The following is a 55,822-nucleotide window of genomic DNA, read 5'->3' as shown; positions in this document are numbered from 1 at the left end:
CCCCAATATCCTTTTCCCCTATGTGCGTGAAGTAGTCTCTGATTTATCGACCCGCGCCGGTTTCCCGCCGGTCATTCTCAATCCGGTCAATTTTGAAGTGCTCTATCACCAGCAAATTCAACAAAACGCTATGCCCGCCTCCAGCACGGTTCAGTAACCCATGCGTCTCACGGTTCTGGGAACGGGTGCATGGGGTACGGCCCTGGCACTTTCCCTGAGCGGGTTTCATTCCGTTACCCTTTGGGGACGTGACCCCATCCAAGTCCAGGCCCTGCGCCTGGATCGAGAGAACCGTCGCTATCTGCCCGGTCATGCCTTACCCCCTTCCTTGCAACTCTCATCCCACTTACCCAGTGCCTTGCAAGATGCCGACCTGGCACTGCTGGTGGTTCCTGTCGCCGCCCTGGAAGAAATCCTGAGCGCCCTTGCGGTACTGCGCCCTTACCTGCCTTTCTTGTGGGCCTGCAAGGGGGTGGAACAAGGAACACGGCGCCTGCCCCACCAGATCGTTCGTGCCCACCCCGCGTTACAGGGTCCGCACGGCGTACTTTCCGGCCCCTCCTTCGCCACGGAAATTGCAGCCGGACTGCCTGCTGCCCTGACCTTGGCCTCGGCCGACGAAGCCTTTGCCCAAAGCACGGCACGTCTCCTGCATCACCCGCACCTGCGCCTTTATTCGAGTACGGATCTGGTGGGGGTTGAAATTGCCGGGGCCCTGAAAAATGTCATGGCCATCGCCAGTGGGCTCTCCGATGGTCTGGGTCTGGGCCTGAATGCCCGAGCGGCTCTCATCACCCGGGGGTTGGCAGAAATCACCCGTCTCGGCATGGTACTGGGCGGACACCGTACGACCTTCATGGGGCTGACTGGTTTGGGCGATCTGATCCTCACCTGTACAACGGCCCTCTCACGCAACTACCAGGTGGGACAGGGGCTGGCCCAAGGGATTCCACTGGGTCCCTTGCTGACCAGTCTTGGTCATGTGGCAGAAGGGGTTCCCACAGCGCCGGCAGCCCTTCAACTGGCTCAAGAGCACGGGGTGGAAATGCCCATCACTGCCACGGTTCAGAAGGTCTTGAGCGGTGCATTGAATGTCCAGGACGCCGTCCTCCAGTTGCTGGCGCGCGATCCGCGCGCGGAATGAATGCCCCGCCTCATAAAGCCCCACAAAATTCCTGCTGCCGCCAAGCTTCAAACACCATCACTGCCACGGCATTGGACAGGTTGAGACTACGGTTGTGGGGACGCATGGGCAGACGAATCCAGGTCGATCTGTCAAACTCCTCCAGAACAGACAAGGGCAATCCCCGGGTTTCCGGGCCAAAGAGAAATACATCTCCAGGCTCATAGCGAGCGCCCGTATGGTTTCCACTCCCCCGGGTGGTCAGCGGAAACCAGCGCCGTTCCCTCAGGGTCTGGCGACAGGCATCCCAATCGGGATGCACCGTCAGCACCATTTGCTCATGGTAGTCCAGCCCAGCCCGACGCAAGTGCCGATCACTCACCTCAAAGCCCAGTGGAGAAACAAGGTGCAGACGGGCTCCGGTATTGGCACAGAGACGAATGATATTACCGGTATTGGGAGGAATTTCCGGTTGGTACAGTACCACATCGAACATGGGGAATCCTTGTCTGTTGGGCGCATTGCGTTTTAGAAAGAGTCCGGTACCGGCGCCTCGGCACAGACCCACACGTCGACCCCACCTACGCCCACTTGGTGCAAAGCTGCAGTCGCCGCTTCGAGGGTAGACCCCGTCGTCAATACATCGTCCACCAGCGCCACCTGCCGTCCTTGCAAGTGGGCACTGGCACGAAAAGCCCCCACCACATTGCTCTGTCGTGCTGCCCGTGGCAGTTCGGCCTGAGGCAGGGTCGCCCGCAGACGGACCAACCCTTTCTGCACCGGACAGTGCAACCAATGAGCCAAGGGACGGGCCAACTCGAGCGCCTGATTATACCCGCGCCTGCGCCAGCGTTGGCGCGACAAGGGGATGGGAATCACGCAATCAGGCAAACAGGCGGGCAGGGGAAATTCCCGCCAGACTTGGGCCAAAGTTGGCGCGAGATACAGCGCCTGACCAAACTTGAGGGCACGAATCAGGGAAACCACCGGATAGACATAATCAAATCCCACCTGCACCCGTCCTACGCCCATCAGGGTACGCCGACGCGTCTCGGCATAACGGGGAAGGGATGCCCAACAGGCAGCGCAGAGCGTGCTCCCTGTACCCACCGGTACGCCACAGAGAAAACAGGGAGAAACCGCTACACGGCATAGAGCCTGCCTTCCCTTCGCCCGCCACAGGGTAAGCCTTTCGATGATTTCCTTCCCCTGGAAACCCAACCCGCCCCATTTCTTTGAAACACTCGGCATTTGACACCTTCCTCCAGTTACCGGACAATCCGCTACCATGATGAATGATAGCCCCCTCCACTCCCCTCTCTCCTTCCAAGAAAGCGCCTCCACTGCGCCTGTTTGGACCCGTACCACCCTGACGGCGCTCTTTGAATTGCCCTTCAATGATCTGCTGTGGCGTGCCCAGTCCGTACACCGCGCCCATTTCGATCCCAATGGTGTGCAACTGTCCACCTTGCTCTCCATCAAGACGGGGGGCTGTCCCGAAGATTGCGGATATTGCCCTCAATCGGCCCATCACAGCACAGACCTGGCGCGCCAGTCGCTGCTCACGACGGATGAAGTGCTGAAGGCCGCACAACGCGCCAAGGAGGCAGGGGCCACGCGATTTTGCATGGGTGCGGCATGGCGCAGCCCCAAAGAACACGATCTGGACCAGGTCATCCACATGGTCCGTGCGGTGCGTGACCTGGGTATGGAAACCTGCGCCACTCTGGGCATGCTGAGCCCCCCCCAGGCCGAGCGTCTGAAAGAAGCCGGCCTGGAGTACTACAATCACAATCTGGACAGTGACCGGGAATTTTACGGGGATATCATAAAGACCCGTCAGTTTCAGGATCGTCTCGATACTCTGCAAGCCGTGCGTAGCGCGGGTATGAAGGTCTGTTGCGGCGGCATCGTCGGCATGGGCGAAACCCGCGCCCACCGTGCCGGTCTGATTTATGAACTCACTCAACTCGACCCTGCCCCGGAATCCGTACCTATCAACCTGCTGGTTCAAGTGCAAGGTACCCCCTTGTATGGAACCGAGGCGTTGGACCCCCTCGAATTCGTCCGCACCATCGCCTGCGCGCGCATTGCCCTGCCTTTTTCACGGGTACGCCTGTCGGCAGGTCGGGAAGGGTTGTCCGATGAATTACAGGCCCTCTGTTTTCTGGCCGGCGCCAATTCCATTTTTTATGGGGAACGGCTGTTGACCACCGACAATCAGGATATGCAGCGCGATCGCCGTCTCTTCGAGCGTTTGGGCCTGCACGCCGAGTAGTGGATACCCCTCGGGAAATCCTGCGTCTGCGCCGAGGTTTCCTGCGCCACTCTCCCCGCGCCAAAGACCCCTCTCCCTTTCTGAGCCGAGAAATCGGCACTCGTCTGCTCACCCGTCTGGAGTATGTGACGCTGGCTCCACGCCGTCTGCTCGATTTGGGAGCCGGCGGGGGCTGGTCCGGCCTTGCCCTGCAGCACCGTTTTCCGGACACAACCCTGCTGGAAGTGGACTGGGTTCCCGAATTGCTTCCCGTGCCTGTGGAACGCGCCTGGTGGGCGAAATGGAGACAGCCTCCCACCCGTTTTTCTCTGGCAGCCAGCGCGCTTCAACTTCCTTTGGCCCGACACAGCATCGATCTGGTCTGGGCCCACCTGTTATTGCCCTGGACTCCCATGGAGCAGGTATTTACCGAAGTAGAGCGGGTGCTTGCGCCCGGCGGACTGTTTCTGTTCTCCACCCTGGGGCCGGATACCCTGCGTGAGTTGCGCCCAGCCCTGGGTGAACTGCCGGAGGGAAGGCATCGACTGGGGCCTTTTAGTGATATGCACGATCTGGGCGATGCGCTGGTACAGACCCGACTGGCCGATCCGGTCATGGAACGGGAGGATCTGCACATCGATTACCCGGACCTGAATCTGCTTCTACAGGATCTGCGCGCCCTAGGTCCCGCGCCAGCGCCCCGTCCAACCATTTGGGTGGGGCAGCAGGCCTGGCAGCGCATGACCCGTGCCTATGAGGAACAACGCTCAACGAGTGGGTTACCCACCACTCTGGAAGTTATTTACGGGCAGGCGTGGAAGCCTCAACCGCGCACCTTACCCGACGGGCGAGCGGTGATCGAAGTTCGTCCCGCGCCTTAGATCAGTCCCCCACGGCAGGGTGGGATCGAAGATGGTTTTCCACCCCGGATAGGATTTCTGCATGGGCTTCCTGAGGCCCCGCCCAGCCCTCTACCTTGACCCATTTGCCTTTTTCCAGGTCCTTGTAATGCTCGAAGAAATGCACGATCTGTTGCAAAGTCAATTCCGGCAGGTCCTCGACCCGCTCAAGGTGCCGATACAAGGTACAGAGTTTGTCCACAGGCACAGCCAGTAACTTGGCATCCTGTCCCGCTTCATCGGTCATCTTCAGCACGCCCAGAGCCCGACACCGCACCACCACTCCGGTGATCAGCGGCACTGGGGTGATCACCAGCACATCCACCGGATCGCCATCCTGGGAGAGGGTTTGAGGAATGTATCCATAGTTGCAGGGGTAATGCATGGCGGTGGACATGAAACGGTCCACGAACATGGCACCCGTTTCCTTGTCCAGTTCGTATTTGATGGGATCCCCATGCATGGGAATTTCGATGATGACATTGAAATCGGTGGGCAGGTTGCGCCCGGCAGGCACACGATCCAGATTCATGAGCAATCCTTATGGTCAGAATGAAAAAATGCAGAGGGAATCACCCCCTGCGTACCCTCCGATTATAGCGCCTGACAGCCTGCCCAGTCTGCTAGAATTCATACTTTGAGCAAGGAACGGTCATGCACGTCACGGTATTGGGAGCGGGAATCATCGGCATCAGTACTGCCTGGTACCTGCGCGCGGCAGGCTTTGAGGTGACTGTGGTAGAGCGCCAATCTGAGGCGGCCCTCGAAACCACCTTTGCCAATGGGGGACAACTGTCCACCGGTCACGTAGAACCCTGGGCCACCCCGGAAACCCTGCCCCAAATCCTGGAATGGCGCCAGCACGAAAGTTCTCCCCTGCTTTTTCGCCTCCAGGCCGATCCTCACCAATGGAGTTGGGGTCTTCGTTTTCTGCGCGAATGTACCTCCCGGCGCAGCACTCGTAACTTCCATCAATTACTGGCGCTGGGCCAATATAGCCGGGCCGCCTTTCATGCCCTGCGTGCAGAACTGGATCTGGCCTATGAAGGATTGGACCGGGGTATCCTCAATCTGTATGACTCACCCGCCTCGTTGGCCCGAGGTGAAAAAGCCGCCGCGCGGGTTAATGATCTGGGCTACGAACGTCGTCCCATCAGCATGACCGATGCCCTTGCCCTTGAACCGGCCTTGGCTCAGGCCCTTCCACATTGGTATGGGGCAACCTATACCCCAGGCGACAGCAGTGGAAACGCCTGTCTATGGACGCAGGGTTTGGCCCGTTTATGCGCCGCCCGAGGCGTACACTTTCAGTACAAAACCACGGTAACAGGTTTTGAGACCAAGGCTCAACGCATCCAGGGTCTCTGGCTGCAGCAGGAGACCACCCCGCATCTGCAGGAGGTGGATGCGGTGGTGGTAGCTCTGGGCAGCGAAAGTGCCCCCTTGCTGCGGCCCCTCGGACTGAGTTTACCGATTTATCCGGTCAAGGGCTATTCCATCACCGTGCCCCTATGCCAACCGGAAAATTCTCTGCAGGTCAGCATCACCGATGATGCCCACAAGATCGTCTTCACCCGCCTCGGTAACCACTTGCGCGTGGCGGGCACCGCCGAGTTTTCCGGCTACGACCACAGTTTGAACCGCACCCGTCTGGAAGCGCTGGTTCAACGTGCCCGCCAACTGTTCCCCCACCTGGCCGACTATTCGCAGGTGACCCCGTGGACAGGACTACGTCCCGCCACCCCTTCCAATTGCCCCCTGATCGGCCCCACCCGCTGGGAAAATCTGTTCCTCAATACCGGCCACGGGACCCTCGGCTGGACTTTGGGGACGGGCAGTGGAAAGGTGCTGGCAGAACTGATGCAGGGACATGGGCCCGAACTCGAATTCGATTTCACCCGTCCGGCGTAGAAAATTCTGAACTCAGGGCTTCAGGGCTGCATAGAGGTGAGGCAGGCTGCGGTCCAGTCGGAAATCGATCCCCGAATGGGTACCGTCAAACTCTTCATGGACGTGCGGCACTCGAGCCCGGGTCAAGGCAGCAGACAACTGGCGTGCGCCGTAATGCAAATGGTATTGATCGCGCCAGCCGCAATCCAGAAACAGACACTTCAACTGACGTAAGGTCGAAGCATGACGGGGTGCTGCGTGAACGGGATCGCAGGCCTGCCAGCGAGCCCAGCGCTCGGAAAGCAATTCCCCGGTTTCGAGATGAAAAGGCAAACGAAAACCATTGGGTGCAGAGGGATCGGGGTCATAGGTTGCAGCCATGCCCAGATTCATGAGGGCATGGGTCTCGGCACTGGAGGGACGATCCTGAGAACCAACCGCTGCCAGAAAAGAAGTTACACGCCCATCATCCAGCCCCTGCGTCAATGCTTGGGCACGGGTCCGCTGCTCAAGGGTTTCTTCCTCCACGGCCGGACGGAAACGGGCCAGCACATCCAGAGTATTGGGCCAATCGCCCCGATAGGCCAGATCGAATCCCGCATCACCGGCATGACTGACCACCCCTCCCCAGCAGTCCGGGGTATGCATGGCTTGAAACAGCGCACCATAACCCCCTGAGGATTTGCCAAAAACCCCCCGATGGTCACGGGTAGCCAAGGTACGAAAGGTGGCATCGATGAAGGGCACCACTTCCTGGCTCAAATAATCGCCATAGGCGCCCAATGCACTGGAATTGACATACTGATTACCCCCCAATCGGGTGAAGCAGTCAGGAAAGGCCAGAATGACCGGTCCCATGGACCCACTGTGGATCAGGCGTGCAACCCGTTCTGGCACCGACTCATTGAAAGGTTGCCAGTTGACCTGACTGGGGCCACTCCCAAAGTATCCCGCCAATCCGTAAAATACTGGATAACGTTGAACACTCCCCGGCAGGTCATAACCTTCAGGCAACCAGACCGGGAAACGGCGCCGGGTCGGATCATTCCAGGGATTCCCCCGCAATACCCTCGAGTCGAATTCGACCCACGCCACACGCCCGGGGAAAACCGACTGGATACGCAGAGCCATGACAATCAGCCGTTGACTCGGCGGCGGTATTCACCGGTGTTGGTATCGATTTCAATCCTGTCGCCGGTTTCACAAAACAGGGGCACGGCAATTTTGTGACCATTCTTGAGGGTGGCCGGTTTCAGAACCTTTCCCGAGGTATCGCCGCGCACGGCCGGTTCGGTGTAATCGATCTCGCGCACCACCGAACTGGGCAACTGAATGGAAATGGCACGCCCCTCGTAAAGAGTGATTTCACAGGCCATGCCATCTTCCAGATAGTTGAAGGCATCGCCCAGACTGTCCTTGTCCATGTCGTACTGGTTATACTCATGATCCATGAATACATAGGAGGGATCGGCAAAGTAAGAATAGGTCGCTTCCTTATGCTCCAGAATGACCTGGTCCAGTTTATCATCAGCCTTGAAAACAGTTTCGCTGGCAGCCCCGGTGAGCAGGTTGCGCAATTTCATCTTGACCACGGCGGAACTGCGCCCGCCCTTGTTGTATTCTGCCTTCTGAATCACCAGGGGGTCCTTGCCCACCATGATCACATTCCCGACCCGCATTTCCTGTGCCTGTTTCATACGTCACCCGTGTTGAATTAAATGAGACCTAACCGGTTATTTTAACTCGAGATTGGAAAACTCCACAAGTTTTGTGACCAAATCCGGCTGTTCGGACAGGCCTTCGCTCCAGGCCAAGGCATGGTGTTCCCAGCCTTTCCAATGAGGGACCATTCCTTGCCAAGCCGCCGTCATTTCACCCCGCCCATTCCATGCTCGAAACAGATTTGCGATGACCTCGGCCAGCATCGTCTCCAGGCCCTCCAGATAACGTTCCAGAAAGGCCTCCAGTTTCACCCAGTGTGCCCCCTCTGCCTGCGGGTAGAGATGCCACAGAAAGGGTCTTCCTGCCCATAAAGCGCGCACAAGGGAATCCTCTCCCCGCACCAGATTGAAATGAGAGACCCACAGCAAACCGTCATATTCTTCCTGTGTGCGCAACGCCACCCGAACTGGCTCGATCTTGCCCCACGCGTTGCCTGCGGGTGCTCGAAACGCATCGGCCTGTCCCACCTGTTCGGTGATCTCCATGCCTTCAAACAATACCCAGCGCCAGGCCTGCCCCGTGCTCCCCATGGCTTCCCGCAAGGACTGCCAGGGAGCATCCGGGTATGCAAACAAGGTGAGAGTCGGAAGATTCGTTTTTTCTGTCAACCCCCAGGATCGCCAAATGGCTTCTTGTCGGATCAAGGAGGCCTGCACTTCAGAACGCCGGGCTAGCAAACCGGGTTCACGCAGCAAGCCTCCCGTGCGCGGGGTAAACCCCGGGAAAAAAAAGTGCCGAGGCCCCCGATAGCCCGGAATGGGCGCAGACAACCCATGACATCCTTCCACCCAGGATTCCGCACTCAGGTAGTCAAATAAAATCCAGCGCGGAATAACCTGACATTGCTGAAGAAATTCTTGCACTGAGGGGGGCAGTTCGCAACTGAAGGCACTCACCACCGACACCGGCAGAACGGTGTGTTCCGAGCCCAACTGCGCCGGATCCTGCTCGACCACTGACCAAGGTAAGATCCGTACCCCCTGGATCTTCTGAGTCGAAGCATCGATCCCCAGCGCAGGACAAAAACGCGCCAGAGTCTGCAAATGATCGATCACCAGAGTAACGGAAGGAGCGGGCGAGAGTGCTGCCAATTGACTCGCCAGACGCCAACTGACGCCTGCATCCCCCAGGTTGTCCACCACCCGGCAGAAAATCCACCAGGGGTGCGTACTCACGGGGACGGACAACGAAGGATTACGCCGATAAAGTCAGCTGTTCCACCGCTTCCGCACCGGCTGCCGCAATGATGCCATCCTGAAAGGACTGTACACCGGAAACCCCAATGGCCCCCACCAATTGCCCTTCGCTGAAAAGAGGCAAGCCTCCTTCGACGGGAGTGTTCCCCGGCAGGTTGAGCATGACGATGCGTCCGCCCACCACCGTTTCTTCCATTACTTTGGTGGAACGCCGGAACAGAAAAGCAGTACGGGCTTTTTCCTGAGCCACCTGAACAGAACCCACCTGAGTATGATCCGCCCGTTCCAGCAACATCAAATGCCCCCCTTCATCGAGGATGGCAATGACTACATTCCAGTGATTTTCCACCGCCTTGGACCGTGCAGCGGCGACGATGGCGTAAGCGTCGGAAAGGGAAAGTGCGCGTTTCAGTTCCATTCTGTCATCCTTGTCGTATTCAATGATCCCGTTGGATCAATAGTCGATATGCAAACGCAGTCCGAACACATCCGCCGAACCGCGCAGTTATTGTACGCGGGATTGACAATGTGTTGCCAGTCAATCGATCGGAATATCGATAATGGCCTTGATGGTCCATCCGTCTGCAGCCTGGGTCAGGCCGCGACCAACCCCGAAGTTGATGACCCAAGGTTTCATATTGATGTCCACGGCAGCAAACAACACATTATTCTGCTGCGAATAGGGAAACATCGTGGTGAGCGTACTCAACACGGAATAGTACTCGAAGCCTGCCATAAAGCCAGGCATCACATTTCGTCCCACCTTGATCTGCGGACTGAACACCGGCCCACCCTGTCGATAGCCGGGGCGCAGATTATAATCCAAAGTGGGGTTGATGTCATACAACCACTCCGCATCCCGATAGCCGATGATGGAACGTAACTCCATCATTTGCTGTGTGGGTTCGTAGATCGGTTTGATATCGGAAATTTCCACATTCAATCCGTAAAACAGCCCTCCCGTATCCGGGGCTTTTTGCGGAATCCATTTCATCCGCACACGGGGACCGGCAAACTGGGTTCCATCATAGTAGCCATGAACCACCGGAAGGTATAACCCGGCCTCCAGGGTGGGGGTCAGGCCATAACTGATTTCCGCCGTACTCCGATATCCATGGGTATCCACCATCCCATCATTGGGTGGAATATACTGGGGTCCGGAAGGGGTGCTGTTGAGGTGCATTTGCAACCCCCATTGACCGGGATCGTTGATGGTATCGTCATAGACCTGAATTTCATCCTGCAATACCGCTTGCGCACCGAGTGGATAAAAACCCGCCAGCACCCACACCGCCAAACGGCAGAGGAATATATCTCCCTTTCCTTTTCCCGTTTTTCGCATCACAGGCCTCGTTCGCACAAAAGCACGAAATTATAACGAAGCCACCCCCCCTTCTCCATGAAGGTTTTATGACACTTTATCTCAACTGGGCAAATGAGCCAGGATGGAATCCACACTCTTCTTGGCATCACCAAAGAGCATACGTGCATTCTCCTTGTAGAAAAGGGGGTTTTCCACACCGGAATAGCCTGTCGCCATGCTGCGTTTGAAGACCACCACCGTCTTGGCCTTCCAGACCTCCAGCACCGGCATGCCGGCAATGGGGCTACCCGGATCTTCCTGGGCACTGGGATTGACGATGTCGTTGGCCCCCACCACCAGCACCACGTCCGTGTCCGGGAAATCCCCGTTGATTTCATCCATTTCCATGACAATGTCGTAGGGCACTTTGGCTTCAGCCAGTAACACGTTCATGTGACCGGGCAAACGTCCGGCCACAGGATGAATGGCAAAGCGTACTGTCACCCCCTTGGCACGGAGACGACGGGTAATTTCGCTGATGGCTCCCTGGGCCTGTGCCACGGCCATGCCATAGCCGGGAACGATGATCACACCTTGGGCATCGGCCAGCAGGTGAGCCGTTTCTTCCGCCGACACGGCCACCACTTCACCCTGGGGGCCTTCTGCCGCAGAAGAAGTTGTACCGCCCGTACCAAACCCGCCCAGGATGACACTGAGGAAACTGCGGTTCATGGCCCGGCACATGATGTAAGACAGGATGGCCCCGCTACTGCCCACCAGGGCACCAGTGACGATGAGCAAGTCATTGGAGAGCATGAAACCAGTGGCCGCCGCTGCCCAACCCGAATAACTGTTGAGCATGGACACCACCACCGGCATGTCTGCGCCTCCAATGGCCATGACCAGATGAAAACCGATGAACAGTGCCAGCCCTGTCATGAGCAGCAAGGGCAGCAGGGGTGCCATGGTCGATTCCGCCCCCACGAATCCAATACCCAGATAAACCGAAATCAGAATCACCAGCAGGTTCAGCAGGTGACGCCCCGGCAGGGCCAGAGGTTTGCCGGAAATGGAACCGCGCAATTTACCGAAAGCCACCAGGGACCCGGTAAAGGTCAACGCACCGATGAACACCCCCACAAAAATCTCGGTACGGTGGACGCTCAGTTCGGCGCCTTTGAATACCGTATGCGCGTCCAGAGTACTGGCATAGCCCACCAGGGTTGCTGCCAAGCCCACGAAACTGTGAAGGATAGCCACCAGCTCGGGCATTTGGGTCATCTCTACCCGTACCGCCAGCATCCAACCCACCACGGCCCCCACCAGAATAGCGGGAATCAACCAGCCCAGATTGCCCACCTGCCCACTCAGCAGGGTCGCCCCCACTGCCAGCGCCATGCCTGTCGCCCCATAAAAATTGCCCCGTCGTGCCGTCTCCTGCCGGGACAATCCGCCCAGACTCAGAATGAACAGAATCGCTGCCGCGATATAGGAAACCGTCAATACTCCATTACCCATGAAACAATCCTCAATCTTTGCGGAACATGTTCAACATGCGCTGGGTCACGCGGAACCCGCCAGCGATGTTGATGGTGGCAATCAACACGGAGAACACCGCCAGCCCGACCACGCTGGGCTCGGAGTTGGCCATCTGCAACAGGGCCCCCAGCACGATGATGCCGCTGATGGCGTTGGTCACGCTCATGAGAGGCGTGTGCAGGGCCGGGGTCACATTCCATACGACCTGATAGCCCACAAAACAGGCCAGAACAAAAACCGTAAAGTGTGGCAAGAAGGCGGGCGGCGCGTACAGCCCCACCAACAGAAAGAGTATCCCTCCGCCGCCGAACACCTTCAAAAGGGTAGAGAGATGAGCGGGCCCGGAAGATTCGCCGTGCTTGGGTGCCGGCACCATGGCCGTCGCCGGTTTGGCAGGCGCAACAGCCCGAATCTTAAGCGGTGGTGCAGGCCAGGTCAATGCGCCCTGATGGACCACAGTGGCCGTACGAATGACCTCATCCTCCATGTTGACCACCAGTTGCCCCTCCTTTCCGGGGGTCATGTCAGTGAGCAGGTGGCGCAGGTTGGTACCGTACAACTGGCTCGACTGGGCCGCCAAACGGCTGGGCAAATCGGTGTAACCGATAAGGGATACGCCGTGAACCACAGTCACCTGACCGGGCACCGTACCTTCACAGTTCCCTCCTTGTTCCGCAGCCAGATCCACAATGACACTCCCGGGTTTCATGCTCGCCACCATGTCAGCGGTGATCAAACGGGGGGCCGGCTTGCCCGGAATCAAGGCAGTGGTCACGATAATGTCCACTTCCTTGGCTTGAGCCGCGAAGAGGGCCATTTCCGCAGCGATGAACTCGGGGCTCATTTGCTTGGCGTAGCCCCCGGTTCCACTCCCTTCTTCCTTGAAATCCAGTTCAAGGAACTCTGCCCCCATGCTTTCAATCTGCTGTTTGACCTCAGGACGGGTATCGAAGGCACGCACGATGGCACCCAGACTGCGCGCCGTCCCAATGGCCGCCAACCCCGCCACCCCGGCGCCGATCACCATCACCTTGGCGGGAGGCACCTTACCAGCCGCCGTGATCTGCCCAGTAAAAAACCGCCCGAAATGCTGGGCCGCTTCGATGATGGCGCGATAGCCCGCAATATTGGCCATGGAACTCAGGGCATCCAGTTTCTGCGCGCGGGAAATGCGTGGTACGGCATCCATGGACAACGCCGTGATTCCCTGGACCCTGAAAGCTTCCAGCAAGGCCGGATTCTGAGCCGGCCAGAGAAAACCAATCAGAGTGGACCCGGCACGCAAAGCATGGGATTCCAGTTCACCCGTGGCAGGATCAACCTCGGGTGGGCGCACCTTGAGTACGATATCCGCCTGTTCCCACACCGCCCGGGCCGAGGGCAGAATCCGCACCCCTACCGCTGCGTACGCCTCATCACCCCATTGGGCTGCTGCCCCCGCCCCACTTTCCAGAGCCACGACATAGCCCAGTTTCATCAACTGGGTGACCGTCTCCGGGGTAGCGGCCACACGCCGCTCTCCCGCATGGATCTCCCGCGGTATCCCGATCATCAACGCCATAACGATTCTCTCCACAGAGGGGGGCGCGCTGGGGCCCCTTTTCAGAAAACCCCCATTCTATCCTGAGCGCGCCTTCTTGGGGCGCAGAAGTTGCACAGGATACCCCAATGCTTCCCAACGTGCCCAGTGGAAACAGGGGCCTGGATCGGTTTTACGGCCTGGTGCCACGTCGCTGTGTCCCGTAATTGCCTGAATCGGATAACGTGCGCAGAGTCCCTGGAGCAAGGCGTCCAGCGTGCCATACTGCGCCTCCGTAAAGGGAACATGATCGGTCCCCTCCAGTTCGATGCCCAGAGAAAAATCATTGCACCCCTGCCGTCTGCCCCACTGGGACACCCCGGCATGCCAGGCGCGCGCATCGGTGGATACGAACTGGATCAGCGTGCCTTCGCGCCGGATCAAAAAATGGGCGGAGACACGCAAGTCCCGCAGAGACTCAAAAGAGGGATGGGCTGAGGGATCCAGCCGGTTGGTGAACAGGTCCTCCACAGCCCGGCCCCCAAACTGCCCCGCCGGCAAACTGATCGAGTGGATCACTACCAGAGTCGGGGGAGACCCCGCTCGGGAACGGCTATCAAAATTAGGAGACAGGCAATGACAGGCACGTCTCACCCAGCCCTCGGAATCCACAAAAAAAGGTGGGGGAGAGGTCAGATTCCGCCCAGTCATTGGGCGCGTACACCGGCTTGGCGGTGGGCTTCACTACAGAACCAGTCGCCCCTCTGGGAAAGAGCCTCCTGCCGGGGCAGGAACAGTCCGCAATGCGCGCAACGCACCATATCCTGGGTCGTTTCAAGTTCTTCGGAAGCCTCCGAAGGAGGGCGCTGAACCCGTCCCGTTCCGGTGAAATTTGAAAACAGGGAGCCCGTTGGGGCTTTGCGCCCTGTGATCTGGCGATACACCCAAAAAATCACCAGTCCCCATAAAATCCATTTCAATAGCATCTGCCTTTCCTTGCGTTGCGTCGTCACTCCCCCCGAGGAAGAGGAGGAAACCTTTTCCAAACCCAACCTGAGCCGGAAAATCCATGTAAACTGATGGCTCGGGCATCACGCCCCAGTGTCTGTAGTCTTCACGACCACTGACATCATAGCTCACTCACAGGTTTTCCATCCATGTCTATCCCGCACGCGCGTCCGCGCTGGAAAGGTTTTTTGGCCGCTGCCGTTGTGGTAGTCTGCTGGAGCGGATTCAATATCGTTTCCCGCCTCGGTGGCAAAAGCACCCTGACTCCCTATGACCTCGCCGCACTGCGATTTGGCGTAGCCGGTTCCCTCATGCTGCCAGTCTATTTTATTTCGAGGAACCCCCTGTCTCTGCGCCAACTTCTGATCATTGCCAGCAGCGGTGGGCTGTTCTACGCCTTGCTCATCTATGCCGGTTTTTCCCTGGCACCCGCTGCTCATGCCGGTGTACTGGTCAACGGGGGGATTCCTCTGGCCAGCGCCGCCATCGCCTGGATCTGGCTCAAAGACCGCCCCAACAGCGCCACCCTGACGGCCCTGATATTGACCGCGCTGGGATTGATGGTCATTGGTTTCTCCCGTTTCGCTCCAGGTTCTGCTACCCCATCGACGGGAGAAAAATACTGGATGGGCGATCTCTGCTTTATCGGTGCAGCCTTGTGCTGGGCCTACTACGGCTTGCTGGTCAGAGTATGGAACATCCGCCCTCTGGACGCAGTCAGCGGCATCACCGTAGGTGCTGCCGTGCTCTATTTGCCCCTGTATGCCCTGTTCCTGCCCAAAGGATTGTCCGGCGTCAGTACTTCGGCCCTCCTGCTTCAGGGGATCTATCAGGGCATCATTGCCGCACTGGTCGCCGCCTTCAGTTTCGCCTATGCCACCCTTTCTCTGGGCAGTGGAATCGCCTCCATGATGCTGGCCATCGTTCCGGGAACCACCACTCTGCTGGCGGCACCTTTTCTGGGCGAAGCCCTGACCCTCACCACACTGGGCGGTGTGGCTCTGGTGTCGGTGGGCGCAGCCCTCGGGGCCAAAGTCAAAAAAACAGCACCAACCCCCACACCACTGCGGCATTCACCAGACTAACCAGAACAGCGGCACTGCCGATGTCTTTGGCCCGTTTGGCGAGTCGATGATCTTCCAGAGAAATTCGGTCCACCGTGGCTTCCACCGCCGAGTTCAACAGTTCCACCAACAATACCCACAGGATACTGCCGATCAACAGGGCATGCCCCTCCCCGGAGGCGTGAAGTATCAGGGACAGGGGAATCAATACGCCGGATAGAGCCACTTCCTGACGAAAGGCACTTTCATGCCGATAAGCATCAATAAAACCGGTAAGGGAATAGCCCAGGGCATTCCAGATTCGCTTGAATCCCCTTTTCCCCTTATAGGGGCTTTCTTTCTGAATCATCCCATCCCCAGTTCAGCAATAATGGGAGAAACATGCACCACCGGTTGCAAATGCGCCAGGAACTGATGGGTAGCGGCGGCCCAGGAGAACTTCTCCGCATGGGCTCGAGCGGTGACCCGAGAAATATTCAGGGCAGCGAGGCAAGCCGTTCGCAAATCCTCGTTCAGCGCTCCGGCGGGGGAATCCCCGATAACATCCAGCGGTCCTGTCACAGGGTATGCCGCCACCGGGCAGCCACAAGCCAAGGCCTCCAGCAGTACCAACCCAAAGGTATCGGTCTTGCTGGGAAACACAAACACATCAGCCGAGGCATACACGGCAGCCAATGCCTGCAGATTCAACACCCCCAGATAATTGACTTTCGGATAGCGTTGGCGCAAACGGGGCAAGGCCGGCCCTTCCCCCACCACCCATTTGGAACCGGGCAAATCAAGGGACAAAAAGGCTTCCACATTCTTTTCCACCGCCACCCGCCCCACGTACAGAAAAATCGGCGGTGCCGAATCCAACCGCCGGCCCCGTTCAGAACGAAAAATCTCCAGATCCACCCCCCGACTCCACAGCACCACCCGTTTGAAACCCTGACGTTGCAAATCTTTCTGTACCACCGGGGTCGGTGCCATCACAGCACGGGATGGCCCGTGAAACCAACGCAAAAAGGCATAGGTCCAGGACAGAGGAAGGGCAAAACGAGCGCGGACATATTCGGGGAACCGGGTGTGATACGCCGTGGTAAAAGGTAAATTCTGGCGCAGGGCATAGGCTCGCGCCGCCATACCGAGGGGGCCTTCGGTGGCAATGTGTAGCGCTTCCGGAATAAAATCTTGCAACCTTTGGCAAACCCGACGCCCCGGCAGAAGCGACAGACGAATATCAGGATAAGTAGGACAAGGCAAGGTAATAAAGTCCCGAGGAGTGATCATGGCGACCTCATGCCCCAGGGTTTCCAATTCCCGACGCGTGTTTTTCAAGGTCTGGACCACACCATTCACCTGGGGTTCCCAGGCATCCGTCACGATCATGATACGCATTTCTTCACTCCTTGTTGATGGGGGGGAACTGGCTCACCCCTCCTGTTCGGCCAGATGAATGGGACCGAGGTTGAGAGGAGCCGCCACTTTTTGGCGCCATTCCACGATGCTCAATGCCCCTTCATGGGTTTCCACCAAGGCAGTCAAACTTTCCACCCAATCCCCATCGTTGCAGTACAAGGCCCCATTCACCTCACGAATCTCGGCCTTGTGGATATGCCCACAAACGACACCCTGACAGCCACGTCGACGAGCTTCATCCACCATCACCTGTTCAAAGGCATGGATGTAATTGACTGCATTTTTCACCTGGTGCTTGAGGTATTGGGACACCGACCAGTAGGGCAGACCAAGGCGAGCACGGGCCGCATTGAACCACTGGTTGAATTTGAGGATGAAGGTATAGAAGGTATCCCCAAGATGGGATAGCCAACGCGCGTGGGTAGTTACTCCATCGAACAGGTCACCATGCACCACCCAGAGCTTACGTCCATCCGTCAGGGTATGAATGGCTTCATCCTGAACCACGATGTCGCCAAAGGCCAGGCCACAGAACTGGCGCATCAGTTCATCATGATTTCCCGGCACATAAACCACCCGGGTTCCCTTGCGCGCCTTGCGCAACAGTTTTTGGACCACATCATTGTGGGTCTGGGGCCAGTACCAGGTCTTGCGCAACTGCCAGCCATCCAGGATATCCCCCACCAGATAGATGGTATCTGCGTCATTACAACGTAGAAAATCCAACAGATAATCGGCTTGGCACCCCGGCGTCCCCAGATGGATATCGGATATCCACAAGGTACGGTAGTGAAACACCGGGCTCATACGAGGGAAACGCCGAACAGGATCTTCTTCATGCCCCCATTGAATCAAGGCGCTATGACAGAGGCGTGACTCTTTTATGAAACTTCCGTGACCCCCAGGATTTAAAAAGGACTAAACCCAGTTGCCTCCGCCGGGTGGGGGTTGCCAGGGAGGCGAACCATTGGAAAGAAATGCCCCAATGATCAGGCTGAGCAGAGACACAAAAATACTGGCGAAGAAGGCTTCCCAGAAACCCGATACGGTAAAGCCGCGTACCAAATAAGAAACCAGCAGAATCATCAGGGCATTGATGACCAGCAGAAAAAATCCAAAAGTAAACAAGGTCAGTGGCAAGGTCAGCAAGATCAGGATGGGTTTGACCACCGCGTTGGCAAACCCCAACACCAGAGCCGAAATCACCAGGGCACCCAAACTGTCAAACCGGATCCCTTTGAATACGTAACTACATACCCACAGCGAGAAGGTGGTGGTACCCCATTGCAATAAAAAGTTCAGGATATTGGGTGACATGAGTGACTCCTTTCCATTTCGCCCTCTCGAGCAACCAAATCGTCCAAACCTGCCGCTAGGGTAAACGGTGGGGACCACCCCAATTCAGCGCGGATGGCCGAGGCATCCACCACCAAAGAGCCGAGCAAACGGTGGATCTCCGCCCGGCGTCCCAGCAGTTTTCCCAGTCCAAGCAGCAGGAAGGGGGGAACCGTGAGCAAGCGGGCCGAACGGCCCAAGGCGTGGGCCAGATGGCGGATCAGGTCGGGGGTGGAAACATCCTCTCCATCGCTCAGGAGGTAGGTTCGCCCCGCCGCCGCCGGGTGCCTCAGTACCCATCCCACGGCATCCACCAGATTACCCAGTGCCAACAAACTGCGCCGATTACGAACCCCCCCCAAAGGCAAGGGAACCCCGCACCGCACCCAATGCATCAAGCGCGCAAAATTGGCTCCCACTCCGGGACCATAAATCAATGGGGGGCGAAGGATCACCACCTCCAACCCGGTGTTCGTCGCCACCGTATGCAGCCCTTGCTCTGCCGCCCACTTGGACTGGCCATACGCATCGGCAGGTCGAGGAATGCTGGCGGCCGTCAAGACCCCCTCTTCCCCTAATACTTTAACGGAACTCAGAAAAACCAGACGACGCACCCCTGCTGATGCTGCCTGCCTCGCCAGATTCAAGGTCCCTGCCGTATTGACCCGGTGAAAAGCCTGTTGGGAAGAAAGATCCTCTGCCTGCATCACATGGACCCGCGCTGCCAGGTGCACCACAGCCTCTACTCCGCCAAGGGCGACACGCCAATCGGTATCCGGACCGATGTCCCCGATACCCACCTCATTGTCTTCCTTCGCCATCCGAAGGGCACGCACTACGGTGTGACCTTGCCTCTCCAGATAAGGAACCAAACCTTTTCCCACAAATCCACCAGCGCCCGTCACCAACACTTTCATCGATGAATTCCTCGATAGTCACATGGACGATACTTGGCGTACTATAGCATCCTCATACCGTCCTTCTGGAAAATACTGAATTCAGGGCCCAGGACAACTCACTTCACCCATTGGATTGAAATCATGAAAAAACTGTTTGCTTTCCTGTCCCTGACCTGTTTGACTGCGCTGGTTCGTGCCGATGACATCGGGTCAGTCAATACCTCCTGGAAAATGTTAGGTCCAGATAACAAGATCGTCGTAGAATCCATCGATGACCCGGATATTCATGGAATCACCTGCTACCTGGCGCGGGCCAAAACCGGTGGAATCTCCGGGGCAGTGGGCATTGCCGAGAACAAGACGGAAGCCTCCTTGTCCTGTCTCAAAATCGGCCCCATCACTCAGTCAGGTCCCCTGCCGCGCCAGCAGGATATTGCAAAAATCCGTGCTTCCTTGTTCTTCAAGAAACTGCACCTGGTGCGCATGATCGATCCCGCCCACTCCGTGGTCATTTACCTGACCTATAGCGACGAACTCATCGAGGGTAGCCCAAAAAACAGCATCAGTGCTGTTCCCTTGGGGGTCCCCATTCAACTAAAATAATGTCCACTCATCATTCTTCCACACCCACAAAGAGTTTGTTCATTGTCCAGGATTTTGAGCAACGTTGCGGAATCTCCGGCATTGCTTGTGGGCGTTGATTATCGGTAAATAACCATGGAACTCAAAGGCAAAAAAGTTTTATTGACAGGCGCCACCGGAAGCATTGGAAAACCCTTGGCACAGGCTCTGGCACGACAAGGAGCCACCTTGATCGTGACTGACCATTCTGCCCACGGGTTGAACGAACTGGCCGTTGAATTACGTCGAACGGGCGGAACGGTCCTGCCCATCCCGGCCGACCTGTTGATCCCTCAGGAAGTCAAACAACTGGCGGACAGGGTTACCTCCCAAACAGAAGGTATCGACATACTGATCAACCTGGCAGGAATGACCAGTTTCAACCTGTTTCATCAAGAAACTGAAACAGGGATCGAAAACCTCTGGCGGCTCAATACCCTCGCGCCCATGCAACTCACTCGTCTGCTCCTACCTCACTTGTTGACTCAGGGCTCGGGACTCATCGTCAATATCGGGTCAATCTATGGTTCTATCGGTTTTCCCGGATTTTCCGCCTACTCAGCCAGCAAGTTTGCGTTGCGCGGGTTTTCCGAAGCATTGCGCAGGGAACTGGACGGCACCGGGGTCGGAGTGGCCTATGTGGCCCCTCGTTACGTCACCCCCCTCATCCATACCGGAGCCATTCACCGCATGTCCAAAGCCCTCAAGGTACCCATGGACACTCCTGAACAAGTCGCCCAGAAAATCATCCATGCGGTGACTCGAAACCGGCATGAATATTTCATTGGCTTCCCGGAATCCCTTATTGCTCGCATCAATGGCATTCATCCCGCCCTGGTCGATGGATATGTGCGCAAGCAATTGAGTGTGATCCGCGATTTTGCCTTGGGAAAACGCTGAGTGGGCATGAATGGCGCCTCCCTGGAGAATGACTGAAACTCTTGGAGCACAGGGATACTTCTCTTCATTTCAACAATAGATGGTTAGAGGACTTTTTTCACGATACTGACCATAGGATTTTTCCATGCCCCTACGAAAATTACTGATCTCTCTGAGCCTCGTACTGGGTTTTCTGAGCAACGTGGCCGCATATGCCGGAACGATGGCGGAAGATCTTGGCGCAGAGCAACATGCCTGGGCAAAGGGGAGTTACTCGCTCCCTGAAGACGAACGTGAAGATTACTTTGCCCACCTTCAAATACGCACCCACGACCTCTCCCTGAAATTCCCCAATCAGGCGGCTCCTCTCATCTGGGAAGGCATCATCAAAGCCACCCATGCTGAACAAAGCACAACAGTAATTTTACCGACCCCGCAAGGATAAAGACCGCATGAAAAAAATCGCACTAACTCTGGCCGTCCTACTGTCCACCGGTGCCTATGCCCAAGGACTATATATCGGAGGTACCCTGGGTGAAGCTCAAACCTTGAATGCTTCCAACCAAGCACCCTGGAATAATTCTTCCTATAACCCGGCATTTGGCGCTCTGATCGGCTACCAGTTCAACCGTTATTTTGGCGTGGAAGGCGCCTATACAGAAGCAGGCAAGTTTGCCAATCATACGGTCAGCGGAAAAACCGATGTCGCCACACTGGAAGGCGTGGGATACCTGCCCCTGTCCAATGTCCTTTCTCTCTATGGGAAGTTGGGGGTTGGATCGGCCACCAGTCAGTCCATCAGTAGCGCCGCTCCAGGCTACTCCGGGGCCACCCGCATCTCCTCCACCTATGGACTGGGGCTCCAATTCAAGGTCAATGCATTATTTTCCGCACGAATCGGCTATGACTACTACCGTTCTGCCCTCAATACCCCAGACGGGACCGCAGATTTTGGTTCCAATGCCTTTACGGTAGGTGCACTCTACCACTTTTGAACCCAAAGACTGCCGCAGTGCAAGCAGTCTTTGGAACTGTTTCGCCCTTCAAAAAAGCCAACCCCCCGAAAATTGGGGGGTTGGCTTTCAGTCTTTTTTGAATGATCTGAGCACAGAATCAGTCATCATCACCCTCTCCTCCCCCGTAATAAGGAGCAGGATAGACAGGCTGAGCATAAGCCGGAGCCGGATAGGCATAGGCGGGCTGAGGCACGGCATAAGCCGGAGGAGGCGCCATGACCATGGGAGGCGCCGCATAGACCGGTGCCTGCTGAGCCATCATCCCACCCACCAATCCGCCCACCAGAGCCGCCCCCATTCCCCAGGCGCCGCCGCCATCTCCTTCTCCGCCCCACCCGCCCCCTCCTCGCCAGCCATCTCCACCTCGCCAACCGTCAGCGTGAGCATTGACCATAGCCAGCATTCCAAACATAAACAGGGCACCCATTGACTTCTTCATGTTGGCATTCTCCAAATTAATTGCTTCATGCTGAAAACGAACATCCTACCGGCTTCGTTGACTCCGAAAGACATTTTCCCGGCATCATGGCCCTCAAGCCTTAGGAACGACTTAAGAACAGGCAGGTGGAATCCTACCACGCCCGTTCCCTTCTTGACGATACAGATACAGGGGCATGGTTCCTTCCGTCAGAAAAATACTGTGAGGCAACATTCCCGGCATCTTAAAAGTATTGCTGATCAGGGAAGTTCCTGAGCGCATTTCTCGAATCATCTTTTGCCCTAAAGCGGGCATGGGAACGGGCGACAAAAACGCATAAGCCAGATCAAACTCGCTCAGGGAGATATTCCAGAAACTTTTACGATGCAGCGTGCAATTGGGTAAGGCACGAGCCTTCCATTTTCCAATCAGCCAAGGAATCGGGGCCACTTCATAGCCCACGAATCGAATGTCGGGATGGTGTGCCGCCAGGATGCAAAGGACAGTGCCTGTGCCACATCCCAAATCAACGAAGGAACGAGGGGCCATCTCTCGCACCAGACGATCCAATTCCGCCAGGGTTTCTCGATGCGTCAAGTAAAGGGGAACCCTTGACTGAAAGGTATTCCAGTACACCAACCCTAACACTACAAACCCCGCGCCATACCAACCCGCAGGTATCGCGCCGCGCGCCATTGCCCAAAGCGCAGGCAAAAAAAGGAACTGGAGGGGTAACCACCAGCGGGGACCTTTCACCAGTAATGTGAGCACCACCGCCACAACACCCTGAAACAGAGTCAAAAAAGCCAGTGAAGGAACCGGCCAGAGGCCCAGTTTGCTTCCTCCAAACACTAGGAGCGCACTGACTCCCTGGATCACAAAAAAACGGTACATCGTCACGCTCGATGAAACCGAATCTTCACTTTCCTGCGCCATTCTCATCAACACCAGAACGATTGCCGAGTTGACTCCCCGTACTGGCATCCTCTCTGACGGGCACCCGAATTCCCTGATGCCAGCGATAGACCGTAACCGCGCCACCCGCCAGATCCCCATGCACATCAAAGCGAATCAATGCCGTTACGCCAGGATATTCCAGCGTTTTCAAGTAAGGCAAATATCGTTCGGGAAGCGGTGAATCTGCTTTTTTCATCGCCGCAATGAGTGCACCTACTGCATCGTAACTGTAAGGCGCGTAGTCCTGAATGGCGCCAAAACGTGCCTCAAAACGATGCTTGAAATCCCGTCCCTTGGGCATTTCCTCCAACGGCAGTCCCGGTAAACTGCAAAAACTGCCTTCTGAAGCCTCTCCTGCAAGTTCAAAAAACTCCTTTGAACACCCCCCATCCCCTGTGAGGAATACGGATTTCAAATCAAGTTCACGAAGTTGTTTGAGCATCGGACCACTTTGAGCGTCCATCCCTCCAAAAAAAATGAGATCCGGTTGGCGCGCTTTGATGCGTGTCAAAATGGCTGAAAAATCTGTACTGTGATCATCGGTGTGTTCATGCAACAACACCCTTGCCCCTTGCCGGGATGCGGCTTTCTCAAATTCATTGGCCAAACCTTGCCCATAGGCCGTAGCATCGTCGATCACCGCCATCGTTCGGGCATCCGCAACGTGAACCGCAAACTGACCCAACACCTGACCTTGTTGCTCATCATTGGCCATGACGCGAAAAGCAGTGGGAAACCCTTGGTGGGTATACTTGGGATTGGTGGCCGAAGGAGAAATTTGAGGGATCCCTTCATCCGCATAAATGCGTGCCGCAGGAATGGTAGTTCCCGAATTGAGATGCCCCACCACGCCATTGACGCCATCATCGACCAATTTTTGAGCAACGATGGTCGCTGTCCGCGGATCGGCCGCATCATCTTCGCTCAGCAACTCGAAATGAACAGGTTTCCCCCCCAAACGAATGTCTTGAGTATTGGCATCATCGATGGCCAATCGCGCCCCATTCTCGTTGTCCGCACCCAGATGAGATTGAGGTCCGCTCAGAGGGGCCACAGAACCAATTTTAACGTCCCAGTGATCTGCCGAATGTCGTGAATCGCCCTCCTCTCCGGAACACCCTGAGAGTACTAAAATGGCCAGCACCAACCCCGCAGATCCGGTCAGGATGGAAGACTTGCCGACAAGCCTCATCCTGACCCCCGACATCAGCGAGACAAAATCCACTTGACCAGATTTTTGATATCCTCCTCGGATAAATTGGCATTGCCCCCCTTGGCGGGCATGGGCATCATGCCCCAAGATCCACTGCCCCCGCGGGTTACCTTGGCGATCAATTTTGCTTCTGCCCCAGGTTGACCCCGATATTTGGCAGCCACTGACTTGTAAGAAGGTCCTACTTTGGGGGTATCCACACTATGACAACTCAAACAACCACTTTTTTTAGCCAGTTCCAACCCATTGTCCGCGTGGGCAGCAACCGTGCCCAACAGTAGTCCGACAGCCATCACGGCAGTTTTCCAAGATTTCATTTTAGAGAGCTCCCTTTTCAAGACAAAAAAACTGAACACGATACTCAATTATCCAGACCAGAGGACATTTTACTCGTTCAACTCCTTGGCTGACCATCATTTCCGCCGCTTCTCATTTATCGCGCATAGCAAGGGAGGACTCGGTGGTACGAGACATCTTGTCCAATTTACCCGACCATAACCAGAGCCACAACCCCGCGATGATCATCGGCAAACTGAGCCACTGTCCCATACTGAACCCAAAGGCCAGTAGCCCCAAAAAGTCATCCGGTTCCCGTGTAAATTCTACCGCAAACCGAAATGCTCCATAACCAATGAGGAATAGTGCGGAAATGCGCCCCATGGGGCGTGGCTTGCGACTGAACCAGAGCAGCAAAAACCCCAGGACCAACCCCTCCAGACAGGCTTCATAAAGTTGGGAGGGATGGCGAGAAAATGCGTCCACCTTGGGAAAAACCATGGCCCAGGGTACCGAAGTCACCCGACCCGGTAATTCCCCATTGATAAAATTTCCCAAGCGTCCAAAGCCCAACCCGAAGGTCACCAGAGGCGCTACAAAATCGGTCACTTCGAGCCAACGACGTTTCTCGCGCCGCGCATAGAGCCAGCCCGCAATGATCACGCCAAGAAACCCGCCATGAAATGACATCCCTCCCTGCCACACCGCAAGAATGTCTTGAGGATGGGTCAAATAAAACTCTGGTTTGTAGAATAGGACATAACCCAGCCTCCCCCCGGCGATCACGCCCACCACCACATAGGTCAAAAAATTATCCACCTGCTCCACGGTCCAGTGCAGCCACGGCTGGGTCTTGATCCGCCAGCGCGCCGCTCCTGCTCCCGCCATGAAACCCGCCAGATACATAAGTCCGTACCAGCGAATGGAAAAAGGCCCCAAGTGCAGAGCGACTGGATCAAAATCCGGGTGAATCAACATGACAGGTCCTCACCTCCCGCAGATGGCATCCTTGGGATAAAATGGAGGATTATACCCACCTTGCCCTTCAGGAGAATGACTGGGCTGATAATCGGCGCAGGAAAACCATCACCCGCCGGTATCCAGAGAGCCCTGCATGCGACCGTGGAAATAGGAGTCAGCGAGCCAGTTGGGCGCCTGTGTTCTCCATGATGCGCCGAAATACCGAGGGAAAATTGGCCAAGGTGCCCATAACGGCGTAACCATAGGGCAACTGAGGGGCCTCCGGGACCGGTTCCAGCCCATTGAGGTCCTTTCCGGGATTGATATGGTGATCCACATGCCGACAATTGTTGAACGACACCAGGGTGGTCACCCAGTTTCGGCAGTCCCAGGTATGCTGAGGTCCGATGCGTTCGAAACGACCATCGATTTCCTTGCGGTGCAAAGCAAAATGCTGAATGAACGTAATGGACGCATCCACCAGATACATCACCACGGTTTGCACGGTCAGGAACAACATCCCCTTCCAGCCAGCCAGATAGCCAATCACCAAGTTGATCAGGACATAGAAGAAAATCGGGCCGTAAACCTCGGACCACAGATTACCCCGGACCGTTGCAATCTCAATTCCCAACCGCAACTGCTTGATCATGTTGCGATGAGAAAAACTGGACAGCGTATCGGACAGGTAACTGTACAGACTGTCCTTGGGCGTTCCCACCAGTACATGGTGCCCGGCCCCATGCTCTTGCGTGTAGTGGCCAAAACATACCGTGGTGAAGAACCACTTGGCCAAACGCCGATCCCATAGCGCACGACTGTGTCCTAATTCATGACCCAAAGCATTCCCCGAGCCTCCGGCCGCGTAGCCAGACCCTGCACCAGCCAGGATAACCAGCCACCAGGCATAGTGTTGGGCAAAATAGGCGCCCACCAGACCCTGCAGAGCGATACCCGCCAGAATGACACGCAAAGCCCAGAAGTTCCAGTAAGGAATGGGGCCTTGATAATCCCCCACCATCCATTCCAGCAACGGCAGAACGAACAGACCAATGAACAGGGGCCAGGCTGGATGGCCCAGCACCAAAAAAACGGCAGGCAACCAGGCGAAAAATATCGCCAGCGCCGCTCCCCCGAAAGCCATGGGGTTCGTCAAAGATGCACGAGAATTTTCCATAGTCGATATAATACAGCAGGCATGAACATTGTGGGGGGTTAGCTCAGTTGGGAGAGCGTCTGGTTCGCAATCAGAAGGTCGTGAGTTCGATCCTCATACCCTCCACCACTTCACCTAGGCCAGAACGTTCTCCGGCCTTTTTAGTGCCCCGCCGGAACGCCAATACTGGCGCGGCTTCCCGGTTTCGTGCGAAGGGCGGCAACTGTCGATACACCCCGAATTTCACCGTTTTCTACCCCCCTGCGCTCTCCGTTCTCTGTTTCTGCGAAGGGCGACCTTCGCACGACCCCCCCTATCCACGGGGGTTTCCGGCTTCCAGTATGAACGGAAACTTGCCCTTCAGAGGCGACAGAAGCCCTGAAAGACGCCAATATTGAGCGGAATCAAGATAAATCAGGGTTTGATTTGCAAGATAAGTGATGGTCAATTCGCCCTTACCATCACTCAATTTGATTAAAAAAACGGGAACCTGCCCTCAATTATTTTGGCTATGTCACAGTTAAATAGTGGTAATCGTGCAACCCTTATGAATACTGGGCATTGAAAACAATTGTAAAATTTCAACAGCATGATTTTTAACGAAATAATTATTTTGTCTGTTAGGTTCAACAATTAACTGTGACATAGCCATTATTTTGATTCCGCTCAGAAGTGCCATGGCATAGATGCCTTCCCCCTCTTGTCGCGCATTGGTGTCCATCTGTCGCGGGTTATGGTGCAAGCATTTCTCACTTGCAACCATAACCTACAACAGGCCGTAGCCAGTAAAACCGGAGGGAGAGGGGAAGTGTCGCATGACTTAGGATTTATGCGATTCGAGTTGCTCGGGAACAGGTACAGCAGGTCCCCCGTGGATCGCCCCAACCACCGACACCCAGAAAAATGCTTTGGTTCGGAACATCTTTTGGGGTATTCTCTGGCAAGATGGTGACACGCTACACAAAGCCACCATCAATGGTTGCACTTCGAACTTGAAACCGCCATGCGATTCCTGCAGGGAGGGGTCTCGTTCCATAAATTATTTTTTCTCATGATGCTTACTGACCAAAATCGCGTGGATGACTTGCGATCGTTCTATGGCTTGCTGGACGAACTTTCAGAAACCATCGGCGGCCCGCGCACGCTTGCGTCAAGTCATGGTCGTTCAGACTGGCCAAAGCGTGGCGTCTATTTTTTCTTTGAACCCGAGGAAATATGTCACCACAGTGACCATGACTTGCGGGTCGTTCGGGTGGGTACCCATGCGCTGAAAGCGGGGGCGAGCAGTACGTTGTGGGAACGCTTGGCGCAGCACCGTGGTCAGGTCAAGAATGGGGGTGGCAATCATCGAAGCTCCATCTTCCGATTGATCGTCGGCGCATCTCTGATGGCGCGTGATGACTATTATGCATGTCCGACCTGGGGCCAAGGAAACAGCGCGCCATCAGCAGTGCGTGCAGACGAAATTGATCTGGAAATCGAAGTGAGTAAAGTCATTGGGGCCATGCCGCTCTTATGGCTTGCGGTGGACGACGATCCAGGACCGCAAAGCGTACGTGGTGACATCGAACGTAATGCCATCGCACTACTAAGCAATCATGCCAAGGAGCCTCTCGACCCGCCTTCAGAACAGTGGCTTGGGGCCGCATGCAACAGAGCGAAAGTGCGCAGTTCGGGCCTCTGGAATTCCGGCCATGTCGATGCGGTCTACGATCCGCGATTTTTGGGCCTCATGGCCACACAGGTGGAAAAACTCAGGAGGTCTAGATGAATATCGTGATTCAGTGTGCTGCAAGAAAACGTTCCGATGCCGGGCACATGCGGCGGCGTGATGGGAAACCGGTCAAGTTAGTAGCCAATCCGGCCCTTGCACCCAGTGCCTCGGACACGATCTATGCACATCCGGATGATCAAGCCGAAAACGGCCGCACTTGGCGCGACTTGCTGCTGGACTACAACCAATCACCCGAAAACAATCCGCTCGGATTGCGACGCGCTTTTGATCTGTATGAAAACCCCATCTACGAAAGGTTGGTGGCAAAGTTTGGGATCGATAACGTCTTCATACTCTCGGCTGGGTGGGGGCTTATTCCCGCCTCTTTTTTGACGCCGGACTACAACATCACATTCAATACACGCGCTGATAAGGTCCACCACCGCCATAAGAAGGACCATTACGAGGATCTGCACCTGCTGCCCCCAGACTCTGATGCGCGGGTGATCTTCCTCGGGGGCAAGGATTATGTGCCTTTGTTTCTCAAACTCACCAGCGAAGCACATGGGCATCGCATCGTGTTCTACTACAAATCGCCAAAAAAATCGTCCGACAACCCACCGGACGCCCCGGGGTGCAAGACGCAACATTACATCACGATGAAGAGTACCAATTGGCAATATGAATGCGCGCATGCACTTATCGAAGGCACCTGCATTCCAGTCACAATCTAACCATCGTTTTCGTTGACATTTCCCCTTGCCAATGCTTGAGGAGATGTCAACAGGAGGATATTATGAAATTAGTCACAATAACCAAGAATATTGAGGAAGCCATTAACGCCGTCAATTCAACTAGGATTGCTGTGGCAATATCACTTAACGACCTGTCCAAAAAATCCAGACCGGCTCTATCATGTGGAGCACTGGCTTGTGGCAGAAGTTGAAATCGACATGGTACTCAAGGAAAACGGGCAGGAAAACCAAACATTCCGCTTAACGCTCGGGAGCAGTGGAAGCAAAAAACGCCCAAACAACCCTCCAATAAATTGATCGCGCTCATATATCAGTCCCCATTTTCAGCAATCCTCTGACGTTGTAACTCCCAGTCCAGCGGCAGACTTTTACGCACCAGGAACTCAAGCGACAAGGTGCGGGGTTGCCTTCCCTCAAAAATTGCGCTGGCTGTTTGAGGGTCGATGATCACGAGCCTCAGAATTTCCCTGACCCGCGTTACATCCATTTGCTCCCGCCGAGCGATTTCACCCGCGTCTGTCACTACGCCATCATCGATTTGCTTGCCCCAGTAGTATGCCAACGCAAGAGCCTTCAGTAGCGTAGGGTCCTGAATCGGGAGAATTGCAAATGCCGATGGGTGGATGGCCACCGGCTCATCCACCCCCTCCGGCCCAACGATCACTTTCTTGATGCCACGCTTCTTGAAATGAAGGGGCACAAATGTGGTGATCCTGACGCCACCGCCTTCCAGCGGGTGGCAGCGTTCATGCGCCTTCCCATCTCGAACGAGTTTCTTGGACGACCGGTTCATGCCGTCACCTCCATTTCCATCATTTCACCCCCAATGCTATCCGGTGCGAGTTCGCCCGCCAGTTCCTTCCAGCCCACCTCGCGCCAGACGATATCGATGCCGTCAGAGAGCAACTGGACCCGTTCAACCAGAAGATTGACCAGACGTACCTGTTCCTGCGGAAATAATTGCTTCCAGACCTCACCCAAACGCCGCATGGCCAGCACCACCGTCGGCTCCCCGATCTCGGGATAGAGCAATCGCACCTGTTTCCATACCCCCTGGACCGATTCAGGCGATTGCAATGCCTGAATAAGCATGTTCACGACAATCTCCTCGATCTGGTCCGCAGGAATCATCCCGGTGGCGCTGGTCCCGCTACCGTATCGCTGATCTGCCTTGGGAATGTAATAACGGTACTTCTTGCCGGACGGCTTCTTCGAGAAAGTAATGTGGTACTTCTCCCCGTTTGCACCATACAGCAGACCGCGCAACAGGGCATCCGTCTTTCCCCTCGTCTGGGTTTTCCCCATCCGTTCGCTGGCATCCTCCGCAAGAATCGCCTGCACCCGGTCCCATAATTGCCGGGTGATAATCGGCTCGTGCTGGCCGGTATGCACCACCCCCTTGTGACGAATCTCGCCAACATAGATGGGATTGCGCAAAGCCTTGGCCAGGTACTTTTTATCCATCGGCGTGCCATTTCTGACATTCCCATCGGCTGTTTTCCACATCTTGGTGGTGATTCCGTCCAGAGCGAGTTCACGACAGAGTGCGGTGGCCGAGCGCACTTCAGAGAACCGCTGAAAGATGCGTCTCATCGTTGCTGCCTCGGCATCGTTAATAATCAGATGCCGATCTCGCACATCGTAGCCCAGTGGCGGGTATCCCCCCATCCACATCCCCTTGCGCTTGGAGGCGGCAATCTTGTCCCGGATGCGCTCCCCAGTCACCTCGCGCTCGAACTGGGCAAAGGACAGCAGGATGTTCAACATCAACCGGCCCATGGAAGTCGTGGTGTTGAACTGCTGGGTCACCGAAACGAATGACACCTTGTGGCGCTCAAAAATCTCCACCAACCGGGCAAAATCAGCCAGACTGCGGGTAAGCCGGTCAATTTTGTAAACCACCACAATGTCCACCCGATCCGACAGGATGTCATCCATGATGCGCTTCAAGGCTGGCCGCTCCATGTTGCCACCGGAATAACCGCCATCGTCATAGTCGTCGGGAACTGCCAGCCACCCTTCGGCGCGCTGGCTGACAATATAAGCCTGGCCCGCTTCCCGCTGGGCATCCAGGGAATTGAACGATTGATCCAGGCGCTCGTCGGTGGAAACCCGGGTGTAGACCGCACAGCGTTTCTTGGAGGCCAGGATATTCATTTTGCCCTCCGCTCGGTTTTCACCAAACCAAAGAACACCGGTCCCGACCACTGGGTGCCCGTAATATGGCGAGCAGTCGCCGACAGACTCTTGAAACGCTGTCCCTCGTATTCGAATGCCCCATCGGCCAAAGCCATGACCCTGTGCTCCCGGTTGTCAAACTCCCGCATGAATACTGTGCCAGGCACAATGCGAATATCGCTGGTCTTGCGAACTTTCATCCTGGATTGGGACTCGCCAATACGCAGAAGTTGCTGGCGTACCTCAGGTTTGATGCCGCCGAACGCCTCCTCCTGAATCTTGTAGGCAACCCGGCCTTCAACATAACTCCGGTTGTGATGACTGGGTCGGCGCGGAAAATACTGGTCCCACAGCGACCACAATTCTTTCATCGCCAGTTTCGGCAACTCTGCCACTCTGGTCGACACGGTTCGATTTTGGGCCTTCATTTTTTCTCTCCTCCTGGTTGAGACGGAGTCATATGAAGGCGCTTGGGGGCCGAGAAGCCAAGACAAATATCGCTCTCTCGCGGTCGGGTGGAATCCAGTCTGGCAATCACTGCCGCAATGATGGAAGCGACCTCCTGGGCACGCGCTCGCGCCGACATGAGTTCTGGTGGAGTAGGTATGACAGTCATTTTGGGTACCATCCGAATTGTTAAACCGTCAGGAATAATATCGCCCGGATGGGGTCAGACAATCATGTTTCGGAGTAATCGAGAGGTGTTAATCAAAATTATGCTTTCCCTGACACCGGAGGGACGCCGCTACCAGCAATCCGTAAACACAAACAACACTCTGTCCATGTTGAATTTTACGCCAGCTCAGCTTCGATTTCCGCCTTATTGCACTTCAATCATCGTATTAATTTGTACATCAGAACAATCCGAAGGATTGGCATAACGATAGGCAAAGTCTTTTTCTGTTGGGGTTGGGATTTTTGATAAGGTTGCATTCCAGAATTTCGAGGTCTGTAATTCATATCCAGGGTCAAGCAAAAAGAGGTGGGTATCATTAAACCCTATTGCCAGAGTCCAATGATCTACGACATCATTGCTGCTCTTTATATCTATTGCCACCGGATGGTTTTCTTGTAATGCGCGTGTGATTTCGGGAAATAACTTTTTGTCGTTGTCGGTACCGGATATCATGGTACCCTCTGCCAAGTTATGGGCTTCGAGTAATTTTAACAATTTACCACCTGAAGTACCGGAAATAACCATGGGGTCAAAAGTACCAATTGTCTTAAAGAATTTGCCCTGATGTGTTCGGTAATCGATTTTTTTTACGGGTTTTATATGATCGCGTTCTAATCTGCCTAATGTGAGCAAAGCCATTGCTATACAATAAGGCCCACATGCACCATCCATGTCACCTTGTCGCAAATGCACCGGGCAACCACCATTATTGATTAATAGGCCTTTTTTATTTAGTTTTATGCCGTTTACTAGTTTTGTGCCGTTTAATAATTTCAGATCCATTTTTCATGCCTCTGAGTAAAGGGTGTTTCTTGGATTCTAGGATGAAGTGCAATTTTGAATAATCTCGGCAGTGGGCGAGATGAGGTACCCTTGCCTTCTTCAATAAACCGAGCATGTGTTGAATGAAAACAATGCCGCATAATCAAAAACTACCCTATTCACAATTCCAAACCAAAACAGACTAGGCATTGTCTGTTGTCCAGTGCCATTCTTTAGCTTCATACTGTTCCAGTATTCCGTGTTCGGCAAAACAGTCAAACATGATATGTTGATCACTTTTATTCCTGATTTTATCTAATGCCAGAAATTTAAATACCCCTTCCCGAACGGATAAACAGGATTGCACGAATGGCGTAATCCCATATTGGTCATAATGGATTGACGAAGCTCGGCGTTGTAACCACAACTCAAATGCAAAAGGGAGCTGCGCAACTTTTGGTTCGTGGGTAACGATATACCACGATAGTGAAGGGCAATAACCGTGGCGTGTCGCATGCAAAAATGAATACCACACCAAAGCAAAATCGCTGCCCGATAAATTGATTTGCTGATTAGGATTTTCATCGTGCCTTCTTCCCATAGGGAAGTTGGTATTGTTCTCGATTATTTCAGGATTCTGATGCAATTGATTTTCCGGGCCTAAAACGTCTGATTTGTATAATTCTAATATTTCCGTACAAGCCTGTCTGTTGGCCACATGATCACATTCCGCAAAGCCTCCCACTATAAAATAGATATTGCTATCATACAGCCACCTTAATTTCTGCATAGGCGCAATATCCTGTTCAGGCGTTAATATGCGCGACTGAGAAAAATTACATGCCGTGGTAATTAGCACTTTGAAAGCGGGGTCCACTAGCAGTGCTTGATATTGCGCCGAAGCAAATCCTTCTTTAATAAGTATCTCGATGGCTCGACATATCACCGTCAGGCCCATCCCAATATCTGTTAATAAAGATTCGGGTATGTATCTCAAGCCCTTTGGCAGGTCCTTTTCTTCTTGGAGTCGCATCCTGATCGCATGAAGGTGCTGAGCCGGTTCTTTATCTTCAACATCCACTTGCAAAACGTCCAAGGCAAACGCTTCAATACAGTATCCGCACATTTCTGTTTCCTTTTATGTGTTCGTTAGCCCGAGTTCGACACTTTTTTGCGTAACCGATTGTATTTGAACGATATACATGTTAAAAATTGGCACTACAACACGATTTTTGAGGGTTTTGGCAGATTGACCGTGTCGAATAGATCCTTTTGTTCAGATGTCAGGGTGGTAAGCCCTCTGGCTGATTGTTTGCGATGGAGTGTGACCTGATGATACTGAATTCTGCGTACCACTTCCAGCATCCGGTTCGGGAAATAGGGGCTGTTCCTGGCCTTAAGGCGCATTCGGAGTACCCGGTACAACACCAGAGCCAGAAAGCAGATCATGGCGTGAGCGCGGATCGAACTCGGGAACAATAAGTAGCGACAGCACCCGCTCAAAGGTGTCCGAGGTGTGTTTCATTTCACGGAGCATTTCACCTTCCGTGGCATTTTTGAACCACAGATTGGCCTGAACCATCTCCCCATCAGAACATTGACGAACGGAACTGTTTGCCGCGAGAGTGCCTGGGAACGGTTTCATCGGCTCATCCAGCGAAGACTCAATCCACAAGCGTTGCCTTTTGGCCGACTCGCTCCGAGACCAACGCCGCATCATCCCGTTGTCCCAGTAGACGAACACTGCCCGTTCAGATGTAATCTCGATGACGCGGATACACATGGCCTCGAACGACACCCCATAAAACTCAGCCAACTCGCTGATCAGGGTGAAGGTAATTGGAGTTTTTTCGATTCGGGAACGGACATGGTTTGCAGGCATGAGCAGGTAGCTTGCAAACTGATTGGCTTGGGCCTCAATGTTGGTATCGCCGGTGTCCTTTTCAAGAATGACACCGGGACCACAGCGGAATTCATCCTGCTTCTGAGAATGCAGAATGTAGTGCCCAATCTCATGCGCTTTCGTGAAGCGTTGTCGTTCTGGTGTTGCATTGATGTTGTAAGTCAGCCACCACTCCCTGGAATTATCCGGATTTCTTTGCAGGAAACCATCAATCCCCTTCCAGGCAGCACCATGGATCCGGGTAATCGGATCGTTACGGCCATAATTCAAATGACAGTTTTTTGCCATCGCGTCGACATCCACAGGAAACCGGGCATCCCCCCAGGGCTCAATCCAGCGGGAAATTTTAATGGCCTCTTTTGCCCCAGTCATGTCCATGGTCTTGTCATTCCAACTCACTTGTCTTTTTGCTTCCTGAAAAACTCCAGCATCTGCCGATAGGTTTCCCGATCTTCTGCATCCATGTTCATGTAATTCCGGAAAAACATCACATCCTCCGGATTGGCCTCTCCGCCCAACGCTTCAGATGGTGCTTCACCCAGTAAGTCCTGAAGGGTAATGCCCAGAGCCTTGGCAAGATTGTTCATTACGGTGGCCGAGGTACGCTGGGTACGCTGTTCAGGGTTGTTTTCCAGGGTCCAGATATAACTTTTTGAAACGCCCACGGCCTCTGCCAGTTGCTCCATCGTCAATTTTCGTTCCTGACGCAACCGACGCAACCGATTGCCGAACGGGGTATTCACTGTTTTATCTCCTGGCTGTCATGTTATTAAGGCATTCACCTTGGCGGCGCAGATGAAATCATTTTCCGATAGCCCATTGATGGCGTGCGTCGTAAATGCCACATGGCACTTGTTATAACTCACCGTCATGTCCGGGTGATGATCTTCGCGATGTGCCAACCATGCCACCGCATTAACGAACGCCATGGTCTGGTAATAGTTCTTGAACTCAAAGGATTTTCCAATGGTTTGGTCGTGCTGCACCCAGCCGTCAAGCTGTTTCATTAACGTGTTGATCTCGCTTTGCGGCAGCGGGGGGATGCCTCCTTCGCAGGGCTTGCATTTCTTATGGGTCAACGCACAGATTTCGCTCATAGTTTTCTCACTTGAGGGAGTAAAACACACTGATTTCCACAAAATACCACAATTGAGAACTATAGGGTTAATGGTGGTTGACACGAACAATGAGAAGTGTAAAATTATTCGAGAGTTCTCTGTTGTTGTACCCGTGTCTTACTTAAGACATTTACGATGCAAGGCGGCTCTTTGACTAACCCAAGCTTGGGACCCGCCGCCGCAACCACCATTGGGGGCCGTTGCCGACACTACCTGGCGCAAGAAACAGGAACTGACCGATGGTAAATTTTCGTGGTTTTCTGCGCAATCTCCCCCTCAACACCGACCTGATGCGAGATTTTCTGGCCGAGCATGTCTTTGATGCCAGGGACACAGTAGATTGGTCGGCAGATGAACCGGCGCTGGCAGCAGTTCTCGCTGACGCCATCGAAGCCCACCCCGACACCGCCGTTCGAGACGACCTGATCGCCGCTATCGAGCAGGTGGCACAACTCGCCGATGACGCTGGCTCGCGCCAGATGATGGGTGTGTGCAGCGCCGATCCCGAAATCGCGAATGCCTTCCAGAACCTGGAGTCACCGGAGGAGCGGGCACTTTGGCTCTATGTGAATATTCCGGGTAAATTCAATGAGGCCATCGTTGCGCGCTTGTTCGATGAAGGGCTGGCTCGGGATTCATCTCAACGCTGGACTCTGCCGGCCTGTCCAGACCTGAAACTTGACCAGGACTCGCTAAACGCCATCTCGGCAACCGTTTCGACCTTCTACCTCAAGCGGTTCGGCTACGGCCGCCACCACAAACCTTACGTCGTCCCTCGACACATCGAGGGCAGTATCCTCCTGGTCATCGACTTTTCCGACCACGCTTGCAATCGTGCCCGTTGGGAACATGGAACTCTTCGTCGCGGTCCGTTGATCCTTTCCCGCACTTCGGTGCTCAACTTCCACCTGGCCACGGGACGCACTGAAACTGTCGCTCCTGGGGGCGCTGAAGCACAGAAGGTTCTGGTCGAGGCATTCACCGAACACGGCCTCAAGAAAAAAGGTGGCGCGTTGCAAATAAACCGCCAGGTTTACCACCTGGATTCGCTGCTGGATGGTGTGGACATATTCGATCGCGAAACCATCGGTATCGAACAGCCTCGTCTCAAAAGCATTGCCGTCCTTGATATGGGCTCAGGGCTGCGCAGCACCTTCGAGGTCATGGGGCGAGGGAATCGCGCCTCGGCGGAAAAACTGCTCAAGACCGCCTACCCGGCTGACAAACCTCTGAAACGCCAATGGCAGATCGTCGGCGCGCTGATCGAACTGCCTTTTTATCCCGAGGTAGGGCGCAGGGGCGCGAACAAGAAAACCCTCCCGCTGCGGTTCAACCGCAAGGGGCAAGCCAATCTGCACAAGTTCTCAGAGGCAGAACGTCATTTGATCGAACCGCTTCTTGTGGAGTGGGGTTTGGTGGATGCGCATAAAATCGAGTCCAGACCACCAATGAATGTCATGCCATGAGACCTGTCGCTCCACGGGCGCTGTCCATGCTGGTCAGTACGCTGGAAGAGCCTGATGGAAAAATCGTGGAAGATTCCCTTGATACCTCGGATCGGGATGCATTTCTGGCATTGAGGGAGTACGGCCTGATCAAGGCCACCCAGGATGCGCCATTGGCCCTATGCCCGTGGTGTGGCGAACACGACATCGAACCCCGCAGGATGGACAAAATGCTTCAAGGCCTGTGTCCTGAATGCGGATATATTCCCATCACGAATGCCTCCCTGAAGGCGTGGTCAGCTGATCCGGAGTGGCTTCTTGTGCAGTTGCGATTGGCCCTCGGGATTGCCTCAAGGCAAACTTCCGAAGAATTGGTACCCGGCACCTTATGGAAAGTGGGCGACCACAGGCAGAACCAGAAAGTGTGGCGCATCCTGCTTGCTCGACGGCTCTCGGATCACGCTACCAATCAAGCATTTCGCGCTGCACTGGTCGAGAAAGTTGAACGCGATACTGCTGTGATCATCAGTACCACCTCTAAATCCCTGGCGCTGGTGAGCGACCTCTCCTCGCCCTATGTCCATCTGGCCGAGATCGTCCATTTGCGCAGTGGGAAGTTGGAACTGGACAAAAACCGATGGGACTGGTGCCTCAAGCCCGCTCATCTGCGTGATCATGATGCCAGTACGGTTTTCTTCGAGAATTTCCGGCTGGCGGTGCTCGACGGCGAGGAATATGAGTTCAGCATTCATCAGGGAGCGGTGTTCTCTTACCTCCATGCAGCCCAGGGTGGCAAGTGCCACAAAGATTCCATCATGGAGGACATCAACTCCTCACAGAAAAACCCGGCGGAAATTTTCCGTCACAATCCACGCCAGATGGAGGGGTTTCAACGCACCGTCGAATGGAATGACTTCGGGTTTTACTGGCTGAAACGATAACTTCCCTCCCCTTCCTCTGACATCCTCCCTGCCTCGCCTTGTGCGGGGCAGCGTCATTCCGGGCATCAAAAACCGCAAACTACAGATTTCCCGCCGGGAATCCCGCCGGTTTTCCCTGACCTGTGCTCCAGTATTCGTATCACCAACTCAACTTCTTCAAAGGAGAAAAAGGTGATACCGAAACCCATTTCCATGCCCGAGGTGAATACCGGGCGCCGCTACTTGAGCGAGCATGAACTCGCCAATCGCTGGGGTCTGTCCCCCAAGACGCTCCAGAGATGGCGCAGCCTTGGTGATCGGGGCCCTCTGTTTGCCAAGTTCTCCAAGAAGGTCGCCTACCCTCTGGATGGCCAGGGCGGAATCCTTGACTGGGAACAACGCGTCCTCTACCGCTCGACCTCCGAACGGGCTTTTGCCTGAGGGGAATGACATGAACAAAATCGTGATACCCCACTTGGAAATGCAGGATCTGTCTGTCGAACAGATCGCCAATTTATCTCATCATCACTTGCAGGAACTCCATGTTTCTCTGGCCGAACTGACGACCTGGGTCGAACGCGCCCATGAAACCCTTGATGCCGCCCTGGAGCAACGGTTTGGAGAAAAAGGTCGTGAAGCTCTCAAAAAATCCAACCGTGGCTTCGGCGTGGTCCATTTTTCTGACGGTCCACTCCGCGTGACTTACGAGGTACCCGAAGAACAGTTCGCTCAGACCCGCACCATCAAACCCATCAAAGCGTCCTTTCGGCTCGCGCTCATAGGGGAGGATGCATGATGAACGAAATGGAATTTCATCCAGTGAGCGCACTTTTCCCGGAACTACCAGAAATCGAGTTTGAGGCGCTGGTGGCCGACATTGCGCAGAACGGCTTACGGGAGCCGATTCATGTGATGGGCAAGGCCATCATCGATGGTCGGCATCGCTACCGCGCCTGTCTTGTTGCCGGAGTCGAGCCGCAGTTCATACAGGTCGCTGAAAACGCTGATCTGAACGCCCTCGTGATCAGCCTCAATCTGCGTCGTCGGCATCTGTCCGAGAGTCAGCGGGCGATGGTCGCCGCCAAACTGGCAAGTATTGAACGGGGTCACTTCCATGGGAACCAGCATGTGGTATCGGCAAATTTGCCGATACCAACGCTCCGGCAAGGCGCTGCGGCTGATCTGCTCAATGTTTCGGAACGTAGTTTACGTAATGCGCGAACAGTTCAGACCAGCGGGATTCCAGAACTCGCCAGCGCCGTAGAGCAAGGCGATATCTCCGTCTCGGCCGCAGCCGCTGTCGCGCGTCTACCGGAATCGACACAGCAGGAAATCGTACGTCGCACCCCTGACGAAATCCGCTCCATCGCCCGTGAGGTGCGAAGTCGCATCCACGACGCCGGTGTGATTGGTACTTCGGCGGTACGCATCTTTGACAAGGTTGCCGAGGAGAAGAAACTCACCGGTATCGAACAGTGTGCCGTGGTCTATGCCATCAAGGCTGACACTCCCGATCTCCCCACGCCATCCGAGGCACGTCGTATCGCCATCGCGGGTGATCCAGGGTTGATGGTGCTGGCTTCCGATGGTCGCTACCACACGGCGCCGGGGGACCCCGAAGAGAACGCCCGCTTCGAGCGCTGGCTCGTCCTGCGCGAAGGGCTCGAACCCCTTGGCACCCTGCCGTTCCCACCGATTGAGGCTTTCGCCTCGATCCCGGCCTATCAACAACAGAATGTCACCGCCTGGCTGGCTCACGCAGTGCCTTTCCTCAATCAACTGAACCAACTCTGGAGCCAAAGCCATGCGTAATCCTGATCTCACCCAATTGCGGGAAGCCGTGCGCGCTGAAATTGTACAGGCCTTCAAAGCCGTGGGCTTTGCCAGGCCCCGTGATATTGCCCGGCAGGTCTGCGCCACCCACCCGGAAATCATCTCTGCCGCTACCATCGTTTTTCCTGCGGCGACCGCTGGCTCGGAAACCGAAACCTTTTGGGGAATTGGGGTGGCTGCCACCGGGGTTGGCACGCTGCTGTACTCCGGTGCCATTACGCCCGGCATCGTAGTGTCCAACGGGGTGACGCCGGAACTCACTACATCCTCCACCGCCACGGAATCCTGATCATGACCACCACTGTCACCCTGTATCAGAGCACCGATGCTTCAGCCCCGGTGCTCACCGGTGCTGTGGGCTCGCTCGTGGCCTTGCTCGATGCCTGCCTCATGAATGGTTACGGAACCAAGGCCGGAGCTGGCTGGACCATCGCTTATACGGGGACCAATCAGCGGGTCTACAAGATGTCGACCACCTTGGGAACCGGCAATTCGCTCTTCGTGGATGATTCCGCCACAGTGTCAGGTTCCACTCCAGAGGAAGCCTATCTCACCGGATTTGAAGCGCCTACGGGGTTAGGGACGGGTACCGGTCAGTTCCCCACGAGCGCCCAGTGCGCCCTAGGGATGGGCGCGGTGACCTGTCGCAAAAGCACGACCGCTGACACCACCCCACGGCCCTGGACTCTGGTGGCGGATCAAACCTGCTTTTACCTCTTCACCGTCAGCGGGGATTACTTGAATCCCTTTGGTCCCATGGCCATTGCCTTTGGGGACATCTTCTCGTTCAAATCCAGTGATGCGTATCGCACCATCCTGATCGGGCGCAATGTCCAGAACAACGGCAACAGCGCCTTCGAGAATTTTGGTGGCTTGCCACAAAATTCTGGTACCTGGCTCCTCAGCGGTTCCACCATGGCAGGGCACTACATGGATCGCAGTTGGACAGGCGTGGGTGGCTCTGTGCCGGTGTCCAAATTTACCCTGAACTTCACCAACAATGGCGGAGGTGTGGTGAATTCTGGCGTGGGGGCAGGTTCCTCCATGTATCTCAATGGCAACAGCCAATCCTCCCTCGGGGGCGGTATTCCCAACATGGGCGGCCTGCAGATGAATTACCCCAACGGACCTGATGGCGGTCTTTACCTGAGTCCCCTCTGGATTGGGCACAATGGCTCGATCCGGGGCTATTTGAAGGGCCTGTGGGCACCATTGCACAACACGCCGCTCAATCATCACGACACCTTCACCGGAACCGGTAATCTTGCCGGCAAAAGTTTCCTGGCCCAGAATATTCTCGGCGGGACCAACAACACCGGGTGGGCCGGGCAGGTGATGGTGGAAACCTCTTCCACCTGGAGTTGAGCCATGGCTCTTGCTCTGGTTCAAAGCGCCTTTGCGCGCAACAATGGCAGCCCCACCACCGCGACCCTGGCGGCAGTACCCACGCTCGGAAATCAGATTCTCGTGATTTATGTCGGGCGCAATGCCAGTCTGAGTCTCTCGCCCGCACTGGCGCTGGCTGAAATCGACCAGGGGAATTTCAACAGTTACCAGGGCACCCAATGCTGGATTGGCCCGGTCACGGCGGGGATGGGTACGACTTTCACGGTTTCCGGCATGAATGACTGGGGCAATCTCGCGGTCTTCGAGATCAGTGGAGCCGCTTCCAATCTCAATGTACTGGCCAATGCCTGCGTAGGGACGGGCACCACTGTGACTACTGCCCCACTGACTGCCAATGCGGATCCCAATGGCCTGAATCTGCTGGCACTGGCCTGGGATAACGGGGTGGGTGTTTCCACCGTCCCCACCGGCTGGACCCTGCTCTCCCCCACCACCTGGCAGAATACCGGCAATTATCACAATGGCGCGATCCATGAGATCCCCAATACCACTGCCGGGGTCCAATCCATCACCTTCAACGGGAGCATGGATGCGCAGGGAGCCGTAATGCTCAATGTCCAACTGTGGACACCTGCCGGAGCCCCCAGCATCGGCAAAACGCTCTGGGATGCCAACAATCATGGCGCGGTGGGTTTCTCGGACGGAAGTCTGATCATCGGCGGGGGCCTGATGGCCTTCACCTATGCAGGCACCGGCAACATCCGGGCCAACCGACAACTGACCAGTGCGCTTTCCTATTGGGAAGTCACGGTCAGCCAACTCCCCTCCTCCATGTCCCTGGGGGTTTGCACTGGCAGCTTCAATATCACAGGAACCACCCTGCTCGGCGTTGACAGCAACGGCATCGGTTTCGAGCAAAATGGCAGTGTTCTGCTCAACAATGCAATTGTGGCAACCTTACAGCCCTATGCCCAGGGTAATGTGGTGCAGGTCGCCGTGGATCTTGCGAATCGGCTCATCTGGTTCAATGTGAACGGGGGCAACTGGAATAATGCCGCCGCCAATAATCCAGCAACCGGGGTGGGTGGGATCAGTCTGTCAGGAATGTCGGCCTTCAGCAGCCTGTACCCCGCCTTCGGTGCGCAGGTGGTTTCCTCTGACCCCACGGGGGTGGCCAACTTTACGGGGCCCTTTGCTTATACGCCTCCTGCCGGGTTTGTGAGCGTGGATCTCACCACAGTGGGCTCAACCGTTAACCTGGGGCAATTTGTCAGTGACGCGATGAGTGCAGGAGCCAACGGCCCCAGCCAATATGCGCCCTTTGGAAATGGCCAGTTGGGAGGCAGCGGCCACATCTCCGGCACCGTTCAAAATAATGGGGTTGCCGCTGTCCAGATCGTTCGGCTCTATGACGAGCAATCGGGCTGGCTGTTGGGGGAGGCTGTCTCCGACCCGACCACCGGGGCTTATTCGATTTCCGGGATGGGGCGCACTCAGGTCTATGCCGTGGCCTTTGATACGCCCAATGACAATGCGCTTATTCTCGATAACCTGACCCCGGTGTAGCGATGTCCTATACGCCTGCACTCGGGAATGCCGCCAACTTTGATTTTACGGTCAGCGGCTATACCCCTCCGGCGGGGAATGGAACCTCGTTCTCGTTCTCCACCGGCTCCTCTGGCACCGTGGCCACTGGAGCCGGATCTATTCTGGGCAAAGCCGTCGTTTCCGGCATCAGTTCCGAAATCACGCGATCTCAAGGGAACATTGCCGGTCAGTCTGCCCTCAGTGGGGTCAGCGTTGCCGGTTGGCACGGCACGATCACGGGGCGAGCAATCCTGTCCGGTTCAGGTGTCGCAGCAAAGCCTGCGCTCGCCACCCTTGTGGCCAACGCCACTGTGACTGGGGTGGGTCACGCTCTGGCATCATCGACGGGGAGCGTCCAGGGCAAAGCCACCTTGAGCGGTGTCAGTCAGGCAGGTTACCACGGCAGCATTGCGGGACAGGCACAACTCTCCGGAGTGGGATTGGCCCGGCGGTTCGTGACAGGCGCTGGGGCGATACAGGGCAAGGCTCTGCTCTCCGGGTCTGGATTAGGTGCCAACGCCCTCAAAGTTTTACTCGCCACCCGGCAATTCGTGATGGCCGATCTCTTTACCCTCACCCTGGCCCGCACCGGGCAGACGATCAATGTCACCAATATCGACCGCCCCGTGTGGTGGAATAACACCTTCTATGACCCCTATTCCCTTGCCATCGAGGGGCTGCAATTCAAAAAATCCGTGGGTCTCTCAGTGGATGAGCAAAGCCTCTCGATCAGCGCCACCCGCGATCAACTCATCAACGGACAGCCGTGGTTCGATGAGATTGCCAATGGACTGCTGGATAATGCCGAAATTCGTCGGGAACGGGTGTTTGCCCCGGACTGGAATTCGCCTCCGGTGGGTTCGGTCATCCTGTTCGATGGCATCGTCTCCACCATCGATTCCCTCACCACGACCCAGTGCCAACTCAAGGTGAAAAGTTATCTCAGCCTGCTCAATCAACCCATGCCGCGCAACAGTTGGCAAACCTCCTGCCTGCACACCCTCTTCGATGCGGGATGCAAACTGTCCAAAGCCGCCTATCAGGTGAGCGGACAGGTGGGAGCAGGTTCCACGGTCAACACCCTCAATTGGAGCGGGGCGACTTCCGGCTATTACTGGCAGGGCATGATTTCGTTTACCTCGGGCCCCAACATGGGGCTCTCGCGCACCATCAAACTGGCCACTGGTAATCAGTTGATGCTCCACCTGCCCCTGCCCTGGATGCCAGTCGCCGGGGATTTGTTCTTTGCCTACCCCGGCTGTGACAAAACTTATTTGACCTGCCAGAACCGTTTTAACAATACCGCCCACAATCGCTCGTATCCTTACATTCCTTCTGCTACCCTTGCCCTATGACCCCTGAACAAAGACAAGCCGTTGTGCGTGAAGCCCGGACCTGGGTCGCCACTCCCTATCACCATGGGGCCGATATCAAAAATCATGGAGTGGACTGCGCCATGTTTCTGGCCCGTGTTTATAGTGCCGCCGGGGTGGTCCCCTTCATTGATCCCCGGCCCTATCCGGTGGACTGGCATTTGCACCATTCAGAGGAGCGCTACCTCGAGACCATTGCGCCCTATGCCCAAGAAATCTTCACCTCTCCCGAACCGGGAGATTTCCTGCTGTTTCGTTATGGGCGGACATTCAGTCACTCGGCCATTGTGATTCGTTCCCCTGCCGTGATTCATGCCCACGCCCAGGAGCGTGCCGTGGTGTGGGGGGATTTGACCCTCTTTCCTCTGAAAGATCGGCTCTTCCGGGTCTTTACCGTAAAGGCTTAAACCATGGGGGGATTGTTAGGGCATACGGCGGCAGGAAACAATGCACAGCCCAATTACACCCAACTCAATGTCCAGACCTCGGCCACAGGGCTCCCCATCCCGATCATCTACGGGGCCCAGAAAGTCAGTGGCAATCTGCTCTGGTACGGGGATTTCTCCAAGAATCCGGTAGGCGGCAAAGGCGGTGGCAAGGGAGGTGGAAAAGGCAGTGGGCAATCCACCTATTCGGCTTCCGTCATCGTGGGCCTCGGCGAAGGGGTAGTAACCCCGGCGGTGGCCAGCGTGATCTTCACGACCTATGGTATCCAGTCCAGTGGCGTGAACAGCGCCCTCTACACCGATCTGGTGTCAGTCTATGGCGCTGCCACTGTTTACGGCACCACCCCTTCCAGTGCGGGATCGGGAACGGTTTGGGTCAACAAGGGCATGACCACTCTCGCGAACCTCAGCGCGGCCCTCCTGAGTGGGGCACCGGGTCAGGCACCTTGGGGTTATCTCACCTCCGTTCATCCCGATCAGGCTCTGCCTTATCCGGATACGGCCTATATGGCCATCGCCAACCTGAACCTCGGTTACTCGCCGGATCTGCCGGTGATGTGGCTGGAATGTTTCGGGAATCTCAATAGCACCTGCACGGCAGGTACCCCGGATGCCGATCCTGCTCAGGTGATCTATGACTTTCTGACCAATCCCACCTATGGTGCGGGGTTCCCGAAGTCGAAGATCGACCTCAACACGTTGGTGCTGGCGCAGAACAGTTACCAGAAGTATGTGGGGGCCATGGGCATTGGCTTCAGCGTTTTCATGAACCAGCGCCGTCCCGCCATCGACTCCCTCAAGGAATGGCTGCAGGTCACCAACACGGCGGCCTTCTGGGCTGACGGAGTACTCAAATTCATTCCCTACGGGGATGTGACCTTCTCTGGCTATGGGATCACCTATACAGCCGACACCGGGATCAAGGCGTTTCTGACAGATGACGACTTCGTGGAGGGGGGGCATGGGGATTACCTCAAGATCAGTCGTTCCGATCCGCTCGATGCCTTCAATGACTGGAAAATCGAGATCAAGGATCGCTCCTATGACTACAATGCCAACACGATCGAGGCCAAGGACCAGGCCAGCATCGATGCCCTGGGACAGTTATTGCCCTCGGGGGTGCGCCTCGCCTCTCCCATCACGGCGCATTTCCTGGCCAATAGCTCCATGGCCACCATGTGCCTGGAGTTGATCAAGAACCGGCAACTTTATATCCGCAACTTGTACGAGTTCGCGGTGAGTTGGGCCAATGTGCTGATCGAGCCCATGGATATCGTCTCCCTCACCAGCGCCAACATGGGTCTCAATGACAAACTGGTGCGGGTGCAGAGTATCGCAGAACAAAGCGATGGCAGCCTCAAGATCCTGGCGGAAGAATACCTCCCCGGCGTGGGCTGGTCCGTGGCCTATCCGCAGCAAGGAAGTCAGGGGTATATTCCGAATTCGATGATCGCACCAGGCAGCATCAATCCTCCGGTAATCTTTGAGCCCCCCGCCGTGCTGTGTGGAGCGGCGGGCCCGCAGGTCTGGATGGTGGTCAGTGGCAACCCGGCCACCTGGGGTGGTTGCACCGTGTGGTCCTCCACGGATGGGGTGAGTTACGCCAAGATCGGCACCATCAGTGGTCAAGGGATTCAGGGAATCCTGACAGCCTCGCTGGCAGCCTACAGCGGGACCAATCCCGACAACAGCGACATTCTGGCCGTGGATTTGAGTGAGTGCACGGGAGTTCTGCAACCGGTTCCCACGGGAGGCGCGGCCCAAGGCCTGTCTCTGTGTTTCGTGGACGGGGAACTGATGGCCTATCAGAACGAGGCGCTGACCACCGCCAATCACTACAATCTCACCACCCTGTACCGGGGAATGTATGGCACCGCCGCGTCCTCCCATCCGGCAGGGGTGCAGTTCGCATTTCTGCCCAGCACCACCACCTTCAAGTTCACCCTCCCCACCAACACGAGCCTCATCGGGCAGACCATCTATCTGAAATTCCAGAGCGTTAACCTCTACGGCTCGGCCACCCAGGATATTTCCACCTGCACGGCCTATCCCTACACCGTCACCGGCCTGGGGAGCCAGATCCCCTTCACCATCCAGGCATCCGCATCCGGCACCCTGACCGCCAACCAGTCGGTGCTGAGATATATTGCAAGCAGCAGTTTCTTCATCCCAGCAGGGCTCACGGGCACCACGGCATCGGAAGGCACCGCGGCCACAGCCACGACGACATTCACACTGGCCAAGAACGGCACAGCGTTCGGGACTATCGCCATATCATCCAGTGGAGCCGTGACACTGGTCGGTGCGAGTCAGACCCGTTTTGTGGCAGGAGATGTTCTGACGGTGACCGCGCCAGCAACACCCGATGCAACGCTGGCGAATGTGGCATTTGGGATTGGGACGGTAAAAACGGGCATTTAAAATCCCCTATAGGGGATCCGCAAATCCCTCGCCTTTAGGCTAGCCCATGTTTAACGCAGAGAATTTAATTTCTTTAACTATCAGTTTGTTACGACCACAAAAAAATCGGAGTGGCACTACATGCTCGTAATTTTGGTTTAACTGATCAGTTTTTTCGTTCCTCCTGGAGCCGGGGAAACTCCCAGTGCCCTGTAAATTTTCATCAAATCCGGTTCGGCTACGGTGCATTTTCGCACATTCAATGTGCGCCCATCACGTTGTTGGAATGAGGCGGTGACGCGCCGCTGCACGCTCATCGTTTCGCGTAGGCTGGCCCAGTTTTCGCGGATGTCTGCTTTCTTCAGTTTCGCTCGTAGCACCTGTACGGCCTGATAGGCCAGCACGGTGATGAAGAGATGTCCATCTGCGCGATCCTCTTTCGAATGATAGACCGGACGCAAACCCAACTCGCTCTTCAGGCTGCGGAATACGCTCTCCAGATCCGTCAGCATCGTATAGGTACGCCACAGTTTTTCTTCGTCCCAAGTGGTCTCGTTGCTGCGCAGGCAATAGATGCCGGGATGCGTCGCCATCGTGCCATCCACCGGCACCTTTTTCCATGCCAGACCCGTGACCAACTTGCCAGATTCATCCGCGATAAGTTCGACTTGGTAATGCTGGCTGGCTCCCCGGCTCTTCTCCTTGAGGCGACCAATGCGCTCCAACAACTTGCCATAACGCTTTTCGCCACGCGGCTTGGCAAGCCCTTCGACGATCTTTTTCAACCCGGCCTCAAAGCCCGTGGCAAAGCGCTCGACCATGGCGCTTTCTTTCTTCTCGCGGCCCAGGGAGTGACAATATAAACGAACTTCTTTGCCGTCCTCGCTGATCTCTTTCTGGATGCGCAAAGGATCACCCCCCGCAGTTTCAATGCTGATGACCTGGGTTTCGTCGAATTGCCTCACCCTGTCACGACTGACTACCAAATAGCGATAACCGTGTTCGATCAGCCAGCCGACATTGGCTTCAGTCGCAATTCCCCCGATCCATGATGACCAATGCGCCTTGTGGTGCATTCAGACCCTTCAAGATCACCTCCAATGTGCCGCATTCGGCCACATTACCTGCAAAGGTTTTGGAGCGGCGCACAAAGCCGCTGCCATCAAGCACCAGGCCCAGTGTCACCAGAGGGCAGTCGCTACGTTTCTCTTTTGAATGCCCCCCGTTGCGCTTTTTTCATTGCCCTCGACATCACCCTCAAAATAGGTGTTGGTCAGGTCATACAGGGTTACCGTCTCATCCAGACCAAAAAGCGTCTGGACGGCAGAAAAGATATGGTCTTCAATGACCTGGCGGTGCTTCATCAATACATCAGAAGCGTGGTACAGGCGTGTGTGTGGCATGGCTTCAAAATCGAAGTCGATCAACTCGCCCAGCGCACTGTGCTGTTGCAGCCAGTTCCATGTCGCCAACTCCGATGCCGGTTTGGTCATGCGTCCGATTACATTGCCCAGAATCGCCGCGCGCATGACACCATTGACCCCCAGTTCGCTCAGTTTCTCGACAAAGCCGAGTTGCGACAGGGCATATAGCCCCAGACTCTCGACGCCGACCGAACGCGGTTTCATCAATTGCAATGAGCCGATATCCACTTCCTGGAAATCGTGCCTAGGAGTATCCGTGGCCGCCCCCGATTCGCTTGCTATATCCTGTGGCATCTCAATCAGGCGTCCAGCATAGCGTTGCGCGGCTTTCTCGATGGCTTCCGGAACAGTGTCCTGAATCATGACGGCCTGACCACCAATCAATTCTTCAATACGCCGACACAGCAAAGGCCAGTCTTCCTGCCGGATGGGAAAATGCCTCCCCAAATTCAGCAAGGTAACTTGACGCACCTTGCCACCGATGCGCTCCGTGCGCACGAGTCGATGGGTGAAGTAGGACTCCCCGGTGGCTTTGTTGTTGGTTCTGGTTTGGCGAATAAACATTCTACGATGCTACCAGAAAAGCAAGGGGTTTTAGTGAACATTGCAAAATATTATGGCACTACACAGAGATATCGTCAAAAACAAAAAACGCGAATACTTTATAATCAATGCATTATAGAAATTAATTCGGAAAAATTGTCGATATTTTCGCTTATTTCGTTAAAGGCGGGCTAGGGTCGTGTTAGTCATCTCTGAAAAATCCGTTTTTGGTCGCCGTAACCATTTCATAGTGTTTTGTACTGCATCACGTTGGCCGTGGCACCATGAATTCTGGAAGCATGACAGTTTTCTGACCTTACTCCCCAATAACCCCCCAAACATACCTGCCATAGGTCCAAAAATCAGGCGCAAAAATGGCGGATGCCATACTTCAGGATCATTCGCATCAGCCACCGATGGAAAAGTCAGGTTTCATGGCGGTTTACTTCACACGAAGATCTCCAGAAATTCGTCCGGCTCGGTCTCAACCCGCCCGAGATCGCCGATGTGGCCCCAATGTATGGCATCGGGATCATGATCGAAAGAGTCGGCAGCGAGTTGTTGCAGAGCCGTTCCAGTTTGACGGCGATGGCGGTGGCACGTGCGAGGTAGGCTGTCGAGGGCACATCTGCTTGGTGTTCATCGTGGGCTCTGTGATGTGATTGACGAATGCCACCATTCACGCGCTGATCTACAGGTAAACCAAGTTAATCAGCGATTCATTTCGCTTCAAAGGATAGTCCGCGCATGCCAGACATGATAAATTATAGCCTTTGCCACTGCTTACGACTTTATGCGACTAAATCAACCGCTGCCGCCAGAGTTGCGCCATGAGTGAGCCATGGGTTTCGGTCGAGCAGATCGCCGAGCATCTCGGGGTGACACGGGACTCGATTTATCGGTGGATCGATAGTAAAGGCCTACCAGCGCACAGGATTGGGCGGCTGTGGAAGTTTAAGATTTCCGAGGTGGATGATTGGGTGCGTGCTGCTGGTGCCGACGAAAGTAAAAGTCAGACCGGAGGCAGCAGACCATGAACAATACATGGGAGGATATTGCTTGAGTCAGGAAGGGCAACTCCTCGACCAGAAGTCATTGCGGTCTGTGACCGGCAAAAGTGCTGACTGGAGCGAGTTGGTCAAGGACTGCATTGCCTTCGCCAACGCGACGGGTGGCCGCCTGCTACTCGGCATCGAGGATGAGCAGGACCAACCGCCCGCAGGCCAGTTAATCCCTGCCGATTTGCCTGATACCATCCGGCGCAAGATAGCCGAACGCGCCGTCAATGTCAGCGTGTTGCCTGACGTGGTCACTACGCAGAACGGCAGCCAGTACATTGAGTTGCGCATCCCCCGCGCCATCGCGGTGGCCTCCACCACTGATGGCCGCTACTTCCTGCGCGTGGCCGATCAGAGCAAGCCCGTCACCGGTGATGACGTGCTCCGACTGGCGGCGGAACGTGCAGCACTACCGTGGGAAACCCAGGCCACGCTGCTGGTGCCCAGATCAGCGGCCGACCCGGACAAATTCGGCAGACTGGTCAAGACGCTGAGGGCATCGGATCGTGTCAAAGCCTCGGTCAAGGAAAAGACAGAGGATGAGTTGCTCGACCACTACCAGCTCGCGCAAGGTGGCACCCTCACCAATCTGGGCATCCTTTGCCTCGGTCGCCAGCACCACCGAGCCCAACTGACGACAGCACCGGTTATCCAGTTCATCAAGTACGACGAGCACGACCAGAAGGTGAACAAGTTGGTGTGGGATGACCACACACTGAGCCCAATGGAGTTGATTGAAGCCGTCTGGCAGGAGGTTCCCGACTTCCGCGAGCACTACGAATTGCCCGACGGCCTGTACCGCCAGAACGTGCCCGCCTTCGATGAAATCGTGGTGCGTGAATTGTTGGTCAACGCCTTGGTACACCGCCCCTACACCCAGCGCGGCGACATCTTTCTGAATCTGCACCCGGACCGGCTGGAAATCGTCAACCCCGGCCCACTGCCTCTGGGCGTGACGCCACAGAATGTACTGCACACCACCGTGCGCCGCAACGAGCATCTCGCCCGCCTGTTTCATGACCTGAAGCTGATGGAACGCGAAGGCAGCGGCTTCGACAAAATTTTCGAGGTGCTGCTCTCACAAGGCCGCCCCGCACCAGAACTGATCGAAACCCACGACCGCGTGCAGGTCACCGTGCGCCGCCGCATCCTCAAGCCCGAAGTCATCAACTTCATTGCCAAGGCTGATCAAACTTACCAACTCACCCAGCGCGAACGGATTGCCTTGGGCCTGCTGGCGCAGCACGATGCGCTGACTGCCCGCGAGTTGACCGCTACGCTGGAACTGCCATCGGTCGAGGCGCTGCAGCCCTGGCTCAAGCGCCTACTGGACTGGCAACTGGTACAGAGTGCCGGGCGCACCCAGTCCACCCGCTACTTCATTGATCCAGCGCTGTTACGCAATCTGGATTTTGTTGGCGGCACCACGCTCAAGCGCATTGAGCCACACCGACTGCTGGCGTTGATTGTGGAAGATATTGGGCGTTACCCGCAGTCCAAGATCGGTGACATTCACCAGCGCATCGGTCTGGAGATTCCGCGCTCGCGTATCCGGCGTGGTATTGAACAACTGCTCAAAAACGGCAAGTTACATTCAGAGGGAGTGCGAAGTGGCACACGTTACCGTCTCCCGTAACTTGGCTCAAATCCCGGCCTATCGGCCAGAACCAAGCCAAACCATTGCGCCAAACGGCCGAGAGCATGCCGTAAGTCTTTGTCAGGTCGCCATTTTCGGTTTGGCTCAGTTTCGATGCTTGAGCCAAACCAATGGACGATTCGGATCACCAACAAAATACGGGGCAGGCCGGATAATATGCAGCGCACCCCCTGCAACAACCATTCGCAGGATTCGCCCATGAGCACCAGTTTTCAACAACTTGCCAATTTCATCTGGTCCGTGACCGACCTGCTGCGTGGCCCCTACCCCCCGCCGCAGTACGAAACGGGTGAAACCACTCTCAAGCGTATTGAGCCGCATCGCTTGGCCGCGCTGGTACTCGAAGACCTGCAGCGCTACCCTGAGTCCGCCATCAGTGACATCCACCAGCGTATCGGTGGCGAGATTCACCCCAAGCAAGTCAAACGCGCGCTGGAAGAGTTGATCGAGCGCGGCGCGGTGCGTTTTGAAGGCAACAACCGCTGGCGGCGGTACTGGGCGGTGACATGAACATGCTATCGGACAACTTGCGCCTTATCGGCGATAGCTGGGCGATAGCGGTTGGGCGATACGCCGGCGCCGGCCCGATGAATCAAAAATTTCTATCGACCACAGACGACCAAGCATGGGCGATAGCGATGCCGCACGCACTGCGCAGCCGATTGGGAGAGCGGTAACTCATGACCAAATCCGAGGCACAAACCCGGTCAGAGCTGATTGACCAGCAACTCGCCCAGTCCGGCTGGGACGTCAAAGACCCAACGCAGGTCGTCGAGGAATTCGACATCTTGACCGCCTTGCCCGAAGGCGTGGCCGAACCACGTGCCCCCTATGAGGGTCACCAGTTCAGTGATTACGTCCTGCTGGGTAAAGACCGCAAGCCACTGGCGGTGATCGAAGCCAAAAAAACCAGCCGGGATGCAGCCATTGGACGCGAGCAAGCCAAGCAGTATTGCTACAACATCCAGAAGCAATTGGGTGGTGAGCTGCCGTTTTGCTTCTACACCAATGGCCACGAAACCTATTTTTGGGATCTTGAGAATGCCCCGCCGCGCAAGGTCATTGGCTTTCCCACGCGCGACGATCTGGAGCGCTTCGCCTACATCCGCCGCAATCGCAAGCCGCTGACGCAGGAGTTCATCAACACCTCGATTGCCGGTCGTGATTACCAGATCCGCGCGATTCGCTCGGTGCTCGAGGGCATTGAGCAGAAAAAACGCGATTTCCTGCTGGTGATGGCCACCGGCACCGGCAAGACCCGCACCTGCATTGCCATGGTCGATGCGCTGATGCGCGCAGGTCACGCCGAGAAGGTGCTGTTTCTGGTCGACCGTATCGCACTGCGCGAGCAGGCACTGGCGGCATTCAAGGAGCACATGCCCAACGAGCCACGCTGGCCCAATGTGGGCGAAAAGCTGATTGCCAAAGACCGCCGCATTTACGTTGCCACCTATCCCACGATGCTCAACATCATTCGGGACGAGGCACAGCACCTGTCGCCGCACTTCTTCGATTTCATCGTCGTCGATGAGAGCCATCGCTCCATCTACAACACCTTCGGCGAAGTGCTCGACTACTTCAAAACCATCACACTGGGTTTGACGGCCACGCCGACCGACATCATCGATCACAACACCTTCCGGCTTTTCCATTGCGAAGACGGTCTGCCGACCTTTGCCTACACTTTCGAAGAGGCCGTGAACAACGTGCCGTCTTACCTCTGCAACTTCCAGGTCATGAAAATTCAGACCAAGTTCCAGATGGATGGCATCAGCAAGCGCACCATTTCGCTGGAAGACCAGAAAAAGTTAATCCTGCAAGGCAAAGAGGTTGAAGAAATCAACTTCGAAGGCTCGCAGCTCGAAAAGCAAGTGATCAACAAGGGCACCAACACCCTGATCGTCCGGGAGTTCATGGAAGAAGCCATCAAGGACGCCAATGGCGTGCTGCCGGGTAAGACCATCTTCTTCTGCGCCACCATGGCGCACGCCCGGCGCATGGAAGAAATTTTCGACAAGCTCTACCCGCAGTACCACGGCGAACTGGCCAAGGTGCTGGTCTCGGACGATCCGCGTGTGTACGGCAAGGGCGGCTTGCTCGATCAGTTCACCAACAACGACATGCCGCGCATTGCCATCAGTGTGGACATGCTCGATACCGGTATCGACGTGCGCGAGATCGTCAACCTCGTCTTCGCCAAACCGGTCTATTCCTACACCAAGTTCTGGCAGATGGTCGGGCGCGGCACGCGTTTGCTGGAAACCAGCAAGCCCAAGCCCTGGTGCCTCGAGAAAGACGTGTTCCTGATCCTCGACTGCTGGGACAACTTCGAATACTTCAAGCTCAACCCCAAGGGCAAGGAACTCAAGCCCCAGTTGCCACTACCCGTGCGGCTGGTGGGCCTGCGCCTGGATAAAATCGAAAAGGCCAACGACAGCGGCGACGCTGATATCGCCGCGCGGGAAATTGCCAAGCTGCGCCAGCAGATTGCCGCGCTGCCCAAAGAATCGGTGGTGATCAAGGAAGCCGCCGCCGCGCTGGCGCGTCTGGAAGACGAAAACTTCTGGATCAGCCTCACCCACGACCGGCTGGAATTCCTGCGTGCCGAGATCAAACCGCTGTTCCGCACCGTCTCCGATGCCGACTTCAAGGCCATGCGTTTCGAGCGCGACCTGCTCGAATACTCGCTGGCCGTGCTGAACGAAGACAAGGAACAAGCCGAAACCCGCAAGGCAGGCATCGTCGAACAGATCAGCGAACTGCCGCTCTCGGTCAGTTTTGTGAAGCAGAAAGAAGCGCTGATCCGCGCTGCGCAAACCAGCCACTACTGGGCCAAGGCCGATGAAGATGCCTTCGACGAACTGGTCGCCAGGCTCGGCCCGCTGATGAAATTCCGCGAACAAAGCACCGGCCAGGAGCAAACGCATCTGGATCTGGCTGATGAGTTGCACAAAAAGGAATGGGTGGAATTCGGCCCGCAACACGAGGCCGTGAGCATCACCCGCTACCGCGAAATGGTCGAAAGTCTGATTGCCGAGTTGACCGAGCACAACCCGGTGCTGCAGAAAATCAAGAACGGCGAGGTGGTCAGCGTGATTGAGGCCAACGAACTGGCCGAACTTTTGCACGAAGAGCACCCGCACATCACCGAAGACCTGCTGCGCCAAGTCTACAAAAACCGCAAGGCGCGCTTCATTCAGTTCATTCGGCACATCCTGGGCATCGAAGTGCTCAAGAGCTTTCCGGACGAGGTCAGCGCGGCGTTTGACCAATTCATCCGCGCACACACCACCCTCAGCAGCCGGCAGATGGAGTTTCTTAACTTGCTGAAGAACTTCATCATCGAGCGCGAAAAGGTGGAGAAGAAAGACCTGATCAATGCTCCCTTTACGGTTATCCACCCGCAGGGCATCCGTGGCGTGTTCAGTCCGGCCGAAATCAACGAAATCCTGCAGCTGACCGAACGGTTGGCTGCCTAAAAAACAGGGCACTCCATGCTACAGAATAACCCCGAACTCAAAAGCAAGATCGACCAGCTCTGGAACAAATTCTGGAGCGGCGGCATCAGCAATCCGCTCACCGCCATCGAGCAGATCACCTATTTGCTGTTCATGAAGCGGCTTGACGAGCTGGACCAGAAACGGCAGGCCGATGCCGAATGGACGGGCGAGCACTACGCCTCCAAGTTCGAAGGCAGCTGGATTCCGCCCGAATACCGCAGTCGGCAGGAGCCCGAAAAATTCGCCATCGACAAGCGCACCCTGCGCTGGAGCGAATTCAAGCGCATGCAGGCCGAAGAAATGCTGCAGCACGTGCAGGGCAAGGTGTTCCCCTTCCTCAAAGACCTGAACGGTGCTGAATCCAACTTCACTCACCACATGAAAAACGCGGTCTTTATCATCCCCAAGCCAGCCCTGCTGGTGGAGGCGGTGAAGACCATCGACGAAATCTTCGAAGTGATGGAGCGCGACTCGCGGGAAAACGGCCAGGCCTTCCAGGACATCCAGGGCGACGTCTATGAAATGCTGCTGT

Annotated in this window: 61 protein-coding genes, 1 tRNA gene and 2 pseudogenes (2 of these 64 only partly in view); 30 read left to right on the top strand and 34 right to left on the bottom strand. The window is 55.7% G+C overall.

The genetic code is table 11. The annotated features are described in order from the left end of the window. A protein-coding gene (gene secB / locus HO274_RS12535) for a protein-export chaperone SecB (protein ID WP_031597517.1) crosses the window boundary here: on the top strand, positions 1-157 show its final stretch. It extends 308 nt beyond the left edge of the window; the window shows 157 of its 465 coding nt (coding positions 309-465); its start codon lies off the left edge, out of view; the stop codon is at positions 155-157. A 3-nt stretch (positions 158-160) separates the two neighbouring features. Beyond that, positions 161-1,144, top strand: a complete 984-nt coding sequence (locus tag HO274_RS12530) for an NAD(P)H-dependent glycerol-3-phosphate dehydrogenase (RefSeq protein WP_273120151.1) — start codon at positions 161-163, stop codon at positions 1,142-1,144. Between the two features lie 10 nt (positions 1,145-1,154). Here HO274_RS12530 and HO274_RS12525 read toward each other — a convergent pair whose 3' ends face one another. Both HO274_RS12525 and HO274_RS12520 read right to left on the bottom strand, forming a co-directional pair. Continuing rightward, on the bottom strand, positions 1,155-1,619 hold the full coding sequence (locus HO274_RS12525; protein ID WP_031597513.1) for a tRNA (cytidine(34)-2'-O)-methyltransferase: 465 nt from the start codon (positions 1,617-1,619) through the stop codon (positions 1,155-1,157). Between the two features lie 32 nt (positions 1,620-1,651). Next, positions 1,652-2,374, bottom strand: a complete 723-nt coding sequence (locus tag HO274_RS12520) for a ComF family protein (protein WP_273120147.1) — start codon at positions 2,372-2,374, stop codon at positions 1,652-1,654. Positions 2,375-2,414: 40 nt separating this feature from the next. On the opposite strand from HO274_RS12520, the gene bioB reads away from it, so the two are divergent. Together bioB and HO274_RS12510 are read left to right on the top strand one after the other, a co-directional pair. Further along, positions 2,415-3,401, top strand: coding sequence for a biotin synthase BioB (gene bioB, locus HO274_RS12515; RefSeq protein ID WP_031597509.1), 987 nt, complete (start codon positions 2,415-2,417; stop codon positions 3,399-3,401). Then, on the top strand, positions 3,401-4,261 hold the full coding sequence (locus tag HO274_RS12510; protein ID WP_273120144.1) for a methyltransferase domain-containing protein: 861 nt from the start codon (positions 3,401-3,403) through the stop codon (positions 4,259-4,261). Before bioB ends, HO274_RS12510 begins: the two co-directional genes overlap by 1 nt. Position 4,262: 1 nt before the next feature. On the opposite strand, the gene ppa is transcribed toward HO274_RS12510, so the two are convergent. Then, on the bottom strand, positions 4,263-4,811 hold the full coding sequence (ppa, locus tag HO274_RS12505; RefSeq protein ID WP_031597504.1) for an inorganic diphosphatase: 549 nt from the start codon (positions 4,809-4,811) through the stop codon (positions 4,263-4,265). A 122-nt stretch (positions 4,812-4,933) separates the two neighbouring features. On the opposite strand from ppa, the gene HO274_RS12500 reads away from it, so the two are divergent. Beyond that, positions 4,934-6,190 (top strand): D-amino acid dehydrogenase, encoded by a 1,257-nt coding sequence (locus HO274_RS12500; RefSeq protein WP_273120141.1) that lies wholly within the window; start codon positions 4,934-4,936, stop codon positions 6,188-6,190. A gap of 12 nt (positions 6,191-6,202) precedes the next feature. On the opposite strand, the gene HO274_RS12495 is transcribed toward HO274_RS12500, so the two are convergent. From HO274_RS12495 to HO274_RS12455, 9 genes are all read right to left on the bottom strand, one after another. Continuing rightward, a complete protein-coding gene (locus tag HO274_RS12495; protein ID WP_273120138.1) occupies positions 6,203-7,300 on the bottom strand; it encodes an alpha/beta hydrolase in 1,098 nt (365 codons plus the stop codon). Between the two features lie 5 nt (positions 7,301-7,305). Continuing rightward, positions 7,306-7,866 (bottom strand): elongation factor P, encoded by a 561-nt coding sequence (gene efp / locus HO274_RS12490; protein WP_031597498.1) that lies wholly within the window; start codon positions 7,864-7,866, stop codon positions 7,306-7,308. A 36-nt stretch (positions 7,867-7,902) separates the two neighbouring features. After that, the gene (earP, locus tag HO274_RS12485; RefSeq protein ID WP_273120137.1) at positions 7,903-9,066 is read right to left on the bottom strand and encodes an elongation factor P maturation arginine rhamnosyltransferase EarP; all 1,164 of its coding nucleotides are present in this window, start codon (positions 9,064-9,066) and stop codon (positions 7,903-7,905) included. A 19-nt stretch (positions 9,067-9,085) separates the two neighbouring features. Continuing rightward, the gene (locus HO274_RS12480) at positions 9,086-9,505 is read right to left on the bottom strand and encodes a GlcG/HbpS family heme-binding protein (protein ID WP_031597494.1); all 420 of its coding nucleotides are present in this window, start codon (positions 9,503-9,505) and stop codon (positions 9,086-9,088) included. Positions 9,506-9,625: 120 nt separating this feature from the next. Next, positions 9,626-10,429, bottom strand: a complete 804-nt coding sequence (locus HO274_RS12475; RefSeq protein WP_051862363.1) for a hypothetical protein — start codon at positions 10,427-10,429, stop codon at positions 9,626-9,628. Positions 10,430-10,510: 81 nt separating this feature from the next. Continuing rightward, the gene (gene pntB / locus HO274_RS12470; protein WP_031597490.1) at positions 10,511-11,908 is read right to left on the bottom strand and encodes a Re/Si-specific NAD(P)(+) transhydrogenase subunit beta; all 1,398 of its coding nucleotides are present in this window, start codon (positions 11,906-11,908) and stop codon (positions 10,511-10,513) included. A 10-nt stretch (positions 11,909-11,918) separates the two neighbouring features. Further along, entirely contained in the window at positions 11,919-13,490 is a 1,572-nt protein-coding gene (locus tag HO274_RS12465) for a Re/Si-specific NAD(P)(+) transhydrogenase subunit alpha (protein WP_062187427.1), read from the bottom strand. A gap of 57 nt (positions 13,491-13,547) precedes the next feature. Further along, positions 13,548-14,159 (bottom strand): 1,6-anhydro-N-acetylmuramyl-L-alanine amidase AmpD, encoded by a 612-nt coding sequence (gene ampD / locus HO274_RS12460; protein WP_051862361.1) that lies wholly within the window; start codon positions 14,157-14,159, stop codon positions 13,548-13,550. Beyond that, positions 14,156-14,434 carry a PP0621 family protein gene (locus HO274_RS12455; RefSeq protein WP_035417486.1) on the bottom strand — a complete coding sequence of 93 codons (279 nt, stop codon included), beginning with the start codon at positions 14,432-14,434 and terminating at the stop codon, positions 14,156-14,158. Before HO274_RS12455 ends, ampD begins: the two co-directional genes overlap by 4 nt. Before the next feature lie 171 nt (positions 14,435-14,605). Between HO274_RS12455 and HO274_RS12450 the strand changes: the two genes are divergently transcribed. After that, positions 14,606-15,541 carry a DMT family transporter gene (locus tag HO274_RS12450; protein ID WP_035417483.1) on the top strand — a complete coding sequence of 312 codons (936 nt, stop codon included), beginning with the start codon at positions 14,606-14,608 and terminating at the stop codon, positions 15,539-15,541. On the opposite strand, the gene HO274_RS12445 is transcribed toward HO274_RS12450, so the two are convergent. The 5 genes from HO274_RS12445 to HO274_RS12425 form a co-directional block, all read right to left on the bottom strand. After that, a complete protein-coding gene (locus HO274_RS12445) occupies positions 15,492-15,869 on the bottom strand; it encodes a diacylglycerol kinase (RefSeq protein ID WP_031597485.1) in 378 nt (125 codons plus the stop codon). The two genes, HO274_RS12450 and HO274_RS12445, sit on opposite strands and share 50 nt — an antisense overlap. Beyond that, positions 15,866-16,900, bottom strand: a complete 1,035-nt coding sequence (locus tag HO274_RS12440; protein ID WP_273120133.1) for a glycosyltransferase family 4 protein — start codon at positions 16,898-16,900, stop codon at positions 15,866-15,868. The genes HO274_RS12445 and HO274_RS12440 overlap by 4 nt, the downstream gene beginning before the upstream one ends. Before the next feature lie 33 nt (positions 16,901-16,933). Further along, complete coding sequence (locus HO274_RS12435; RefSeq protein WP_082783088.1) at positions 16,934-17,728, bottom strand: UDP-2,3-diacylglucosamine diphosphatase; 795 nt, start codon at positions 17,726-17,728, stop codon at positions 16,934-16,936. Positions 17,729-17,839: 111 nt separating this feature from the next. Then, on the bottom strand, positions 17,840-18,238 hold the full coding sequence (locus tag HO274_RS12430) for a phage holin family protein (protein WP_031597480.1): 399 nt from the start codon (positions 18,236-18,238) through the stop codon (positions 17,840-17,842). Next, positions 18,220-19,173, bottom strand: coding sequence for an NAD-dependent epimerase/dehydratase family protein (locus HO274_RS12425; RefSeq protein WP_051862357.1), 954 nt, complete (start codon positions 19,171-19,173; stop codon positions 18,220-18,222). The genes HO274_RS12430 and HO274_RS12425 overlap by 19 nt, the downstream gene beginning before the upstream one ends. A gap of 123 nt (positions 19,174-19,296) precedes the next feature. On the opposite strand from HO274_RS12425, the gene HO274_RS12420 reads away from it, so the two are divergent. From HO274_RS12420 to HO274_RS12405, 4 genes are all read left to right on the top strand, one after another. Continuing rightward, on the top strand, positions 19,297-19,758 hold the full coding sequence (locus tag HO274_RS12420; RefSeq protein WP_031597476.1) for a CreA family protein: 462 nt from the start codon (positions 19,297-19,299) through the stop codon (positions 19,756-19,758). A gap of 114 nt (positions 19,759-19,872) precedes the next feature. Further along, positions 19,873-20,676, top strand: coding sequence for an SDR family oxidoreductase (locus HO274_RS12415; RefSeq protein ID WP_273120128.1), 804 nt, complete (start codon positions 19,873-19,875; stop codon positions 20,674-20,676). 124 nt (positions 20,677-20,800) lie between these two features. Further along, positions 20,801-21,100 (top strand): hypothetical protein, encoded by a 300-nt coding sequence (locus tag HO274_RS12410; protein WP_273120126.1) that lies wholly within the window; start codon positions 20,801-20,803, stop codon positions 21,098-21,100. 7 nt (positions 21,101-21,107) lie between these two features. Further along, positions 21,108-21,650 carry an outer membrane protein gene (locus tag HO274_RS12405; protein ID WP_062187416.1) on the top strand — a complete coding sequence of 181 codons (543 nt, stop codon included), beginning with the start codon at positions 21,108-21,110 and terminating at the stop codon, positions 21,648-21,650. 118 nt (positions 21,651-21,768) lie between these two features. Here the strand turns inward: HO274_RS12405 and HO274_RS12400 are convergent, their stop codons facing one another. From HO274_RS12400 to HO274_RS12375, 6 genes are all read right to left on the bottom strand, one after another. Next, on the bottom strand, positions 21,769-22,110 hold the full coding sequence (locus tag HO274_RS12400) for a hypothetical protein (protein WP_273120123.1): 342 nt from the start codon (positions 22,108-22,110) through the stop codon (positions 21,769-21,771). A 111-nt stretch (positions 22,111-22,221) separates the two neighbouring features. Then, on the bottom strand, positions 22,222-23,025 hold the full coding sequence (locus HO274_RS12395; RefSeq protein WP_273120120.1) for a class I SAM-dependent methyltransferase: 804 nt from the start codon (positions 23,023-23,025) through the stop codon (positions 22,222-22,224). Then, positions 23,009-24,238, bottom strand: a complete 1,230-nt coding sequence (locus HO274_RS12390; RefSeq protein WP_273120118.1) for a branched-chain amino acid ABC transporter substrate-binding protein — start codon at positions 24,236-24,238, stop codon at positions 23,009-23,011. The genes HO274_RS12395 and HO274_RS12390 overlap by 17 nt, the downstream gene beginning before the upstream one ends. A gap of 14 nt (positions 24,239-24,252) precedes the next feature. Beyond that, positions 24,253-24,576 (bottom strand): c-type cytochrome, encoded by a 324-nt coding sequence (locus HO274_RS12385; protein ID WP_031598919.1) that lies wholly within the window; start codon positions 24,574-24,576, stop codon positions 24,253-24,255. Positions 24,577-24,688: 112 nt separating this feature from the next. Next, positions 24,689-25,513 carry a prolipoprotein diacylglyceryl transferase gene (gene lgt, locus HO274_RS12380; protein ID WP_273120115.1) on the bottom strand — a complete coding sequence of 275 codons (825 nt, stop codon included), beginning with the start codon at positions 25,511-25,513 and terminating at the stop codon, positions 24,689-24,691. A gap of 157 nt (positions 25,514-25,670) precedes the next feature. Continuing rightward, a complete protein-coding gene (locus tag HO274_RS12375; RefSeq protein WP_273120112.1) occupies positions 25,671-26,639 on the bottom strand; it encodes a fatty acid desaturase in 969 nt (322 codons plus the stop codon). Positions 26,640-26,704: 65 nt separating this feature from the next. Between HO274_RS12375 and HO274_RS12370 the strand changes: the two genes are divergently transcribed. The 3 genes from HO274_RS12370 (at position 26,705) to HO274_RS12360 (ending at position 29,099) form a co-directional block, all read left to right on the top strand. After that, a tRNA-Ala gene (locus HO274_RS12370) sits at positions 26,705-26,780 on the top strand. Between the two features lie 874 nt (positions 26,781-27,654). Beyond that, a complete protein-coding gene (locus HO274_RS12365; RefSeq protein ID WP_273120109.1) occupies positions 27,655-28,422 on the top strand; it encodes a GIY-YIG domain-containing protein in 768 nt (255 codons plus the stop codon). Beyond that, the gene (locus HO274_RS12360) at positions 28,419-29,099 is read left to right on the top strand and encodes a hypothetical protein (protein WP_273120106.1); all 681 of its coding nucleotides are present in this window, start codon (positions 28,419-28,421) and stop codon (positions 29,097-29,099) included. The genes HO274_RS12365 and HO274_RS12360 overlap by 4 nt, the downstream gene beginning before the upstream one ends. A gap of 331 nt (positions 29,100-29,430) precedes the next feature. Here HO274_RS12360 and HO274_RS12355 read toward each other — a convergent pair whose 3' ends face one another. The 10 genes and pseudogenes from HO274_RS12355 to HO274_RS12310 form a co-directional block, all read right to left on the bottom strand. After that, positions 29,431-29,913, bottom strand: coding sequence for a hypothetical protein (locus HO274_RS12355; RefSeq protein WP_273120104.1), 483 nt, complete (start codon positions 29,911-29,913; stop codon positions 29,431-29,433). Further along, positions 29,910-31,277 carry a recombinase family protein gene (locus HO274_RS12350; protein ID WP_273120102.1) on the bottom strand — a complete coding sequence of 456 codons (1,368 nt, stop codon included), beginning with the start codon at positions 31,275-31,277 and terminating at the stop codon, positions 29,910-29,912. Before HO274_RS12350 ends, HO274_RS12355 begins: the two co-directional genes overlap by 4 nt. Beyond that, entirely contained in the window at positions 31,274-31,726 is a 453-nt protein-coding gene (locus HO274_RS12345; protein WP_273120100.1) for a DUF2924 domain-containing protein, read from the bottom strand. The genes HO274_RS12350 and HO274_RS12345 overlap by 4 nt, the downstream gene beginning before the upstream one ends. Beyond that, a complete protein-coding gene (locus tag HO274_RS12340; RefSeq protein WP_273120098.1) occupies positions 31,723-31,914 on the bottom strand; it encodes a hypothetical protein in 192 nt (63 codons plus the stop codon). The genes HO274_RS12345 and HO274_RS12340 overlap by 4 nt, the downstream gene beginning before the upstream one ends. Before the next feature lie 204 nt (positions 31,915-32,118). Then, the gene (locus HO274_RS12335; protein WP_273120095.1) at positions 32,119-32,757 is read right to left on the bottom strand and encodes a hypothetical protein; all 639 of its coding nucleotides are present in this window, start codon (positions 32,755-32,757) and stop codon (positions 32,119-32,121) included. Between the two features lie 181 nt (positions 32,758-32,938). Then, the gene (locus HO274_RS12330; protein WP_273120092.1) at positions 32,939-33,862 is read right to left on the bottom strand and encodes a hypothetical protein; all 924 of its coding nucleotides are present in this window, start codon (positions 33,860-33,862) and stop codon (positions 32,939-32,941) included. Positions 33,863-33,954: 92 nt separating this feature from the next. After that, positions 33,955-34,209 (bottom strand): annotated as a pseudogene (locus HO274_RS12325) (IS1634 family transposase); the annotation flags it as partial. Continuing rightward, complete coding sequence (locus HO274_RS12320) at positions 34,133-34,927, bottom strand: ImmA/IrrE family metallo-endopeptidase (protein ID WP_273122315.1); 795 nt, start codon at positions 34,925-34,927, stop codon at positions 34,133-34,135. The gene HO274_RS12320 and the pseudogene HO274_RS12325, both read right to left, overlap by 77 nt. A 107-nt stretch (positions 34,928-35,034) precedes the next feature. Beyond that, positions 35,035-35,382 (bottom strand): helix-turn-helix domain-containing protein, encoded by a 348-nt coding sequence (locus tag HO274_RS12315; protein WP_273120089.1) that lies wholly within the window; start codon positions 35,380-35,382, stop codon positions 35,035-35,037. A gap of 18 nt (positions 35,383-35,400) precedes the next feature. Beyond that, complete coding sequence (locus tag HO274_RS12310) at positions 35,401-35,736, bottom strand: 4a-hydroxytetrahydrobiopterin dehydratase (protein WP_273120086.1); 336 nt, start codon at positions 35,734-35,736, stop codon at positions 35,401-35,403. A 260-nt stretch (positions 35,737-35,996) separates the two neighbouring features. Between HO274_RS12310 and HO274_RS12305 the strand changes: the two genes are divergently transcribed. The 11 genes from HO274_RS12305 to HO274_RS12255 all read left to right on the top strand — a co-directional run bounded on the left by HO274_RS12305 (position 35,997) and on the right by HO274_RS12255 (position 47,129). Further along, positions 35,997-37,223, top strand: a complete 1,227-nt coding sequence (locus HO274_RS12305; RefSeq protein WP_273120083.1) for a hypothetical protein — start codon at positions 35,997-35,999, stop codon at positions 37,221-37,223. Beyond that, a complete protein-coding gene (locus HO274_RS12300; RefSeq protein ID WP_273120081.1) occupies positions 37,220-38,143 on the top strand; it encodes a hypothetical protein in 924 nt (307 codons plus the stop codon). The genes HO274_RS12305 and HO274_RS12300 overlap by 4 nt, the downstream gene beginning before the upstream one ends. A 171-nt stretch (positions 38,144-38,314) precedes the next feature. After that, positions 38,315-38,563 carry a DNA-binding protein gene (locus HO274_RS12295; protein ID WP_273120078.1) on the top strand — a complete coding sequence of 83 codons (249 nt, stop codon included), beginning with the start codon at positions 38,315-38,317 and terminating at the stop codon, positions 38,561-38,563. Positions 38,564-38,573: 10 nt separating this feature from the next. Beyond that, positions 38,574-38,918 (top strand): hypothetical protein, encoded by a 345-nt coding sequence (locus HO274_RS12290; protein WP_273120076.1) that lies wholly within the window; start codon positions 38,574-38,576, stop codon positions 38,916-38,918. Further along, entirely contained in the window at positions 38,915-39,934 is a 1,020-nt protein-coding gene (locus HO274_RS12285) for a ParB/RepB/Spo0J family partition protein (RefSeq protein WP_273120074.1), read from the top strand. Before HO274_RS12290 ends, HO274_RS12285 begins: the two co-directional genes overlap by 4 nt. After that, positions 39,927-40,244 carry a hypothetical protein gene (locus HO274_RS12280; RefSeq protein ID WP_273120069.1) on the top strand — a complete coding sequence of 106 codons (318 nt, stop codon included), beginning with the start codon at positions 39,927-39,929 and terminating at the stop codon, positions 40,242-40,244. Before HO274_RS12285 ends, HO274_RS12280 begins: the two co-directional genes overlap by 8 nt. 2 nt (positions 40,245-40,246) lie before the next feature. Next, positions 40,247-41,320 carry a hypothetical protein gene (locus HO274_RS12275; protein ID WP_273120068.1) on the top strand — a complete coding sequence of 358 codons (1,074 nt, stop codon included), beginning with the start codon at positions 40,247-40,249 and terminating at the stop codon, positions 41,318-41,320. A 3-nt stretch (positions 41,321-41,323) separates the two neighbouring features. Next, the gene (locus HO274_RS12270) at positions 41,324-42,868 is read left to right on the top strand and encodes an SPRY domain-containing protein (RefSeq protein ID WP_273120065.1); all 1,545 of its coding nucleotides are present in this window, start codon (positions 41,324-41,326) and stop codon (positions 42,866-42,868) included. Between the two features lie 2 nt (positions 42,869-42,870). Beyond that, complete coding sequence (locus HO274_RS12265; protein WP_273120062.1) at positions 42,871-44,244, top strand: DUF2163 domain-containing protein; 1,374 nt, start codon at positions 42,871-42,873, stop codon at positions 44,242-44,244. Further along, positions 44,241-44,669 carry an NlpC/P60 family protein gene (locus HO274_RS12260; RefSeq protein ID WP_273120060.1) on the top strand — a complete coding sequence of 143 codons (429 nt, stop codon included), beginning with the start codon at positions 44,241-44,243 and terminating at the stop codon, positions 44,667-44,669. The genes HO274_RS12265 and HO274_RS12260 overlap by 4 nt, the downstream gene beginning before the upstream one ends. A 3-nt stretch (positions 44,670-44,672) precedes the next feature. Then, positions 44,673-47,129, top strand: coding sequence for a phage tail protein (locus tag HO274_RS12255; protein WP_273120057.1), 2,457 nt, complete (start codon positions 44,673-44,675; stop codon positions 47,127-47,129). A 137-nt stretch (positions 47,130-47,266) separates the two neighbouring features. On the opposite strand, the pseudogene HO274_RS13645 reads toward HO274_RS12255, so the two are convergent. Continuing rightward, a pseudogene (locus tag HO274_RS13645) lies at positions 47,267-49,096 on the bottom strand (IS1634 family transposase). A 360-nt stretch (positions 49,097-49,456) separates the two neighbouring features. Between HO274_RS13645 and HO274_RS12235 the strand changes: the two are divergent. The 6 genes from HO274_RS12235 to HO274_RS12210 all read left to right on the top strand — a co-directional run. Continuing rightward, entirely contained in the window at positions 49,457-49,687 is a 231-nt protein-coding gene (locus tag HO274_RS12235; protein ID WP_273120045.1) for a hypothetical protein, read from the top strand. 218 nt (positions 49,688-49,905) lie between these two features. After that, the gene (locus HO274_RS12230; RefSeq protein ID WP_273120041.1) at positions 49,906-50,112 is read left to right on the top strand and encodes a helix-turn-helix domain-containing protein; all 207 of its coding nucleotides are present in this window, start codon (positions 49,906-49,908) and stop codon (positions 50,110-50,112) included. A 22-nt stretch (positions 50,113-50,134) separates the two neighbouring features. After that, a complete protein-coding gene (locus tag HO274_RS12225) occupies positions 50,135-51,769 on the top strand; it encodes an ATP-binding protein (RefSeq protein WP_420537366.1) in 1,635 nt (544 codons plus the stop codon). Positions 51,770-51,988: 219 nt separating this feature from the next. Then, positions 51,989-52,300, top strand: coding sequence for a hypothetical protein (locus tag HO274_RS12220; protein ID WP_273120034.1), 312 nt, complete (start codon positions 51,989-51,991; stop codon positions 52,298-52,300). A 170-nt stretch (positions 52,301-52,470) separates the two neighbouring features. Beyond that, positions 52,471-55,269, top strand: a complete 2,799-nt coding sequence (locus tag HO274_RS12215; RefSeq protein ID WP_273120031.1) for a type I restriction endonuclease subunit R — start codon at positions 52,471-52,473, stop codon at positions 55,267-55,269. 15 nt (positions 55,270-55,284) lie between these two features. After that, a protein-coding gene (locus HO274_RS12210; RefSeq protein ID WP_273120029.1) for a type I restriction-modification system subunit M crosses the window boundary here: on the top strand, positions 55,285-55,822 show its 5' end (the start). Its footprint extends 1,133 nt past the window's final position; only the first 538 of its 1,671 coding nucleotides appear in the window; the start codon lies at positions 55,285-55,287; its stop codon lies beyond the right edge, outside the window.

It is taken from the genome of Ferrovum myxofaciens (assembly GCF_013181415.1).
Taxonomy (GTDB): Bacteria; Pseudomonadota; Gammaproteobacteria; order Burkholderiales; family Ferrovaceae; genus Ferrovum; species Ferrovum myxofaciens.
This window is presented reverse-complemented; position numbering and strand designations above follow the sequence as displayed.

Excerpts from the sequence above, each read along its gene's own strand:
- HO274_RS12270 (WP_273120065.1), top strand. The coding sequence starts at position 41,324 with ATGGCTCTTGCTCTGGTTCAAAGCGCCTTTGCGCGCAACAATGGCAGC.
- HO274_RS12285 (WP_273120074.1), top strand. The coding sequence starts at position 38,915 with ATGATGAACGAAATGGAATTTCATCCAGTGAGCGCACTTTTCCCGGAA.
- HO274_RS12335 (WP_273120095.1), bottom strand. The coding sequence starts at position 32,757 with ATGGATCTGAAATTATTAAACGGCACAAAACTAGTAAACGGCATAAAA.
- HO274_RS12255 (WP_273120057.1), top strand. The coding sequence starts at position 44,673 with ATGGGGGGATTGTTAGGGCATACGGCGGCAGGAAACAATGCACAGCCC.
- HO274_RS12465 (WP_062187427.1), bottom strand. The coding sequence starts at position 13,490 with ATGGCGTTGATGATCGGGATACCGCGGGAGATCCATGCGGGAGAGCGG.
- HO274_RS12420 (WP_031597476.1), top strand. The coding sequence starts at position 19,297 with ATGAAAAAACTGTTTGCTTTCCTGTCCCTGACCTGTTTGACTGCGCTG.
- HO274_RS12355 (WP_273120104.1), bottom strand. The coding sequence starts at position 29,913 with ATGAACCGGTCGTCCAAGAAACTCGTTCGAGATGGGAAGGCGCATGAA.
- HO274_RS12385 (WP_031598919.1), bottom strand. The coding sequence starts at position 24,576 with ATGAAATCTTGGAAAACTGCCGTGATGGCTGTCGGACTACTGTTGGGC.
- HO274_RS12360 (WP_273120106.1), top strand. The coding sequence starts at position 28,419 with ATGAATATCGTGATTCAGTGTGCTGCAAGAAAACGTTCCGATGCCGGG.
- HO274_RS12260 (WP_273120060.1), top strand. The coding sequence starts at position 44,241 with ATGACCCCTGAACAAAGACAAGCCGTTGTGCGTGAAGCCCGGACCTGG.
- HO274_RS12400 (WP_273120123.1), bottom strand. The coding sequence starts at position 22,110 with ATGAAGAAGTCAATGGGTGCCCTGTTTATGTTTGGAATGCTGGCTATG.
- HO274_RS12450 (WP_035417483.1), top strand. The coding sequence starts at position 14,606 with ATGTCTATCCCGCACGCGCGTCCGCGCTGGAAAGGTTTTTTGGCCGCT.
- HO274_RS12390 (WP_273120118.1), bottom strand. The coding sequence starts at position 24,238 with ATGAGGCTTGTCGGCAAGTCTTCCATCCTGACCGGATCTGCGGGGTTG.
- HO274_RS12310 (WP_273120086.1), bottom strand. The coding sequence starts at position 35,736 with ATGAGCGAAATCTGTGCGTTGACCCATAAGAAATGCAAGCCCTGCGAA.
- HO274_RS12375 (WP_273120112.1), bottom strand. The coding sequence starts at position 26,639 with ATGGCTTTCGGGGGAGCGGCGCTGGCGATATTTTTCGCCTGGTTGCCT.
- HO274_RS12365 (WP_273120109.1), top strand. The coding sequence starts at position 27,655 with ATGCGATTCCTGCAGGGAGGGGTCTCGTTCCATAAATTATTTTTTCTC.
- HO274_RS12405 (WP_062187416.1), top strand. The coding sequence starts at position 21,108 with ATGAAAAAAATCGCACTAACTCTGGCCGTCCTACTGTCCACCGGTGCC.
- HO274_RS12480 (WP_031597494.1), bottom strand. The coding sequence starts at position 9,505 with ATGGAACTGAAACGCGCACTTTCCCTTTCCGACGCTTACGCCATCGTC.
- HO274_RS12350 (WP_273120102.1), bottom strand. The coding sequence starts at position 31,277 with ATGAATATCCTGGCCTCCAAGAAACGCTGTGCGGTCTACACCCGGGTT.
- HO274_RS12340 (WP_273120098.1), bottom strand. The coding sequence starts at position 31,914 with ATGACTGTCATACCTACTCCACCAGAACTCATGTCGGCGCGAGCGCGT.
- HO274_RS12475 (WP_051862363.1), bottom strand. The coding sequence starts at position 10,429 with ATGCGAAAAACGGGAAAAGGAAAGGGAGATATATTCCTCTGCCGTTTG.
- HO274_RS12500 (WP_273120141.1), top strand. The coding sequence starts at position 4,934 with ATGCACGTCACGGTATTGGGAGCGGGAATCATCGGCATCAGTACTGCC.
- HO274_RS12280 (WP_273120069.1), top strand. The coding sequence starts at position 39,927 with ATGCGTAATCCTGATCTCACCCAATTGCGGGAAGCCGTGCGCGCTGAA.
- HO274_RS12215 (WP_273120031.1), top strand. The coding sequence starts at position 52,471 with ATGACCAAATCCGAGGCACAAACCCGGTCAGAGCTGATTGACCAGCAA.
- HO274_RS12220 (WP_273120034.1), top strand. The coding sequence starts at position 51,989 with ATGAGCACCAGTTTTCAACAACTTGCCAATTTCATCTGGTCCGTGACC.
- HO274_RS12525 (WP_031597513.1), bottom strand. The coding sequence starts at position 1,619 with ATGTTCGATGTGGTACTGTACCAACCGGAAATTCCTCCCAATACCGGT.
- HO274_RS12430 (WP_031597480.1), bottom strand. The coding sequence starts at position 18,238 with ATGTCACCCAATATCCTGAACTTTTTATTGCAATGGGGTACCACCACC.
- HO274_RS12395 (WP_273120120.1), bottom strand. The coding sequence starts at position 23,025 with ATGGCGCAGGAAAGTGAAGATTCGGTTTCATCGAGCGTGACGATGTAC.
- HO274_RS12230 (WP_273120041.1), top strand. The coding sequence starts at position 49,906 with ATGAGTGAGCCATGGGTTTCGGTCGAGCAGATCGCCGAGCATCTCGGG.
- HO274_RS12445 (WP_031597485.1), bottom strand. The coding sequence starts at position 15,869 with ATGATTCAGAAAGAAAGCCCCTATAAGGGGAAAAGGGGATTCAAGCGA.
- ampD (WP_051862361.1), bottom strand. The coding sequence starts at position 14,159 with ATGACTGGGCGGAATCTGACCTCTCCCCCACCTTTTTTTGTGGATTCC.
- HO274_RS12415 (WP_273120128.1), top strand. The coding sequence starts at position 19,873 with ATGGAACTCAAAGGCAAAAAAGTTTTATTGACAGGCGCCACCGGAAGC.
- HO274_RS12235 (WP_273120045.1), top strand. The coding sequence starts at position 49,457 with ATGCCATACTTCAGGATCATTCGCATCAGCCACCGATGGAAAAGTCAG.
- HO274_RS12425 (WP_051862357.1), bottom strand. The coding sequence starts at position 19,173 with ATGAAAGTGTTGGTGACGGGCGCTGGTGGATTTGTGGGAAAAGGTTTG.
- pntB (WP_031597490.1), bottom strand. The coding sequence starts at position 11,908 with ATGGGTAATGGAGTATTGACGGTTTCCTATATCGCGGCAGCGATTCTG.
- HO274_RS12275 (WP_273120068.1), top strand. The coding sequence starts at position 40,247 with ATGACCACCACTGTCACCCTGTATCAGAGCACCGATGCTTCAGCCCCG.
- HO274_RS12320 (WP_273122315.1), bottom strand. The coding sequence starts at position 34,927 with ATGGCAAAAAACTGTCATTTGAATTATGGCCGTAACGATCCGATTACC.
- HO274_RS12345 (WP_273120100.1), bottom strand. The coding sequence starts at position 31,726 with ATGAAGGCCCAAAATCGAACCGTGTCGACCAGAGTGGCAGAGTTGCCG.
- ppa (WP_031597504.1), bottom strand. The coding sequence starts at position 4,811 with ATGAATCTGGATCGTGTGCCTGCCGGGCGCAACCTGCCCACCGATTTC.
- HO274_RS12330 (WP_273120092.1), bottom strand. The coding sequence starts at position 33,862 with ATGTGCGGATACTGTATTGAAGCGTTTGCCTTGGACGTTTTGCAAGTG.
- HO274_RS12265 (WP_273120062.1), top strand. The coding sequence starts at position 42,871 with ATGTCCTATACGCCTGCACTCGGGAATGCCGCCAACTTTGATTTTACG.
- HO274_RS12410 (WP_273120126.1), top strand. The coding sequence starts at position 20,801 with ATGCCCCTACGAAAATTACTGATCTCTCTGAGCCTCGTACTGGGTTTT.
- HO274_RS12300 (WP_273120081.1), top strand. The coding sequence starts at position 37,220 with ATGAGACCTGTCGCTCCACGGGCGCTGTCCATGCTGGTCAGTACGCTG.
- HO274_RS12495 (WP_273120138.1), bottom strand. The coding sequence starts at position 7,300 with ATGGCTCTGCGTATCCAGTCGGTTTTCCCCGGGCGTGTGGCGTGGGTC.
- HO274_RS12530 (WP_273120151.1), top strand. The coding sequence starts at position 161 with ATGCGTCTCACGGTTCTGGGAACGGGTGCATGGGGTACGGCCCTGGCA.
- efp (WP_031597498.1), bottom strand. The coding sequence starts at position 7,866 with ATGAAACAGGCACAGGAAATGCGGGTCGGGAATGTGATCATGGTGGGC.
- lgt (WP_273120115.1), bottom strand. The coding sequence starts at position 25,513 with ATGTTGATTCACCCGGATTTTGATCCAGTCGCTCTGCACTTGGGGCCT.
- HO274_RS12435 (WP_082783088.1), bottom strand. The coding sequence starts at position 17,728 with ATGAGCCCGGTGTTTCACTACCGTACCTTGTGGATATCCGATATCCAT.
- HO274_RS12290 (WP_273120076.1), top strand. The coding sequence starts at position 38,574 with ATGAACAAAATCGTGATACCCCACTTGGAAATGCAGGATCTGTCTGTC.
- HO274_RS12305 (WP_273120083.1), top strand. The coding sequence starts at position 35,997 with ATGGTAAATTTTCGTGGTTTTCTGCGCAATCTCCCCCTCAACACCGAC.
- HO274_RS12455 (WP_035417486.1), bottom strand. The coding sequence starts at position 14,434 with ATGCTATTGAAATGGATTTTATGGGGACTGGTGATTTTTTGGGTGTAT.
- HO274_RS12520 (WP_273120147.1), bottom strand. The coding sequence starts at position 2,374 with ATGCCGAGTGTTTCAAAGAAATGGGGCGGGTTGGGTTTCCAGGGGAAG.
- bioB (WP_031597509.1), top strand. The coding sequence starts at position 2,415 with ATGAATGATAGCCCCCTCCACTCCCCTCTCTCCTTCCAAGAAAGCGCC.
- HO274_RS12440 (WP_273120133.1), bottom strand. The coding sequence starts at position 16,900 with ATGCGTATCATGATCGTGACGGATGCCTGGGAACCCCAGGTGAATGGT.